The organism is Bradyrhizobium sp. LTSPM299 (assembly GCF_000938235.1).
In the GTDB taxonomy this organism is placed as follows: Bacteria; Pseudomonadota; Alphaproteobacteria; order Rhizobiales; family Xanthobacteraceae; genus Bradyrhizobium.
In genome coordinates this window covers 115,344-163,734 of sequence record NZ_JYMU01000059.1, presented here as the reverse complement: position 1 = coordinate 163,734, position 48,391 = coordinate 115,344, and the positions used below count along the sequence as shown (strand labels likewise).

Genomic DNA, 48,391 nt, shown 5'->3' with positions numbered 1-48,391 from the left:
TTTTTTTCCGCCCCGCTTGTGCGAGACGGCGATGCTGGAGGAATGCGTAAGCGATCATAGTCATGAGCGCATGACGATGAAGGCCCTGCCAGGATCGTCCCTCGAAGTGATCAAGCCCGAGTTCCTCTTTCAGCTGCTGATGGGCCTGTTCGCAAATCCATCGAGCTTTGATCGTAGCAGCTAACGTGCGCAGATTCGTCTTGGCCGGCATATTGGCGAGATAATATTTCTTCTCTCCCGACGTCCTGTGTTCGCCGATGAGCCAGGCTTCGTCCCCCGGAAGATGCTGCTGGCCCATGTCCTTGATCCGCTGCGGAGGTCCATCAGCGGTTCGCACGCGAACCGCGGCGAAGCGAGCTTCCAGCCGGCCCTTGGTCCCGTTTCGCCAACTCACATTTTGCCACTTAGCATTGGCCAGCATGTCTTCGGCCGCCGTCGACAATACGTCGGGAATGTGCCGCTTGCGGGGACGACCTCGACCGGCGACCGGCCAGATCAATTTAACCTCCACCGGATAAACCTTCTGATGACGAGGGATACCGACGGCCCAGGCCAGGCCGCGTGTCGTGAGCCCCTGACGGAACGGCGCGCTGAGGCCGTAACCGGCATCGGCCAGCACACAGCCAAAGCGCATACCGGCTGCCATCACGCGATCGATCTCCGCCAAGGCGATCTCTGGCTTGGTCCGCGCTGCGCGGTACTCTACAGGAACGCCCGCACGCTTCAAACGCACCGGATTGCTCGTCCAACTCTCGGGAACGAAGAGACGTAATGCCACCATGACCGGCACTTCACCCCGCGCAAGCGTCAGCGACACCAATGTTTGGCAATTAGCCGTCTTGCCGAGAGACGAGGCATATTGTGGAGCGACGCCAACCGAACGATCGCCCTTCTTCGGCATCGCCGTGTCGTCGATGACCAGCACCGCATCTTTGCCGCCGACCAGGCGATCGGCCTGAACGAGCAATTCTGCCTCCAATGGCGCCGCATCCCAGAGGCCATCAGCGATGAAATGGTGCAACTGGTCATACTCGCCCGGTGCCAGCCGCGCCGCCATTGGCTGGACGCTCTTGCGATCGCCCGGTCCAATCAATCCCGAGATATAAAGCGGACACATCCGCCGCCGCGCCTTGTGACCTAAACGATCCAGGAATGGCTTGAGCCAGCGCCCAAGCTCGTCTTCCCACTTCGACTTCGTGTCCACCATGGTCGGCCCTCCAAAGCCGACCACCCATGAATCATTGAAAATCTGATTCGGGAATCCAGTTTCGCCAATCAATCGCCAAAATCTGCCAAAGTAGTGCTAGCCAGCCAAGCCAGCGCGCGCGTTACGCGACAGGATCGCGGGCAAGGCCCATGGCGCGCAGCGCCGAAGCAAACGCCGCGAGGCGCTGCTCGCGATAAGCGGCCTGATCGACGCCGTCGTAGTTCATGAAGCCTTGCCCGGTCTTCATGCCGATGCGTCCGTCGCGCATGTTCGACGCGATGATGTCAGGTGCGGCGTAACGGCTGTCGCCGAGTGCCTCGACCAGGTACCGGCTGGCGTGATGCAGGATGTCGCCGCCGCCCCAGTCGATGAACTCGAGCAGGCCGAGCACCGCGAAGCGGAATCCGAAGCCGTAGATGACGGCCTTGTCGATATCCTCCGCCGACGCAACGCCCTCTTCCACCATGCGGGCGGCCTCGTTCATCGCCAGCGTCTGGATTCGCGGCACGATGAAGCCAGGCCGCGCCGCGCAGACGACCGGCACCTTGCCGATGCCTTCGAGCAGCGCCTTCATTCGCGCGGTGGTATCAGGCCCGGTCAGCTTGCCCGGCGACAGTTCGATCAGCGGCACCAGATAGGCCGGATTCAGCCAGTGTGCATTGAGGAATCGGCCTGGGTGCTCGATCGCGCTCGCGAGATCGTCGACCAAAATCGTCGACGTGGTCGAGGCGATGATCGGGCCCTCGCCAGCGAGCCGCGAAGCCTCGGCCAGCGCTGCCTGCTTCAGCGCAAGGACCTCCGGCACTCCCTCGAAGATGACATCACAGCGCGGCAGGGTCGCTGCCGCCTCTCGCAAGGGCACGACCGTGATCCGGTCGGCAATCACGTCCAACAGGTCAGGCGACATCAGACCGATACGCGACAGAATCCCAAGGGTCGAACGAATTTCAGCATCGACCTCGGCTGCGAGTGCATCGAACGCGGATACTTCCCGTTCCTTGAAGTCGACGACGACGACCTGATGGCCGGCGAACGCGAACACGACCGCGATCCCGCGCCCCATTCGCCCGGCGCCGAGGCATCCGATGACCGGCTTCATCTGAAGCCCTTGGCGAGAAGATCTTGCAAGCCGGCCCGATCGAGATGTCCGAGTCCAAGTGAGGACAAGGTCCGGCCAGTCACCGCAAAATCCTCTCTCGTGATGGCGGAGCCGATCGCAAGGAACGCCTTGGCGAGCGGCGTCGGCACACCCGCAACATCAGCCACCGATGTGAGGAACGACAGGCCGAGGCGCAAATCCTCCAGCATGTAGCGGTGCTCGGCAAGAATGAGGCGTTCCGACCAGTCGCCGGAATCCGTGAGCTGGTCATGCGCGTCGCGCGCATACATCCAGGGTTCGCCGTCGCGTGAATAGTGGTCGGCAAGTGGAAAATGCGGCCCGCCATAGCCAAGGGCTTCGCGGATCGCGATACGTTCGGCATCGAGCGAATCCGTGACGCGACGGATCGCCGGCTGGGTTCCTTCCTTGTGGATGTCCCACTTCTCGAAATGCTCGATCGGGCCGGCGTTCATGGTGATCAGCGGCGGATGGATGATGGGGCCGGCATTCATCAGGGCGCCCGAAAGCGCATCGCCGCACGGTTCGATGGCGTTCGGAAACGCGCGCTCGATCACGTCAAGCGCGTGCCGCGCCAAGCGCGACGGAAACACGCCGGTCGGCAGCCGCGCGCCCCTGCCAGAGATACGGACCGCATAAGGGCCCTGCTTGCGCGCGAGCCACGGCAGGGTCCCGGTTTCTGCGGTTGCGATCTCAGCGCGGTTGCCGGCGTCCCGCGCGGCGCGGGCGAAGATGTAGGAGCCGAACGTCCCGGGCGGCAGGAATATGACCTGACCGTCGCGCAGATGCGGCGCAGCCAGATCGGCGATCGCGGCCTGTGCGAAGGCCGGCGCCGGGCACAGGATGAGGTCGGCCGCTTCGATGGCCTCCGCGATCGACGACGTGATGGTCGCGAGCCTGACCTCGCGGCGGCCGGCGCGATCGATGACGGTGATCGTTCCGCCCTGCGCCCGATGCGCCTCGACATCTGCAGGATTTCGCCGCCACAACCGGACTTCGTGACCGGCCAATGCCAGATCACCCGCTGCCGCGAACGAGCCATTCCCACCACCCAACACCGCAATCTTCAAGATATCCTCCGCTTCAAACCGTTACGCAGATGTCGCCCCGATGTCTTTTTCCTGCCAGTCCGCCCAGGTCGGCCGATCGATCTGAAACAGATCGGTCGAGCGCGCATACCAGCCGCTGCCATGCATGCGGGCGATCAGCCGTAGCGCCTGGGTGTCGATGTGACAGCGCTCCTTGTCCAGGATGACAGCGTCATCGACATGGGCGCGGACGACGCGGCCGATCACCGCGGTCTGCCGCGGTCCCGTCACCAGCGAGCTCAGGACCCGGCATTCGAACGATACCGGCGATTCCGCGATGCGCGGCGGGCGCACCGCCTGCGAGGCCGCCGGCGTCAATCCGGCCAGCTTGAGTTCGTCGATCTCAGGCGGCGCATCGATACAGGTGATGTTCATGGCCTCGGCGTTGCGCTCCGCGACGAGGTTGACGACGAATTCCCCGGTATCAAGAATGTTCGCCGCCGTGTCCTTGAACCGCGCCGCGCCCGCCAGAAGCCCGATTGCGACCGTCGGCGGCTCATGCCCCATCACGTTGAAGAAGCTGAACGGTGCGGCATTGACCACGCCGCTTGCGGAGAGCGTGGTGATCCAGGCGATCGGTCGCGGCGTCACCGTGGCGGTCAGGATCTTGTAGCGGCTCTGCGCCTCCAGCGTCTCCATGTCGAAGATCATGCCGCCCTCTCAGATCGCCACCACCGGATGACGCAGCCGGCCGATGCCGGTGACCTCGGCCTCCACCACGTCGCCCGGCCACAGCCATTCCTGCGGATTGCGCCCGGCGCCGACGCCCTCGGGCGTGCCGGTTGCGATGATGTCGCCGGGCTCCAGCGTCATCGCGGCCGAAATGTCAGCGATCAGATGCGCCACCTTGAACAGCATGTGGCGGGTGTTGGAGCGCTGCTTCTCGACCCCGTTCACGGTCAGCCAGAGATCGAGCGCGTGCGGATCGGTGATGTCGTCCGCGGTGACGATGCACGGCCCGAACGGCGCGTAGGTGTCCTGCCCCTTCGAATAGATCCACTGGCCGGCGCGGCGATTGTCGCGGGCGCTGACGTCGATCATGACGCTGTAGCCGAACACGAAGCCGAGCGCCTCGGCCTCCGAGACGCGACGCGCCGTGCGCCCCATCACAACCGCAAGCTCGACCTCCCAGTCGAGCTGCTGCGTGATCGCCTTGTTGTGGTGGATGGCGTCGTCCGGGCCGATCACGCTGGTCGGGGGCTTCGAGAAAATGATGGGTTGCTTGGGCAGGTCCTTGGCTGTGTCGAGGGCGCGCGAGGATTCCGCGACGTGCTCGACATAGTTCAGGCCGATGCCGAAGATGTTCTTGCGCGGGCGCGGGATCGGTGCCAGCAGCCTGACATTGGCCAGCGGCAATGCTGCGCCGACTGCCCAGCACCCCTCGCCCTCGTCCAGTATCTGCTTGAGCGCCATCAGCGCCGGCGGCCCGAGATCGATGAAATCGAGCATCGATAACGGCAGCGAGATCCCTGCATGAAGGCCGGCCTTCTCGACGTCAACGACGAGATCGCCGACGACAGCACCGAGACGGGCGGCAGCCTCGACAGTGCCGCGATAGGTGACGAGACGCACGATAACTCTCCTAGGATACGAGGGGCTGGCGGCCGCCATTGTCGCCGAAGGCTTCCTCGCGATAGAGCCCGAGCGCGCGCATGACCGGCAGGTCGTTGAAAGTAAAGAGACAGGCGTCGTCGCTGGCGGAGGCGTTGACATGCTCATGCCAGGCCCAGGACGGCACGCAGAAGATGTCGCGCTCCTTCCAATCGAAGCGTTTGCCGTCGATGATCGAATGACCGCGTCCCTTGGCGACCTGATAGATGAAGCTGCCGGTGTGGCGATGCGCGCGGGTCGCTTCGCCCGGCCGCAGCATCTGCATCGACGCGCCAATCGTCTGCATCACCGGACCGCCGGTCACCGGATTCACATAATTCATCAGAATGCCGTCGTAGGGCGAGCCATCCGTCGACTTGCCAAAGCGCTGCAGCGCTTCATAGGTCGGAGCCCATTCGTATTTCAGCAGCGGCGAATAGCCCTTGGACCATTCGGCGCCGGCCGGACGCAGGCCGGGATTGCCCCAGGCGTGCGTCATGTCGTCCACGGGATAGCCGACGCTCTGCTGCAGATCGGGGTGAACCACATAGAAGTTGGCCTCGAGCATGTTGACCAGGGGAATGTCGAGGCCGTCCTGCCAGATGCAGGGCGTGCCGTCGCTGGAGACGCCGTGTTCGTGCCAGGTGCCGTTCGGAGTCAGCACAAAATCGTTGGCGCCGAGCGTCATCTTGTGGCCGTCGACGATGGTGTAGGCGCCCTCGCCCTCCATGATGAAGCGAAGCGCGGACGCCGAATGGGCGTGGGCGGTCGCGACCTCGCCGGGATGCATCACCTGCAGGCCGGAATAAAGCCAGCCGACCGCGGCGGCGTGCTCGCGGCGGCCGGGATTGTTCAGATAGATGACGCGACGCCCGGCCTTCTCGGGCGACACCAGTTCGACCGAACGCAACACATGCGCCCGGAGATCCTGATAGCGCCATAGCACCGGAATCGAGGACGATTTGGGTTGCCAGGGCTCGATCTTGTTGGCGACTGTCCAGAGCGCGCCCGTTTCCAGCTTTTCGAGCTCGTCATAGTAGGCGAGCAGCTCGGGCGTATCCTCGACGTTGGCCCGTCCGGCCACGTCTTCCCGATGGTTTTCACGCGCTGTCGTTGCCATGCCGCCTCCTGTGATATCAGCCGTATCGATCAGGCTTCCTTCAGAACGTCGCGTCCGATAATGAGCTTCTGGACCTCGGTCGCGCCTTCATAGATGCGCAGCGCGCGGATCTCACGGTAAAGCTGCTCGACGATTTCGCCCGAGCGCACGCCGCGGCCGCCGAACATCTGCACGGCGCGGTCGATCACCGCCTGCGCGGTTTCGGTCGCAACCATCTTCGCCATCGCCGCCTGGCGCGTCGTCGGCGCCTTCTGCACGTCGCGCCGCCACGCGGCCCGATAGGTCAGGAGCGCGCTGGCATCGACATCAGCCGCCATGTCGCCGAGCGCGGCCTGGGTCAATTGCTGGTCGCCCAGCACCCCGCCGAACATCCGACGTGTCTTCGCATGCGCCGTCGCCTCATCGAGCGCGCGGCGGGCAAAACCCAGCGCGGCGGCCGCGACCGACGCGCGAAAAATATCGAGCGTACGCATCGCGATCTTGAAACCCTCGCCCGGCGAGCCCAACAGCCGCGCAGCAGGAATCCGGCAGCCCTCGAAGCGCAGTGTCGCCAGCGGGTGCGGCGCCATCACGTCGATGCGCTCGGCAATCGAAAAGCCGGGATCGTCCGGCAGCACCACAAAGGCCGAAATGCCCCGCGCGCCCGGCGCCTCGCCGGTTCGCGCAAACAACGTATAGACGTCGGCGATGCCGCCGTTGGAAATCCAGGTCTTCTCGCCATCCAGGATATAATGGTCGCCCTCGCGCCGCGCACGGCACGCCATGGCGGCGACGTCGGAACCGGCGTCCTTTTCCGACAAGGCAAAGGCAGCAACCCATTCGCCACGTCGCGCCTTTGGCAGCACCAACGCACGCAGTTCGGGCGACCCGGCGATCGCCACCGCGCCGGTGCCAAGTCCCTGCATTGCAAAGGCGAAATCGGCCAGTCCGCTGTGCCAGGCCAGCGTCTCCCGGGCGAGGCAAATCAATCGGGAATCGATCACCGCATCCGGTCGGTCGCCGGCGACCGATGCCTCCAGTAACCCGGCAGCACCAAGCCTGCGCACCAGCGAGCGGCAGGTGCCGTCGACGTCATGGCCATGCGTATCGCCGAGATCGGCCGCAAACGCGTCGAGGGCGGCCGCGTATTCACTGTGGCGGGAATCGAAGAACGGCCAAGCGAGGTGCTCGCGCGAAGGTCCGCGCAGTTGCGAAACCGGGGTCATGACAGTCTCCCGCAAAGGTCGCTTGTGCGCGCGTCGCCAAGCGCAAGGCGTTCCAATAACGTTTCATACCTAAAATATCATGTCAAGCGAGCCGCGGAAGGCCAAAAGCCGGGGTGCTGTGCAAAAGGCCTACGAAATAGGCCATGAAGCGCTGATGAATGCGCAAATGATGTTTTGTCTCGCCGAAACCAGCGAGTCCGATTGACTTCATTTTTGTTTGAGGTCTAAAATTATATTCGGTCGCCCCAAGTTCCTGATGAGGCCGAGGAGACGAGCATGGCAGAACGCTCTTTCGCGCGCGAGGTGGAAGACCTCAAGCTCGGCGCCGGCCAGGAATTCCGCGGCGAAGGCATCCTCGCCATCACCAAGGCGTTGCTCGAATGCGGCGTCAGCTATGTCGGCGGCTACCAGGGCGCGCCGATCTCGCACCTGATGGACGTGCTGTCGGACGCGCAGGACATCCTGTCCGATCTTGGCGTGCATTTCGAAACCAGCGCCAGCGAGGCGACCGCGGCGGCCACGCTCGCCGCCTCCGTGATGTATCCGATCCGCGGCGCAGTTACGTTCAAAGCGCCGGTCGGCATCAACGTCGCGTCCGACGCACTCGCCAATCTGTCCTCGGGTGGGGTGACCGGCGGAGCGCTGATCATCATCGGCGAGGATTATGGCGAGGGCTCCTCCATCATGCAGGAGCGTTCGCATGCGTTTGCGATGAAGTCCCAGCTCTGGCTGGTCGATCCTCGGCCCAACGTGGCCTCGATCGTCAAGGCCGTGCACGATTCCTTCGAGCTATCAGAGGCGTCGAATACGCCTGTCATGCTGGAGGTGCGGATTCGCGCCTGCCATGTCCACGGTCGCTTCGCCACCCGCGACAACGTCCGCCCCAGCTTTCCGCTGTCCCGCGCGCTCGAGCAGCCGTCGCGCGACACCAACCGGATCGTGCTGCCGCCGGCCTCGTTCATGCACGAGAAGGAGAAGGTCGAGCAGCGCTGGCCCGCGGCGGTCGAATTCATCCACGCGCGCGGCATGAACGAAACATTTGACGGTGATATCGACGATATCGGCATCATCATGCAGGGCGGCATGTATAACGGCGTCATCACCGCGCTGCGCGAGGCCGGGCTTGCCGACATCTGGGGCGAAACTCGGCTGCCGCTCTATGTGATGAACGTGACCTACCCGATCGTCGACCGCGAGGTGATCGAGTTCTGCCGCGGCAAGAAGGCCGTGCTGATGGTCGAAGAGGGCCAGCCGGAATTCATCGAGCAGTCCCTACACAAGATCCTGCGCAATGCCGACATTCCGGCCAAGCTCCATGGCAAGGACTTGTTCCCGATGGCCGGCGAATACACGTCGCAGGTGATGGGGGCGGCGATCGGCGCCTTCATCCGCCGCTGGCGCTCTGACGCGCTGCCGGATTCCGCGCGCGCGCCGAACATCGACCGGGTCGAGGTCGACGACAAGATCCGCGCGCTGGCCGACGTGGTGCCGCCGCGGCCGCCGGGCTTCTGCACCGGCTGTCCGGAACGGCCGATCTTTTCCGCGATGAAGCTCGTGGAGAAGGAGCTCGGCCCGCACCATATCGCCGCCGATATCGGCTGCCATCTGTTCTCGATCCTGCCGCCGTTCAATATCGGCGCCACCACGATGGGCTACGGGCTCGGTCCGGCATCGGCCTCGGCCTTCAATGTTCCCGCAGGAAAACGCTCGATCTCGATGATGGGCGACGGCGGCTTCTGGCACAACGGGCTGACCAGCGGCGTCGGCAACGCCGTGTTCAACCAGCACGACGGTGTGATCGTCGTGGTCGACAACTTCTATTCCGCCGCGACCGGCGGCCAGGACATCCCCTCCTCGCGCGCCGACAACCGGTCGCGTTCGACCAAGCACCCGATCGTCGAGGCGGTGAAGGGCGTCGGCGCCAAATGGGTGCGCCAGATCGACCACACCTACGACGTCTCGCACATGCGCGACACCCTGCGTGAAGCGCTGACGACGAAGGAAAAGGGACCCAAGATCATCGTCGCCTCGTCGGAGTGCATGCTGAACAAGCAGCGCCGCGTAAAACCGCTGGTGGCCGCAGCCGCCAAACGCGGTGAGCGAATCGTGCGCGAACGTTTCGGTGTCGATGAAGACACCTGCTCCGGCGATCACGCCTGCATCCGCCTGTCGGGCTGCCCGTCGCTGTCGGTGAAGCCGACCACCGATCCCCTGAAGGACAATCCGGTCGCGGCCGTCGACAACACGTGCGTCGGCTGCGGACATTGCGGCGAGATCGCTGACGCGGCCGTGCTGTGCCCCTCGTTCTATCGCGCCGATGTCGTTTCCAATCCGACCGCGTTCGAGGCGCGGCTCGACCGGATCTGGCAGCGGATGATCGGCGCGTTGCAGCGCTGGCGGGCGGGACGGCGGGTCACGTTCGAGCAGGAGGCGGCATGAACGTCTCGGTCGCGCCCACCTCCGTTGGCCTCAGCCAGGCCCGCCCCATCAGCGTCGCAGTGCTCGCGATGGGCGGTCAGGGCGGCGGCGTGCTGGTCGACTGGATCGTGGCGCTCGCCGAGCACCGCGGCTGGTTCGCGCAATCGACGTCGGTGCCCGGTGTCGCCCAGCGCACCGGTGCCACGATCTACTACATCGAGATGATCGCGCCCGACACGAGCAAGCCGGACCGCAATCCCGTGCTGTCGCTGATGCCGGCCCCGGGTAAGGTCGATATCGTCATCGGCGCCGAATTGATGGAGGCCGGCCGCGCCATCCTGCGCGGGCTGGTCTCGCCCGACCGTACGCTCCTGATCGGTTCCTCCCACCGCTCGCTGGCCGTGAGTGAAAAGACAGCGCCCGGCGACGGCACCGCCGACGCCTCGCAGGTCTACGAGGCGGCAAACGTCGCGGCCAATCGCTTCATCGCATTCGACATGGCCGAGATCGCCGATGCCACCGGCAGCGTGGTCTCCTCGGTGCTGTTCGGTGCGCTGGCGGGCTCCGGCGCACTGCCCTTTGCGACAGAGGATTTCGAAGCCACGATCCGGGCCGCCGGCGTCGGTGTCGATGCCAGCCTCCGCGCCTTCGCCGTCGGCCGCGAGCGTGCCACCGCCACGCTCAAGCAGGACCCAAAGATCAAGCCCACGGTAAAGCCGCCGCTGGCCAAGCACTTTCCAAAGCTCGCGCCGATCGGCCACGCCGGCTACGACGCGCTTGTCGCGCGGGCGCGGCAATTGCCGGCCGAGGCTCACGGCATTGTCGCGGCCGGCCTGCAGCGCGTGGTCGACTATCAGGACGTCGCCTATGGGGCTGAGTATCTCGACCGGCTGGAAGCGATGCCGCGCGAGGCGATCGGCTTGTTGCAGGCGTTCGCCAAATATCTTGCGATCGCGATGGCCTATGACGATGTCATCCGCGTCGCCGATCTCAAGACGCGTGCGGGGCGGTTCGACCGGGTTCGCCGCGAGGCGCGAGCCGGCGACGATCAGGTGCTCGCGATCACCGAATTCTTCCATCCTCGGATCGAGGAAATGGCCGGGATGCTGCCGCGGCGGCTTGGTGAACGCCTCGAACGCAGCCAGCGGCTCGCGCGACTGATTGATCGCGGACGCAAACTCCGCACCACCGCGCCATCGGCCTTCCTGACATTGTACTGCATCGCAGGCCTGCGCCGGTTCCGCCGCGGTTCGCTGCGGCATGCCCGCGAGATGCGCCACCTCGAAGATTGGACGCAACGCATCCGCAAATTCGCCGCACATGACCTCGCGCTCGCGACCGCCGTTTGCGAGGCGCGCCGTCTCGTCGCCGGTTACTCCGACACCCACTCCCGCGGTGAATCGAAATTCGACAAGGTCATGCTTACGTCCGAGCGGCTGGCCGGCCGCCCCGACGCCGCCGAATGGGTGCAGCGGCTGATCAAGGTCGCGCTGAAGGACGCCGATGGCGCCGAGCTCGACGGCGCGTTGCGCACCGTCGAGACGCTGTTCGAGGATGCCTGAGGATGGACCAATTCGAAGTCGTGGTGTCGAAGACCGAGGCGTTGACGCCGCGCATCCGCGAATTCGTGCTCGCGCGCAGCAATGGTGCGCCGATGCCGGGCTGGGCGGCCGGCGCCCATATCGACGTCCATATGCCCGACGTCGGCCGGCGCTCCTATTCGCTGATCGAGACGGGTTCACCGCGGGCCGTCGAACATCCGATCCATTATCGCATCGCCGTGCTGCAGGAAAGCAAGAGCCAGGGCGGCTCGCTTTATATGCATCGTCTCAAGTCCGGCGATCACCTGACGATCTCGCCGCCGGCGAACAATTTCCCACTCGGTTCCGGCGCAGGCGAAGTCGCACTGGTCGCGGGTGGCATCGGCGTGACGCCGCTGCTCACGATGGCATGTGAGCTGAGCGCCGCGAAACGGCCGTTCTCGTTCCATTACGCCGGCCGCAGCCGCAGCGAGCTTGGCTTCCTCGGCGAGATCGAACGGCTGGCCTCCGGTAACGCGACCATCCATGCAGACGACGAAGCCGGCCGGTTCTTCGATCTCGAGGGCCTGATGACGCGGCTCGCTCCCGACGTTCCGCTTTACCTCTGCGGACCGCTGCCGATGATCGAGGCGGCCATTGCATTGGCGAAACGGATGGACTGGCCGCAGGGACGGCTGCATTTCGAGATCTTCACCGCGCCCGAGGAGAAATCCGGCGATACCCCGTTCGAGGTCGAGCTCAAGAGCAGCGGCCGCGTTTTTGAGATTCCCGCCGGCAAGACCATCCTCGACGTGCTGCTCGAGGCCGGCGAGGACCCGATCCATGACTGCAAGCGCGGCGATTGCGGGATCTGCCAGACCGCTATCATCGAGGGGATCCCAGACCACCGCGATTATATCCTGAGTGAAAGCGAGCGGGCGTCGAACAAGGTGATGCAGATCTGTATTTCGCGCGCGAAGACCAAGCGGCTCGTGCTCGACCTGTGATGGAGGAACGCATGATCAGATATGCCGGCAACTCCGCGGCGATCCGCGACCTGGTCCGCGACCAGGAGGTTCACCGCGACGTCTATGTCAGCGAGGAGGTGTTCCAGCTCGAGATGGAGCACATGTTCCCGAACAGCTGGGTCTATGTCGGTCACGACAGCCAGGTCCCCAACGCTGGCGACTATTTCGGCACCACGATCGGCACGCAGCCGGTGCTGCTGGTCCGTCACACCGACGGCACGGTGCGCGTGCTGCACAACCGCTGCCCCCACAAGGGCACGCGCATCACCTCGGAGACCTGCGGCAACACCGGAAAGTTCTTCCGCTGTCCCTACCATGCCTGGAGCTTCAAGACCGACGGCTCCCTGCTCGCGATCCCGCTGAAAAAGGGCTACGAGAACACCGGCTTCGAGAAAAGCCATGCCGCGCCCGGCATGGCGCCGGTGCGCCATGTCAGAAACTATCGCGGCTTCGTGTTCGCGAAGATCAACGATAGCGGCCTCGATTTCGAGGAATTCTTCGGTGACAGCCTCTCAAGCCTCGACAATATGGTTGACCGGTCGCCGGTCGGCCAGCTCAAGGTCGCCGGCGGCGTGCTGCGGTACATGCACAATTGCAATTGGAAGATGCTGGTCGAGAACCAGACCGACACCTGCCACCCGATGGTGGCGCACGAGTCCTCCGCCGGAACCGCGGTCGATGTCTGGAAGAAGGCGCCTCCAGGCACCAAGAAGCCGATGGCGGTCGAGATCATCGCCCCCTTCATGAGCCCATACGAGTTCTTCGAGAACATGGGCATCCGGATCTGGGACAACGGCCACGGCCACACCGGCGTGCATCACTCGATCCATTCCGACTATTCGGCGGTGCCGGGCTATTTCGACAAGATGACGGCGGCCTATGGCGAGGCCCGCGCCAAGGCGATCCTGGACGAGAACCGGCACAACACGGTCTATTTCCCCAACATCATGATCAAGGGGCCGATCCAGCTGCTGCGGCAATTCAAGCCGATCGCGGCCAACAAGACGCTGGTCGAGTCCTGGACGTTCCAGCTCGTCGACGCACCCGACATGCTGCTCGAGCGCACGCTGATGTACAACCGCCTGATCAATGCGCCGACTTCGATCGTCGGCCATGACGATCTCGAAATGTATGAACGCGCGCAGGAGGGCCTGCATTCGAACGGCATCGAGTGGGTCAATCTGCAGCGCCTCTACAGTCCCGACGAGGCCGGGCAGACCAATGTGGCGATCAACGGCACCAGCGAGTGGCCGATGCGTCACCAGTTCCGGGCCTGGACCAAGTTCATGACGATGGGGATGTGACATGAGCATGGTTGCCGATGCGCCTGTTGTGAATGCAATTCCTACCGATCAGGAGTTGATCGACTTCGTCGTCCGCGAGGCACGGCTGATCGATCAGCAGCGTTTCGACGAATGGCTCGACATGTATGCCGATGACGCCTTCTACTGGATGCCTCTGGAATGGAATCAAACCGATCCCCGGCTGACCTGCTCGCTGATGTACGAGGACAAGCTGCTGCTCTCGATCCGGGTCGAGCGGCTCAAGGGCGCCCGGACCTTCAGCCAGAAGCCGAAGAGCCGCTGCCATCACGTGCTGCAGACACCGCAAGTCGATTCGCGTGACGCTGCGGCGAACAGCTACGTCACCTGGACTCCGATTCACTATGTCGAAACCCGCCTGGAGGAGCAGACGCTCTATGCGGCCTGGGTCACGCATCATCTGAGTGTCGAGAACGGCAGGCTGAAGATCAAGCTGAAGCGGGTCGACCTGATCAATTGCGATGCGGCCTTCGGCAACATCCAGCTTTTTATGTAGGAATGATAAGCGTGACCGATTACACAGCGATCGTCAGCGGCGGCAATACCGGCATTGGAGCCGCGATCGCGCGCGGCCTGCTCGCCGAAGGATACGCGGTGATCTCGGTGTCGCGGCGCAAGCCGGACTGGAGCCATCCAAAACTCTCCGCGTATGAAGTCGATCTGCTCGATGCCACGGCGACGCGCCAGGTGGCCGCTGAAATCGCCGCCAAGGTTGCGATCACCCATGTCGTGCACAATGCCGGCGCGATCCGCGCCAAGCTGCTGGAAGAGGTCGAGGACGAGGATGTCGGCGCCCTGGCCCAGCTGCATTTTGGCGCCGCAATTGCGCTGACGCAGGCGGCACTGCCCAGCATGAAACAAGCGCGCTTTGGCCGCATCGTGCTGCTGTCGTCCCGTGCGGCGCTCGGGGCCGTTACCCGCACGGTCTATTCGGCCACCAAGGCCGGAATCATCGGCATGGCACGAACCTGGGCGCTGGAGCTCGCTCCCTTCGGGATCACAGTCAATGTCGTCGCGCCCGGCCCGATCGCGGATACCGAGATGTTCGAGAGCGTGATGTCGGTCGAATCCGAACGTGCGAAGGCGCTGGCGCGGGCGATCCCGCTTGGCCGTCTCGGCAAATCCATCGACGTTGCGCGCGCGGTCAGTTTCTTCAGTTCACCGGATGCGGACTTCATCACCGGGCAGACGCTCTATGTCTGCGGCGGCGCCAGCATCGGGTCGATTTCCATCTAGCTTCGGCGAGACGCAGCCATGGATGCCACGGTCAAACGAAAGCTTCGATCCCCGAAGAGCGCACGTCCGCCGCCGTTGCAGCCGCTCGAGCCGGCGCACGAGTCCGATGGCGCCCATCTCGAGCTGCGCATCTGGCTGCGACTGCTCTCCTGCGCGACCCGAATTGAGAAGTCGCTGAATGCACGGCTGCGCAAGGAGTTCAACACCACGCTGGCCCGCTTCGACCTGCTGGCGCAGCTCGCGCGCAAGCCCGAAGGTGCAAGCATGTCCGAGGTCTCCAACCTCTTGATGGTCTCGAACGGCGCCATCACCGCGCTGGTACAGAAGTTGGAAGCCGACGGATTGATCCATCGCGAGGTCGATTCCGAGGATCGCCGCACCTTCCGTCTGCGACTGTCGCAGGACGGCGCCAAGGAATTCGGCCGGATGGCACGCCGGCACGAGGAGTGGGTGATTGCGCTGATCGGCGAACTGTCACCCGTCGCGCAGTCCGATCTGCTGCAGCACCTGACCTTGCTCAAGCGCCGCCTCGACAAACACGCCTGACGTCACGGACGTTTGCTCCATCAATGATCCCTGGGCACAAGATTGTGTTAGTGCCCCCTCGCCTCGGGAACCAGACTCCGACGCGAATTCTGATCTATACATCTCATAGGCGGACTAGCTAAAGTCCGCAGCAGCCGTTCTACCGGCGCGCAGGTAGGCGTACCTACCGCGGTTTGAGAGGAAATCATGGCAGCCATATATTCAGATCTCGCCGGCAAGGTCGTTCTCGTCACGGGCGGCGCTTCGGGCATCGGCGAATCGATCGTACGGCGCTTCGCGCAGCAGAAATCCATTGTCGTGTTTTTCGACATCAAAGCCGAGGAAGGTACCAGCCTCGCGCGCGAGCTGTCAGGCGCGGGTCTCAGCGCGCATTTCCTGAATGTCGACCTCACCGATATCGCAGCACTCCGCGCCGGCATCGCCGATGCACGCAAAGCTCACGGTCCGATCAATATCCTCGTCAACAACGCCGCCCATGACGAACGGCATCCGACGGAGGAGGTGACGCCGGAGTATTGGGATGACCGCATCGCTGTGAACTTGAAACATCAATTCTTCGCCGCGCAGGCGGTCCTGCCGGACATGAAGGCGGCCAACGCCGGCGCGATCATCAATTTCGGCTCGGTCTCGTGGATCGCGGGACAAGGGGGTATGGCCGCCTATACCGCCAGCAAATCCGGCGTGATCGGCCTCACCCGCTCGCTGGCGCGCGACTACGGCCCCTACAACATTCGCGTCAATGCGATCGCGCCCGGCTGGATCATGACCCAGCGCCAGATCGAGAAGTGGCTAACGCCGGCCGGTGTAGATGAGCTTATGCACCGCCAGTGCCTGAAGAGGAAACTCGTTCCGGACGAGATCGCGAAGTTCACCGTGTTCCTCGCATCCGACGAAGCATCGGCCTGCACCTCACAGCACTACATCGTGGACGGCGGCTGGGTATGAAAAGCGCAAGCGGGCCGCCTCCGCGGCACCGCCTCTCATCCCCAACTCCCTTGCTCAGCGGATTGACCCGCATGGCGGCCGTATCCATATGGGATGTAGGAATCGGATGAAGCCTGCCGTTTCGGACCAGCTTGAACGCGGCCGAGCACCGCTCGCGGCGTCATCCCAGCACATGATTTGGTTCGGGAGCTCCTATGACGGCACTGTCTATCCTCGATCTCGTCCGCGTCACTCAGGAGACCGATGCGCGCGGCGCGCTCGACAACGCCCGTGATCTTGCTGTTCATGCCGAGGCTTGGGGCTATCGCCGCATTTGGGTGGCGGAGCATCACAATATGGCCGGTATCGCGAGCGCCGCGACGTCGGTTGTGATCGGTCATATCGCAGCAGGAACAAAAACCATCCGTGTCGGTGCCGGCGGTATCATGCTCCCCAACCATGCCCCCTACGTCATCGCGGAGCAGTTCGGGACGTTGGCGCGTTTGTTTCCAGGCCGCATCGACCTCGGACTCGGCCGCGCACCCGGGACCGACCAGCTCACACTGCGCGCCTTGCGCCGCACGCCCGAAGCCGCCGAGAACTTCCCGCAGGACGTTCTCGAGGTGCAGGCCTTCCTGGCGCCGGCCGGTCCAAATCAACGCATCCAGGCCGTGCCGGCTGCAGGAACCGAAGTCCCGTTGTGGATTCTCGGATCGAGTCATTTTGGTGCGATGCTGGCCGCCGAACTCGGGCTCCCCTACGCATTCGCCTCGCATTTCGCGCCCGACGAACTCATCCCGGCGTTACAAATCTACCGCAACCGCTTCAAACCGTCCGAGCAGCTTGACCGCCCCTACACCATGGTCGGTGTCAACATCGTCGCCGCCGGCAGCGATGACGAAGCGCGCAGGCTGGCGACGACGCAGCAGATGTCCTTCGCAAACATCTTCCGCGGCGCGCGCGGCCTCAGCCAGCCGCCGATCGACGACATCGAAAGCTACTGGTCATCAGCGGAAAAGGCGCAGGCGATGCGGATGCTGGCGCGGTCCATCGTCGGCTCGCCCGAGACGGTTCGTTCCGGCATCGATGCACTCGTCGCAGAGACAGGCGCCGACGAACTCATGATCGTGTCCGATGTCTACGATCATCCAACTCGGCTGCGATCCTTCGAACTTATCGCCAGCGCTGTTTAGAGCGCCGGCACCTTCCTGCCGAACCGTCGTCTTCAATCGAACTGGACCGGCTCCGATCCTGGATAGGCGTGAGAGACAAACTCGCAGAAGGCACGCGCCGCCGCAGAAAGCCGCGACTTGCTTTTCCAGGCAAGGCCAACGTCCATGGTGTGAACGTCATCATCCAGCACTTTGACATCGATCCGGTGTCCTTCAAGCGACCAAGGCCGATAGATTACATCGGACAGGATCGTGACACCCATTCCGGTCGCGACCATGCTGCGAACGGCTTCCACGGACAGGGTACGGAAGGTGACGTTGGGCACGTACGACGTACGCTGCCAGTAGCGCATCGCGGAACGTTCAGCCTCGTCGACGGTCAGCATCAGATATGGCTCGGCGGCAACATCGGCCAGCGTGACCTTGTCCTTGTGCAACAGCGGGTGATTGGCGCAGGTCCACAGACGCCGCGGAGACTTCAACAACAAGCGTGAATGAATGCTGCGCCGATCGTGCAGGTTAGAGACCAGCATGATCGCGGCATCGACGCTGCCCTTGACGAGGCTTTGCTCGATCGCATCGCGCTGAAATTCGTGCAGCCGCACGGTGATGCCGGGAAACGATCGCCAGAAGCGCGACAACAGCGGCGGCAGGAAATAGCCGGCGACCGTGTAGCTGACCGCGACGTCGACGGTGCCGCCGACCTGGGTTCCCCAGCGATGCGGCCCCCGCGTCGCATCCGACACGCTGGCCTCGATGGCGCGGGCGCGCTGCAGGAATTCCTGACCGTCGACGGTGAGTGTCACACCGTTGGAATGCCGGTCGAACAGCTTACGGCCGAGATCGGCTTCGAGCGCCTTGATGGATGCCGTGACGGCCGACTGCGTCACATTGAGCCCAGCCGCAGCCGCCGAAACCCTTCCGGATTCCGCGGTAGCAATGAAATGCCGAACCTGACGGAAAGTCAGAGCCATCAATTTTTCCGATATCAGCGACTAGTTTTTCGAGTTTTACAATCCCCCTCCGCGACGCGAAAATCAATCGTTGGTTCACGCGGGAGACGGCATCTCGATGACTTCCCAGGGCTTGGAGTTGGCCGCTCGCGACGTCAGCGTCCAATTCGAGGGTCTGAAAGCGCTTTCGGACGTGACCCTTGCCGTGCCGCGCGGCCGCATCACCGGATTGATCGGGCCCAATGGCGCGGGAAAAACCACACTTATCAATGTCCTGACCGGATTCCAGCCGGTCGGCACTGGAACGGTCGAACTGGAAGGTGACGCGATCGGCGGCATCGCCCCGCACAAGCTGCGGCGCATGGGCGTCGCGCGCACGTTTCAATCGGGACGACTGTTCCGCGATCTTCCTGTTATCGACAACCTCGAGGTGACGGGCGTCGGCCTCGGCCAAAGCCGGCGCGACGCGATCACGGAAGCAAGGCAAGTATTGGCCTGGCTCGGCATTTCGCCGCTCGCAGCCACGATCGCCGGCGCCCTGCCCTATACCGACGAACGCCGCGTCGCCATCGGCCGCGCCATCATGTGCACGCCACGCTATCTGTTACTCGACGAACCCGCAGCCGGCATGTCCGAGCATGAGAGCCACGATCTGGCCGTCGTCATCAAGCGGATCGCCGGCGAACTCGGCGTCGGCGTCCTCCTGATCGAGCACAATATTGGGCTTGTGCTCGAATTGTGCGAACGCATCTTCGTGCTCGATTCCGGCGAGATCATCGAGGTCGGCACGCCGGACCAGATCCGCCGCAGCGACGCGGTCCGCCATGCCTATATGGGCACACAACGGGATGAGATCATCCCGGCGCTCGCGGAACAGGCCGCGGCGTCATGACGTTGCTTGATGTCGACGACATCACCGTGCGTTATGGGCGCCTCACCGCCTTGCGCGGCGTCACAATGGCAATTGCCGAAGGCGAGATCCTGTTCGTGACCGGCCCCAACGGTGCCGGGAAGTCGACCCTGCTGAATGCCATCGCCGGCGTCGTTCCAACTGCAACGGGCACCATCACGCTGGACGGCACAAGAGTGACCGGCGCCGCACCGGAGGAGATCGCGAGGCGCGGATTTTCGCTGGTGCCCGAAGGGCGCAACGTGTTCGGCGGCCTGACCGTCGAGGAAAATCTGAGGGTCGGCACCGGCATGCGTGCCGACCGCAAAAAGATCGCCGACGATCTCGAGTCGGTCTACCAGGACTTCCCGATGTTGGCGGAGCGCCGCCACACCACCGCCGGCATGCTGTCTGGCGGGCAGCAGCAGATGCTGGTGATCGGCCGCGCCCTGATGGCCGCCCCGCGCCTGATGGCGATCGACGAGCCCTCGCTCGGCCTTGCGCCCAAGATCATCGACCAGGTCTACGAGATCCTGATGCGGCTGCGATCGCAGCGCAAGCTCACCCTCCTGATCGTCGAGCAAAGCTCGGCGCGCGCCATGATGACCGGCGGACGGATGATCCTGATCCGCGGCGGCCGCATCGTGCTGGAGGGAGACGCCGCAGACATGGTCAAGGACGAACGGCTGAAACAGGCCTATTTCGGCTTTGGGGACCATTAGACGATGACCGCCGTCCTGCAAATCGTCTTCGACGCGTTGAGCCTGGGTAGTCTTTATGCACTTGGCGCGCTCGGTATCGCGGCCGTCTTCGGCGTCATGCGCCTGGTGAATTTCGCACATGGCGACTTCATTGCCTTCTGCGTGTTCGCGATGCTGTTACCGTCGGTCGATGCCACGGCAATCGTGTTCGCCGGCCAGCTGCCGTTCTATCTGCTGATTCCGCTGCTGCTGCTCGTCGGCGCCGGCCTGTCGATGTTGTCGGAGGTGATCGTCTTCCGCCGCTTCCGCAACGCCAACCCGGCGACCATGATGATCGCATCCTTCGCGCTCGGCTTCGTGATCCGGCACCTGCTGCTGTTGCTCTATTCGAGCCGCCCGAAGTCGATCACGCTGTGGCCTAGCCTTGGCCTGCCGGTGGAGTTTCTCGGTGCCCACATTCCGATGCTGCAGGTCGTCACCATCATCATCACACTGGTGGTGCTGGCCGTGCTGGTGCTGTTCCTGAAGCACACGCGCTATGGCCTCGAGATGCGCGCCGCCGCCGAGAATTTCACCATGGCCCGCATGCTCGGGGTGCGCGCCAATGGTGTCATTCTGCTCGCGTTTGCCATCAGCGGCATGCTGGCGGCGGCGATCGGCCTGATCCTGGCCACCAATTCCGGTACCGCCGATATCGGCATGGGCGCCAATGTCATGCTGATCGCCTTCATTGCGACCGTAATCGGTGGGCTCGGCAGCGTGCCCGGCGCGGTTGCCGCGGGCTTCCTGATCGGCGCCGCAAGCGTCGTATTTCAGGCCACCCTGCCGCATGACGCCCGCGTGTTCCGCGATGCCTTCGTTTATGGCGCGGTGATCGTGGTCCTGCTGGTGCGCCCGCAGGGCCTGTTTGCCCCCAAATCCGCCAAGCAGAGAGTCTGATTGATGTCGCGTCCGCCATCCGTCATCCGGCAAACGATCGTCACCCCGATCATACTGATCGCGGTGCTGCTCGCGATGGCGGCGTTGAGCTATCAATTCGGAAGCCGTGCCTTCAACCGCACCGCCATCGAGATGTTCATCAACATCATGGTGGTGGTCGGGCTCTACGCCTTCGTCGGCAATTCCGGCTTGCTGTCGTTCGGGCATATCAACTTCATGTGCCTTGGGGCCTACATGACGGCATGGTTGACCATTCCGCCAGTGATGAAGTCGATCACGCTCAGGGGATTGCCGGCGTGGTTGCTGCACACGCAATTGCCGATGTGGGTTGCCACACCGATCTCGGGCGTATTCGCGGCGCTGTTTGCGCTGATCGTCGGGCGCATCATCATGCGGTTATCAGGGATTGCCGCCTCGATCGCCACGTTCGGCCTGCTCGGCGTCGTCAACAACGTCTATTCGAACTGGGATTCCGTCACCGGTGGGCAAGGCTCGATCGTCGGAATTCCCCCGACCATGAACGTCTGGATCGGATGGCTGGGCGCCGCGGTCGCCATCGTGACGGCCTACCTCTATTCGATCTCCCGCTCGGGACTTGCACTGCGTGCCGCGCGCGACGAGGAAGTGGCCGCCAGAGCCTCCGGCGTCGATATCGTGCGGGAGCGACTGGTCGCCTTTGTCGTCAGCGCGTTCATCATCGGTCTGGCGGGCGCGTTCTACGCCCACTTCCTGAGCATCGTCAATCCAGGCTCGTTCTACCTGCGCACCACCTTCATTACCCTGTCGATGCTGGTGGTCGGCGGCATGTACAGCCTTAGCGGCGCGGTTGCCGGCGTGGTCGCAATCTCGGTGCTGATCGAGCTGTTTCGCGACCTCGAAAAGGGCGTCAGCCTCGGCGGCTTGACCGTTGCGCTGCCGAACGGCGCCCAGGAAATCGCGATCGGTATCATCACGATCGTCATCCTGATTTACCTGCCGAGCGGTCTCACCCGCAACCGGGAATTCTCGTGGCGGAACTGGCCGCTTCAGCAGCGGCGTCTCGCACCGCCCGTGCAGACGGCGCTGAAGGAAACCAACTGAACTACCGTACATCATTGGAGGAGTGGACAATGCGTTTCGATAAAATACTTGGGATACTGGCCGGCGCCGCCACGCTGTGGTTCACGCCGGCTCACGCCGCGGACGAGATCGTCGTTGGATTCGCCACCGCCGCATCCGGCTTCATGCAGGCCTATGACAAGCCTGCCCAGGATGCCGCCCTGATCCGCATCGACGAGATCAACAAGGCAGGTGGCTTGCTGGGCAAGAAGATCAAGCCGGTGTTTGCGGACACCAAGACCGACCAGGCCGAAGGTGCCAAGGCCGGGCTTGCGGTGCTCGACCAGGGCGCCGAACTCGTCATCGTTTCCTGCGACTACGATTTTGGCGCGCCCGCGGCGCTACAAGCGCAGGCGGCCGGCAAGGTTTCGTTCTTCCTGTGTGCCGAATCGATCAAGGCCGGCATCCCCGGTGTCGGCCCCTCCTCGTTCTCAGCCTCGGTGCTGGCGGCCGTGCAGGGCGCGACGATGTCCGAATGGGCCTACAACAAGAAGAACGCTCGCACCTTCTACCGGCTGCTCGACAGCTGGACCGTCTACAACAAGGGCATCTGCGACGGCTTCGACTGGCAAATGCCGCATCTGAAGGACGCCAAGCTCGTCGGCAGCGACACGTTCAAGAACGACGATGCCTCGATCGCATCCCAGATCACGCGCATCAAGAGTCTGCCGAGGGAACCCGACGCCATCATGCTATGCACGATGATGCCGGGCGCAGTCTCCGCCATCAAGCAGATCCGCGCCGCCGGCATCAAGTCGATGATCCTCAACGGCTCGGGCGTCGACGGCAGCTACTGGCTGAACGCCGTACCTGATCTGTCGAACTTCTACGTTCCGGTGCAAGGCTCGGTCTACGGCGACGATCCGAACCCGAAGGTCAACGAGTTCAACAAGAAGTACAAGGACGTGACCGGCGGCGATCCGTCCAGCCAGTACGTCTATCCCGGCTATGTCCTGATCGACGTCTGGGCCAAGGCGGTCGAACGCGCCAAGACGACGGACGCCGCAGGCGTCGTGGCCGAGCTCGAGAAGATGAACAACGAGCCCACGCTGTTCGGACCGCGCACCTTCACCAAGGACCTCCACCACCAGAACCAGGGCCGCTACCTGATCGTCGACACCGAGGCCGGCAAGCCGAAGGTGGTCGATCAGTGGACAATCTCGGAAAAGATCCCGGTCGACTACCTGGTCTCCAAGTGAGCTCTCAGAGTAAGCGCTCAAAGTAAGCTTGCCATGCGCCGTTCGCGGATGCCTCGTCGCATCCGCGGGCGGCCCGGCTCCCTCGGATCACACAACAACCCGCAAGAACGACAACGGGAGGATGATGAAAGATGGTGGTTATTAACTGCGACATGGGCGAAGCCTACGGCCTCTACAAAATGGGCGATGACAGGGCTCTGATGCCCCACATCGACGTCGCCAACGTCGCCTGCGGATTCCACGCCTCCGACTTCAATCACATGCGCAAGACCGTGCAACTGGCGAGGCAGCATGGCGTCAAGGTCGGGGCGCACCCGTCGCTGCCGGACCACCAGGGCTTTGGGCGCCGGGAGATGAAGATCGACCGCGAAGAGCTGGCCAATTGTCTGCTCTATCAGATCGGGGCGCTCAAGGCGTTCCTGGATGCGGAAGGCATGCCGCTCAATCATATCAAGCCGCACGGTGCGTTGTACGGCATGGCATCCCGCAACGAAGAGATCGCGGAGGCGATCGCCGACGCCGCCGACGTCTACAAGGTGCCGCTGCTCGGCATGAAGGGCACGCTGCATCAAAAGGTCTACGAGCGCCGCGGCCACACCTTCGTCGCCGAATACTACGCCGATCTCGACTATAACGCCGACGGCAGCCTTATCATCACGCGCGAGCATGACGCCAAGGATCCTGTCGATGCGGCCTCGCGCTGCACCCGCGCGGTGAACGAGGGCAAGACGCGCACGGTGGCCGGCAATGACATCGTCGTCGGGGCCGATTCGATCTGTATCCATTCCGACACGCCCAACGCCGTGGCGATCGCGGAAGCAGTTCGCGAAGCCGTCCGTCCCTATCTGACGGCCCCCTGACGCATCGCGCAGCGACGGTCGCAACGAACACACGAGGAGTATTCCATGGCTACCCAGCAGATATTCTCGCCACTACCGGGCATCTTCTACCGCAAGCCCGCGCCCGACAAACCGGACTACAAAGCCGATGGCGACATCATCACGGAAGACGACACGATCGGTCTCATCGAGGTGATGAAATCATTCAACGAGGTGAAGGCGGGCGCAGCGGGCAAGATCGCGCGTTTCCTGGTGGAGAATGAGGAAGCCGTAATGGCCGGCCAGCCCATCGCCGAGATCGACGTTTGAGATGACGATCAAGAAGCTCCTCATCGCCAACCGCGGCGAGATCGCCGTTCGGATCATTCGTGCGGCGCGCGAATTGGGCATTGCGACCGTGCAGGTCTACAGCAAGGCCGACAAGGACTCGCTGGCCGTCCGCCTCGCCGACGAGTCGATCGACATCGGTCCGCCGCAGGCGTCGAAATCCTATCTCAACCAGGCAGCGATCCTCGCCGCGGCCAGCGCCGCCGGCGCCGACGCGATTCATCCAGGCTATGGCTTCCTTGCGGAGAACGCCAATTTCGCCGCCGCCGTCGAGGCCGCGGGCCTGATCTTCGTCGGCCCCACGGCCCAATCGATCCGCCTGATGGGCGACAAGGTCGCAGCCCGTGAGGCCGCCGCAGCAGCCGGCGTCCCGACCGTCCCGGGCAGCCGGGGACGCCTGGACTCCGCCGAGGCAGCCTTCGCGCTCGTCGAGACCACCGGCTTTCCGGTGATGATCAAAGCCGCGGCCGGCGGCGGCGGACGCGGCATCCGCATCGCGCGCACCGCCGAGGAATTTCATCATTTGATGCCGCAGGCGCAAGCCGAGGCGCTCGCGGCGTTCGGCGATGGCGGCCTCTATGTCGAGAAACTGGTCGAAGGCGCCCGTCATATCGAGGTGCAGGTGCTGGGCGACGGGAAAGACGTCATCCACTGCTTCGAACGCGAGTGCTCGTTGCAGCGCCGCCGTCAGAAGGTCTGGGAAGAAGCGCCCTCGCCGTCGCTGACGCCGGCGGTTCGCGAACAACTTTGCGCGTCAGCCGTCACGCTCGCCAAGGCGGTGAACTATCGCGGCGCCGGCACGATCGAATATCTCTATGACGATCGCAGCCACGAATTCTACTTTCTCGAGATGAACACCCGCATCCAGGTCGAACATCCGGTGACAGAGATGGTGACCGGCATCGACCTGATGATCGAGATGATCCGGATCGCCGGCGGCGAGCCGTTGCGCATCCGCCAGGATGAGGTGCGGGTCAAGGGACATGCGATCGAGGTCCGCATCAATGCCGAGGATCCGGCGAAGGGCTTCCTGCCGAACCCGGGCACGGTGAGCGCCCTCAACATTCCCGGCGGCGATGGCGTCCGTTTTGACAGCATGCTCTATGCCGGTTACACGGTGCCGCCGTTCTACGATAGTCTGCTTGGAAAACTGATCGTTCACGACCAAGATCGGCCGAGCGCAATCGCGCGGCTCGACCGTGCGCTGGCCGAGCTTGAGGTCGATGGATTGGCGACGACCAAATCCCTGCACCAGGCGCTGGCACGCGACCCCGACGTGCAGGCCGGTCGTTTCCACACCGCCTGGCTCGAGCCATGGCTCGCCGCGCATGCCGAGGCGCTTGCGGCGGCAACGCCGTCACCGTCCGTCAAGCTCACCCCATAACCCGCCCCGTCAGCAACAGGAGGCCGCAGTCCCATGCAAACCAGATTTTCCTTCGGCGGCGACGAGCACATCTTTGCCGAGGTCGACGAATCGATGTCCTTGGAGGCCTTTTTCAAGAGCCTCTTCGTCACCAACGCGGTGCGCGAGGCCAAGATCAAGGGCGTGACCGAGATCTGTCCGGCCAACGCCTCCTATCAGATCAAGTTCGATCCGGATCAGATCAAGCCCGACGACATGCTCGCCGAGTTGAAGCGGCTGGATTCGTCGACTGAGAAATCCGAGCCGGTCATCAAGACGCGGATCATCGAGATCCCCGTGCTCTACAACGATCCCTGGACGCACGAGACCCTGATGCGCTTTCGCGAGCGCCATCAGGCCCCTGCTGGCACCGATCTCGAATACGCGGCGCGCATCAACAACCTCGACAGCGTCGACGCATTCATCAAGGCGCATTCCAGCGCGCCGTGGTTCGTCTCGATGGTCGGATTCGTCGCCGGCCTGCCCTTCCTCTACCAGATGGTCGAGCGCAAGCGGCAGCTTCAGGCCCCGAAATATCTGCGCCCTCGCACCGACACGCCAAGGCTCACTGTCGGGCACGGCGGCTGCTTCAGCTGCATCTATTCGGTGCGCGGCGCCGGCGGTTACCAGATGTTCGGCATCACGCCGATGCCGATCTACGATCCCAACCAGAAGATCAGCTATCTCCGCGACTTCATGTGCCTGTTCCGGCCGGGCGACATCGTGAAGTGGAAGCCGATCGACCGGGCTGCTTACGACGCCGCTGTCGAGGATGTCGACGCCGGCCGCTTCGCACCCGTGATCCGTGACGTCTCGTTCTCGCTGACCGAATTCAACAACGATATTGATGCCTATAATCGCAAGCTCGAGGGGGTTCTCCATGCCCATTAAGGTCTTGAAACCGGGTCTTGCGACCACCGTCCAGGACCTCGGACGTCCCGGCTATTATCATATCGGCATTCCGCTCTCCGGCGGCATGGACCGTCACGCGCTTGCGGCGGCCAATCTGCTGGTCGGCAATGACGAAGGTGCGGCCGTGCTCGAAGCCGTGTTCATGGGACCGCAGCTCGAATTCACCGACGACGCCCTGATCGCGGTCACCGGAGCCGAGTTGCCGCCAAAGCTCGATGGTGCGCCGCGCGAGACCTGGACCAGCTTCAAGGTGAAGCGCGGCCAGAAATTGTCGTTCGACTTCCTCAAACAGGGCGCGCGTGCCTACATCGCGATCGCCGGCGGCATCGACGTTCCAGTCGTTCTCGGCTCGCGTTCGACCTACGCGCTTGGCGCGCTCGGCGGCTTCAAGGGCCGCAAGATCGAGGCCGGCGATGAATTAGCGATCGGCACATCCGCAGCGCCGGTCAAGGAAGGCCGCTCGATCGCGAAGGAATTGCGCGGCATGCCGGCCGGGATGCCGACGGAGTTGCGCGCCATGCCGGGACTCTATTGGCACCGCCTCACCGAGGCTGCCGGTAGCGGTTTCTTCTCGGATACCTGGAAGGTCGCTCCGGAGGCGGACCGGATCGGCTACCGATTCAAGGGCGGCAAGCCACTCGAATTCGTACCGCGTGAGCCTCCCTTCGGGGCCGGCTCCGATCCATCCAACATCACCGATGCCTGCTATCCCTACGGTTCGATCCAGGTGCCCGGCGGCACCGAGCCGATCGTTCTGCATCGCGACGCTGTGTCGGGTGGCGGCTATTTCATGGTCGGTACGGTCATCGCGGCGGACATGGACCTGATCGGTCAGCTTCAACCCAACACGCCGGTCAGGTTCGTCAAGGTCGGGATGGAGCAGGCACTTGCGGCGCGCCACGACCGTGCCGGACTGCTGGCGCAGCTGCGCAGTTCGTTGGCGTGATTGCGCCGAGGCACTGCTTTGACAAGATGCAGCGTGGCGGACGGATTCCGTTCGGCACGCTTGTTTCGGCGGCAGATGTCGTCATTCTGTGTCTCAGGAGCAAGATCTGATCGCGCGGTGCGCAGAACATGACAAGAACTCGGTGCGAGCTCCTACCTCTCTCGTTCGGGCACGAGAGTTGCACGGTCCGCGAGGAGAGAAGGCAAGACCCCGCAGTCGACGGCAGTGACGGAGCGCAAGATGCAGACCACTTACGCGACCAACGACATTCCCGCACACCAACGCCGACAGTACTGGCAGCAAGTCGTCTCCGACACCTATTTCTCGCTCGACCTTCGTTTCCTCGGTGGGCACGACTTCAACGGCAGCCTCGGCGCCTGGTCGCTCGGGCCTCTTTCGGTTTCCCGCAACATGTCGGACGGGCTGCTCTACAAGCGGCATGAGCGCCATCTGCTCAATGAACGCGAAGAGTGTTTCCTGATCACGGTGCCGGAGCTTGCCGAAATCCGCTTCGCGCAGGACGGCAAGGAGGTGCTGTGCCGGCCGGGCGCCTTCCTGATCGAGCGCAGCCATTTGCCGTACGAGTTCAGCCATCGCGACCCGTCCGCGCTCTGGGTGCTGAAGGTCCCGAGCGCGGTGCTGAAGGCACGGATCTCCCGCCCCGAACGCCTCGCGACGCTGCAATTCGACTGCAGCCGTAGTGTCGGCGCGCTCTTCGTCGATACGCTGCGCCTCGCCGGCGAGCGCATCGAGGAGATGGACGAGCCCGCGCGCGCCATGATGGGCAAGCATCTCATCGATCTCCTGGCGCTGGCGGTCGAGTCCGACGAGCGCGTGCTGGCGGGACACTCGTCCTCGATCCGCAACGCTCACCTCCATCGCTGCGAGCACTTCATCCGCGGCAGGCTCGACGACATGCGGCTGACGCCACAGATGGTCGCGGACGGCTGCGGAATATCGCTCAGATATCTGCACCAGATATTCGAAGGCGAAGGCGTCACCGTGAGCACCTACATCCGCACCGAGCGCCTCCTGATGTGCGATGCCATGCTGCGCGATCCACAATGCCGGAAGAGCATTTCCGAGATCGCCTATCATTGGGGCTTCGGCGACCAGGCCCAATTCAGCCGCAACTACCGCGGCCGGTTCGGCCGCACGCCGAGCGAAGCGCGCGCCGCGTCGCGCATGGTTCAGCCCTGACCTGACTTGATCAGAACCGAAGGCTCCGGGCAGGCACCGATCCAACGAATCATGCTCTCTGGCACAAATCTTCCTGCGCTCAGCGTCAAGCGCTCTGTCAGCGGCTGCCTATAATCCTCACGACATCAGCGGAAATCCGCCGGTCGAACCGAGCGACTGCGGCAACCGGATCTTCGATCCGGCGAGCCCGTAGCCACGTCGCGACCTCGCCGGCTCGCGCTCGAAAGGAAGTCGTATCGTGCAGAACCTTCGCGTTGCCGTTGACGTCGGCGGCACCTTTACCGACATCTGCATCATGGACGAGGTCACGGGCCTCATCCGCATCGAGAAAACCGCATCGACGCGCGATCCCATCGACGGGATCATGGGCGGTGTCTCCAAGGCCGGGATCGACCTGTCCAAGGTGGCGCTGTTCTCGCATGGCACCACGGTCGCTACCAACGCGCTGATCACGCGCCGGCTGCCGCGCACGGCGGTGGTAACCACCGAGGGATTCCGCGACGTCATCGAGATCCGGCGTGCCAACAAGGAGGATCTCTGGGACACCTACAAGGACGTCGTCAAGCCCTACGTGCCGCGGCGCGACCGGCTGACAGTCCCCGAACGCATCGATGCTGCCGGCAAGGTGATCCAGCCGCTCGACGTTGAGGCCGCGCGCAAGGTCGCACGCATCCTCAAGCGCCGCGGCGTCGCCGCGGTCGCGGTATGTTTCATGAACGCCTATCTCAACGGCGCGAACGAGCGCGCGATGCGCGAGATCCTGCTGGCGGAAATGCCGGATATTCCGGTCTCGATCTCCTCGCAGGTGCTCCCCGAAATCTTCGAGCACGAGCGGTTCTCGACCACGGTTGCCAATGCCGTCGTGAGCCCGGTCGTTGTCAGTTACACGAGCCGGCTCGGCGACCGTCTCGCCAATGAGGGCTACACCCGAGATCTGCTGCTGCTGCACACCGGCGGCGGCGTCATGACGCCGGCCAGCGTCAAGGATTTCGCCGCGCGCCTGGCCGGCTCCGGGATCGCCGCCGGCGCCATCGCCAGCCGTTACATCGCCGGCCTCTGCGGTTTCCCGAATTCCATCGGCCTCGACATGGGTGGTACTTCGACCGACGTGTCGCTGGCCTATCAAGGCCAATCGCGCATCACCAAGGACTGGTACATCGAGTTTGGTTACCCGATCCGCTTTGCCTCGATCGAGGTGCTGACCATCGGCGCCGGCGGCGGATCGCTTGCCTGGACCGATCCGGCGGGCTCGCTGCGCAACGGCCCGCAATCGGCCGGCGCCCATCCCGGTCCCGCCTGCTACGGCAACGGCAACACGCAGCCGACCAATACCGACGCCAACGTCACGCTGGGCCGGCTCGGCACCAGTCTTGCGGGCGGCAAGGTGACGCTCGATCCCGAGCTTGCGCACCAGGCCGTCGAGCACGGCGTCGCAAAGCCGTTCGGCCTCGGCCTACACGAGGCCGCGGATGCCATCCTCAAGGTTGCGAACGCCAATATGTCGGATGCCGTGCGATTGATCTCGATCAGCCGTGGCTATGATCCGCGCGACTTCGCGCTGGTCGCCTTCGGCGGCGCCGGTGCCCTGCACGGTGTCGACGTCGCGCGCGAACTCGCGATTCCCGTCGTCATCGTACCGCCGAATCCCGGCGTCACCTCGGCACTCGGCTGCCTGCTGGTCGATATGCAACATGACTTCTCGCAAAGCTGCATGGTCAACGCCGATGAAGCCGATTCCGCCGATATCGAGGCGCAGTTCGTCGCGATCGAGAAGGAGGCGTTGGCACGGCTGACCCACGAGGGCGTCGCGCCACAGGACATCGTGCTGCAGCGGTCGATCGACATGATGTATCGCGGCCAGTGGCGCTCGCTTGCCGTCACCGCGTCGCGCCCGATCGGCCCGATCGCCGATCTGGTCCGGAGTTTTCACGCCGAACACAAGCGCGAATACAATTTCCGCCGCGACGATGCGCCGGTCAGCTTCTTCCGCCTCAATCTGAAGGCCACCGGCGTCGTTCCCAAGGCTGAGTTTGCCGTCCATGAGCCGACCGGCATCATCCCTGAACCGGTCGACCGGCGCCGGGTCTGGTTCGAAGGCAGCGGGCTCGACACTCCGGTCTACCAGCGCGACGACCTGCCCTGCGGCTTCAGCTTCCAGGGCCCCGCGATCATCGAACAGGTCGACGCCACCACCGTGGTGCCGCCCGGTTCCAGCGCGGAGGTCGACAAATATCTCAACATCATCATCCGCGTGAAGGAGTGATCCGATGGCCGGCGATCTTGCGCTCGATCCCGTAACCTTTGAGGTGCTGAAGAACTCCTTCATCACCAGTGTCGACCAGATGGGCGAGCAGGTCTTAAGGACCTGCTACTCCTTCGTGATCTACAATCGCGACTTCTCAAGTGCCCTGCACGATGCAAAGGGTGAATGCGCAGCCCAGGGCAATCAGGACATCGCCGTCCATGTCGGCACGCTGCACTTCACCTGCCAGGAGGTCATGCGTCACTTCGAAGGCGACATGCATGAAGGCGACGTCTTTGCGATCAATGACCCCTATGCTGGCGGAACGCATTTCTCCGACGTCCGCCTGATCCGACCGATCTTTGCCGACGGCAAGATCATCGCCTTCAGCCAGTCGAACGGACATTGGTCCGATGTCGGCGGCAGCGTGCCCGGGTCATTCGACGTCGCCGCCCGCGAAATGTTCCGCGAGGGCTTGCGCATCACGCCGGTGCGTCTGTTCGACAAGCGCGGCTTACGCAAGGACGTCGCTCATCTGATCGCCTCCAACACCCGCGACCCGGCTTCGATCATCGGTGACATCCAGGCCCAGGCCGAGGCGACGGCGGTCTGCGAACGCGAAATCCTGCGCCTCGTTGGCAAATACGGCCGCGACACCGTCGAAACCGGACTGTCGGCAGTGCAGGATTATGTCGAACGCTCGGCACGCCAGCGGATTGCGGCGCTGCCGGACGGCGAATGGGAGACGGTCGACTACATCGACCGCGATCCGGCCGGCGGCGAAGGCATGATCCCGATCCACATCAAGATGACGATCAAGGGCGACCGCGTGATCTACGATTTCACCGGCAGTCATCCGACCATCGGCTCGATCTACAACTCGGCCTTCGGCGCGACCTTCTCGGCCGTCGCCGCGGGCATGAAGACCTTCTTCCCCGACCTGCCGCTCAACTCCGGCTTCTATCGCTGCTTCGACATCATCGCGCCGGAGGGCTCGATCGTCGATGCCAAATGGCCGATCGCGGTCACCGGCTTCCTGATGCCGTTCGAGAAGATCATGAACTCGATCTACGAGATGTGGTCGAAGCTGATGCCGGAGCGCGCGCTGGCTTGCGCCTTCAACCTCGAATATCTGCTGACCGGCGGTCTCGACGGCCGCAGCGCCGACAAGCCGATCTTCATGTTCTACGACTGGCTGCCCGGCGGCTGGGGCGGCCGCAACGGCAAGGACGGCAGCAACGTCACCACCGCCTGCTTCGGAACCGGGTTGATGTCGCAGCCGGTCGAGGGCCAGGAGCGCGCCAATCCGATCCTGACCACGAAATGCGAGATCCTCACGGACTCGCCCGGCCCCGGCAAATGGCGCGGCGGCGCAGGGGTCGAGAAGATTTCGCGGATGTTGCAGGCGGAGAAGACCGTGATCTCCTACATCTGCGACCGCGAGCGCGCGGTTGTCTGGGGCATTGAGGGCGGCCTGCCGTCGATGCCGCACGGCCTGACCTTGACACGGGCCGGCGGCAAAGGCCCGGAACGGCTCGGCTCGATCTTCTCGGACGTTCCGATCGGTGAAGGCGACGTGTTCTCGCGACCCACGGCTGGCGGCGGCGGGTTCGGCGATCCGCTTGAACGCGATCCGCGCCTCGTGGTCGAAGACATCAAGGACGACTACGTCTCGGTCGCGCGGGCCGCCAAGGACTATGGCGTGGTGGTGCAGACCATCGACGCCGAACTCTGCGAATATGAGGTCGACAAGGCCGCCACCGACGCGCTCCGCGCCAGCATCAGGGCCGAGCGCGTCGCCAAGGTGCGGCTCGATCCTGAAGTCGTGGCACAGCGTTTTCGCAGCGGCGTGCTCGACGTCTTCGACGTGATCCGTCAGCACGCCGTGATCCTCGATTGGGGCACCGGCGCCCTCCTTCCCGAATCCACACGCCAGTTCCGCGAAAGCTTCGAGCGACGATCGGTCGCGAACTGGGCCGCCGTTGGTTGATTCCATCGATAACCGCGTCGCCCACGGGCGGCACGGCGCGTGCATGCAGGAGGAGATCCGAAGTCGTCGGCCCTCACCTTTCATTCAACCCATCAGGACAGATCCATGACAAGTTGCGTGTCGCGTCTTCCCGCCAATCGTTTTCGACCGATCCGATCCACGCTCGGCATCGTCGCCGGCCTGGCAATCGCCGCCGCAATCACGCCGGCGGCGGCAGCCGAGACGCCGTGGTTTCCGATGAAGGTCTACGACGCTTCATCAGGCACGCCGAAGCCGGCGGAGTACACACCGCTGCCGAAGGCCGAGAAACCCTACAAGCTCTGCGTGCTGTTCCCGCACATGAAGGACAGTTTCTGGGTGGCGGTCGCCTACGGCATCGTGAAGCAGGCCGAGACGATGAACGTCAACATGACCCTCTATGAAGCCGGTGGCTACGAGAACCTGCCCAAGCAGCTCTCGCAATTCGACGACTGCATGGCGAGCGGCGCGGACGCCATCATCGTTGGCGCTATTTCCGGCGCTGGCCTCAGCAAGAAATTCGAGGAAGCCAAGGCCAAGGGCGTGCCGGTCGTCGGCGTCGCCAATCCGCTGCCGCCCAACGCCCTGCCCGCCGCGATCTATGTCGACTTCGTCGCCATGGGCGGGGTGACCGGCGAGGGCCTGCTGGCGCAGGCCAAGCCCGGCGACAAGCTCAACATCGTAACCTTCCCCGGCCCGGCCGGTTCGGGCTGGGCGGAATCGTTCAACGAAGGCTTCAAGAAGGCGGTGGCAAAAAATCCGAACGCCAAGATTCTTGCCGAGAAGTTCGGCGACTCGGGCGTCGCGGTCCAGCTTCAGCTGATCCAGGACGCGTTGCAGGCCTATCCCGGCATGAACGTGATCTGGGGCACCGCACCGACCGCCGAAGCCGCCATCGGCGCGGTCGCAGAGTCCGGACGCAACGACATCAAGATCATGTCGTCTTATGAAAACCAGGCCATGCTCGATGCACTGAACCGCGGCGACATCCTCGCCTTTGCGACCCAGTACCCGGTTGGCGAAGGCGCGGTCTCGGTCGATCAGGCCGTGCGCCTGATCGAAAAGAAGCCGGTGATGAGCTTCGCCCAGCCGCTGGCTTCGGCGGTCGACAAGACCACCGTGCCGAAGCTGCAGATGGACCTCGTGCTGGCGCCTGGAAGCTGGACGCCGGTCTATTCGGTCAAGGCGAAGTAAATCCAGGCCACATGTCTCAGGCGGGAGCGAGATGCTCCCGCCTGCCTGTCGGACACGCATGGAGAAGGGGATGGATGCCGACATCGATCTGAAGCAGACCGAGCCCCTGCTCCGTTTGCGTGGCATCTCGAAACGCTTTGCCGGCGTCAGGGCGCTCGATCGGGTCGATCTCGATGTCCGCGCCGGCGAACTACACGTGCTGTTCGGTGAGAACGGCGCCGGCAAATCGACCTTGATCAATGTCGTGTCGGGCACGTTTCCACCCGACGAAGGCACGTTCCATTTCGGCGGCGAGGAGATCCGTCATCTCACGCCGCAGCGGGCGCGCGCGATCGGCATCAGCCCGGTTTTCCAGGAATTCTCGCTGGTGCCGAGCCTCACCGTGGAAGAAAATCTGTTCCTCGGCCGCGAAGCGTCGCGTGGCGGCGTCCTGCGTACACGGGAGATGCGAAAGCGTGCCCGGAACCTGATCGACGAACTCGGCTTCGACCTCGATCCAACGCAGCGGGTTGACGATCTCTCGCGCGCGCACCAGCAGATGGCGGAGATCGCCAAGGCCCTGCTCGGCCGGGTTCGTCTGCTGATCCTCGACGAGCCGACCGCCTCCCTGACCGAGCGCGAGACCGGACGGCTGTTCGAACTGATTGCGCGGCTGAAGAGCCAGAATGTCGGGTTGATCTACGTTTCGCACCGCATGCGCGAAATCCGCGCGTTGGCCGACCGCGTCACGGTGTTGCGTGACGGCCGCCACATCCGTACCGTCGACGCCGCTGCATCGACCGATGGCGAACTGGTCGAATTGATGACCGGTCGCAAGATCGACCTGCTGTTTCCGGCCATCGCACACAGGCCGGACAAGATCATGGTCGACGTCGAAAACCTTACGCTGGCCGACGACAGCGTCCGCGACGTCAACTTCTACGCCCAGGCCGGCGAGATCACGGGCATTGCGGGTCTCGTCGGCTGCGGTAAGTCGGAGCTGGTCCGTGCGATCTATGGACTCGCACCGATGACATCGGGCGTTATCAGGATCGACGGCCTGCCATACGAATTTCCGGCGCCGCGGCGCAGCCTGAAGCACGGCATCGCCTATTTCCCAGCCAACCGGATCGCCGAAGGCCTCGCGCTGTCACGTCCGATCCGCGAGAACGCCTCGATGACCGGGCTCGATTTGCCCGCCTTCGCCCGCTTCGGCGTGCTGCGGCAGGCTGCGGAACGCACGGCGATCGGCCGCATCATGGCGCAGTTGCAACTCAGGCCACCCGATATCGAGCGGCCAGCCGGCACGCTGTCGGGCGGCAATCGCCAGAAAGTGATGCTCGGCCGCGCGCTGACGCGTGAGCTGACCGTGTTCCTGTTCGACGAACCAAGCGTCGGCATCGACGTCGGCGCCAAGCTCGAGGTCTACGAATTCATGAAACGCCTCGTCGAGGCCGGCGCCGCCGTTATCGTGGTGTCGTCCGAACTGCCGGAGGTGCTGGCGCTTTCGAACCGGCTCTACGTCATGCACAACGGCCGGATCGCAGCTGAGCTGAAGGGCGCTGCGAAGACCGAACAAAACGTGCTTGCGAGCTTCTTCCGGGATCATCTCGCGGCGGAGGTCGCATGAGCACTGCGCTCACGGCCGGCCACCCCCGGGCGTCGATCGGCCTTGGCCGATTGATCGCGGAACGAATCGGATTCCTGCCCGCCCTGCTGGTGGCGGTGATTGCCGGCATGTCGGCGATCGATCCGCAGTTCTACGGCTTGATCAACATCCTGAACATCCTCCGTAACGGCTCGTTCCTGGCAATCGTCGCCTGCGGACAGGCGCTGGTGATCATCGCAGGCGGTTTCGATCTTTCGGTCGGCGCCGTCGTCGCACTTGCCAGCGTCGTGACAGCCACGACCATGGCCGTCACGGCGGCGACGTTTCCCGGTAATAATGCCCTCATCATTGCGAGCGGCGTCGCCGCCGGGCTTGGCTGCGGACTCGTGGTCGGGCTCGTCAACGGCTTATGCGTGGCAAAGCTCAAGGTCTCCGGCTTCGTGGTCACCCTCGGCACGATGTCGGCGACAGCAGGCGTCGGCCTCATGATCACGAGCGGCATCCCGGTCTACGGCATGCCGGAAGTCTTCGTGAAGGGCTTTGGCCGCGCCCAGGTATTCGGCCTGCCGACCGCCGTCTATGTCGCGCTCGCCGTGATTGTCGTGATGATGTTCGCGCAGCGGCGCACACTATTCGGCCGCTACGTCTATGCGATCGGCGGCAACGTCGATGCGGCCGTGGTGTCGGGTGTATCGATCCAGCGCCACATCGTCGGCACCTATGTCGCCTCCAGCGTGCTGGCGGCGTTGACCGGAATCCTGCTCACCGCGCAGGTCGGCTCCGGCCAGGCGAGTTTTGGCGGCGACCGCATGATGCTGCAGTCTATCGCCGCCGCCGTGATCGGTGGCGTCAGCCTGCGCGGCGGTGTCGGCCGGGTCGAGATCGTTGCGATCAGCGCGCTGTTCCTGACCATCCTCGGCAACGCGCTCAACCTGCTACACATCGACTCCCGCCTGCAACCGGTGTTTCTCGGCGTCATCATGGTGGCGGCCGTGGCACTGGACGAACTCAGCCGACGGAGGAAGTCCCGTGTCTGACCTCGAATTGTCGGTCGACGCAAAGGACGCCGGGTCTGCAAGGCTGGCTCCGATCAAATGGCTGTGGCACGGCATACTGCCGATTGCGCTGGTCGTGCTTCTGCTCGGTTTCGCCGCCGTCGACCGCCGCGTGCTCTCGCCGGCCAATCTGCTCAACATCGCCCAGCAGACCAGCTATCTGGCGCTGTTTGCGATGGCCCAGAGCGTGGTGATCCTGACCCGCGGCTTCGACCTCGCCCTCGGCCCGGCGGTGTCGATGGTCAGCGTCGGCACCGCGCTGGCGATGGCCAGTGCCACCACAGCGGGCCACGACACCACGACCGTGCTGCTCGCCGGGCTTGGCGCCGGATTTGGCCTCGGCATCACCTGCGGCCTTTTCAACGGCGTGGTGATCGCGATGCTCGGCGTAAACCCCTTTGTCGCGACGCTCGGCAGCTACAACATCGCAATCGGCGTCGCGACGACGCTTTCGGCCGGACGGCCGGTGCAGGGCGTGCCGGACCTGTTCTCGCGGGTCTTCTACGGCGGCAGCATCTTCGGCGTACCGGCCGCCATCATCATCACCGTTGCGGTCGGCATCGTTCTGCATTTGATGCTGGCGCGCACCGTGTTCGGCCGTTCGCTCTACATCATCGGCACCAACCCGCGCGCCGCCGCGGTGGCCGGCCTGCCGGTGAAGCGGATCCTGGCCCTGACCTATGTGCTCTGCTCGAGCCTCGCCGCACTTGGTGCCATTTTGATGACGGCGCGCACCGGCTCGGGCGAGCCCAATCTCGGCGGTTCGCTGTCGCTGCAAGCGATCGCCGGCGCCGTCGTCGGTGGAACGAGCCTGGCCGGCGGCCGCGGCGGGGTCGGCACCGCGGTGCTCGGCGCCTTGTTCGTCACCATCCTGTCCAACGGCATGAATCTCACCCGCATCGACGGCTACGTCCAGATGATCGTGCTCGGCGCGATCGTCATCATTGGCGTGCTGCTCGATCGCCTGCGACAGGAACGAAGCCAATGACGTCAGGTCTTCTCGCGCTGGCCGAGCATAGCGACGCGGGGTCGATCTACGTCGCCCCTGCGTTGCCCGCCGCGCTCGATGCGCTGCACGACTACGGGTCCGCCGGCGCCCCCCTCGCCGGCGGCACGTGGATCATGCGATCCCCGATCCGGCACGAGCCGCTCAAGCCGCACTACGTCGCGATCGGCAAGATCCCTGAGCTGAGCGCGATCCGGATCGATGCTGCAGCGGTTGAGATTGGTGCGGCGGTGACGCACGCGGCGTTGGCGGCGGCGTTGACCGACCTCCCGGAGTTCGGCGTCCTCGCCGCCGCGGCCGGCCGCTCCGCCAACCCGGCGATCCGCAACCTGGCAACGATCGGCGGCAATCTAGCGGCGTCGGACTTCGCCGCGGCGGATTGCGTTCCTGCGCTGCTCTGTCTCGATGCTGCGGTCCAAGTTGCAAGCCGGAATAACAGCGAACGCATGAGCCTGGTCGACTTTCTCAAGGTGCGATCGACACTCTCGCCCGGCCGGTTGGTCACCAGGATCATCGTGCCTCGGACCGAGCGCAAGACCGCGCATGCCCGCCTGCCGCTGCGCAAGTCGGGTGACTATCCCGTCGCCATCGTCAGCCTCTCGGTGAACGTCGATGCAGCCAGCCGCGTCCAGGCGATCCGGATCGCGGTCGGCTCGGTCGAAGCGGCCGCGCGCCGCTGGGGCGGGCTTGAAGCCGCCCTGCTTGGCGGCGCGCTCGATCCCCCGCGGGTGGCTGATATCGCCGCAGGGCTGGCCGGGGAGTTCACCGGCCGCGACAGCGTCGAAGTGCCGGCCTGGTATCGTGTGAGTGTGCTGCCGAGCCTGGTGCGCCGCGCGGCCGCCGCCGCGCTTGACAGCTAAAGGCGAGTGAGAAAGCGAACATGGTCTTGAGCCTGAGCATCAACGGCGATCGCCTCACTTCCATCGCCGATCCGGCGATGCCGCTGCTCGACGTCCTGCGCGAGGAGTTTCACCTGACCGGCGCCAAGCCGGTCTGCCGTGAAGGATTTTGCGGCGCCTGCATGGTGCTGGTCGACGGCAGGCCTGTGCCGTCATGCCTGATGCCCGTAGCGCTCGCACAGGGTTGCGAGATCCGCACGGTCGAAGGCCTAGCCGTCAACGGCACGTTGAACCCGATCCAGCAGGCCCTCGAGGCCTCCGACGCGGTGCAATGCGGCATGTGTTTTCCCGGCATGGTGGTCACCTTGACGCATCTTTTGACGACAACGCCCGGCGCAACTCGCGACGACATCCGCGCGGCGCTGACCGGCAACATCTGCCGTTGTACCGGATATGAGCGCATCGTCGAGGCCACATTGCTGGCGCTCGCCGCGAGATAGCAGGAGGCGCAGCAATGTCCGACACATCAGCAACCATGGATTTCCGGCGACGCGACGCCAGCGACAAGCTGCGCGGCCGCACACGCTACACCATCGATCGCTATTTGCCGGGGATGCTGCATGCAGCGGTGCTGCGCGCCAGCGTACCCTCGGGGCGTATCGTCCGTCTCGACACTTCCAACGCCGCTCGCATGCCCGGCGTACGCGCGATCGTGACGGCGGCCGATGCGCCCGGCAAGATCGGGATCGGCATCGCCGACCACCCGCTGTTCGCGCGCGACGTGATCCGCTATGACGGCGAGCCGCTGGCTGCGGTTGCAGCCGACACGCTGGCCCAGGCTCAGGCCGCGCTCGCCGTGATCGAAGTTGAAATTGCGCCCTTGTCGGCGGTGCTCACCATGGCCGACGCGCTTCAGCCGGCCGCGCCGCTCGTTCACCCCGACTGGCGCGAGCACGAGATCCTGCTCGAAGGCGGTGCGCGCAAAGGCAATGTCGCCTGGGAAGCAACTGTCGTCCGCGGCGATGTCGATGCCGCCTTCGCCAGAGCGGACGTCGAGATCGTCGAGAGCGCCTTCCGCGTCGGGCGCCAAAACCATGTCGCCTTCGAGCCGCGCGCGGTGGTCGCAAGCTATGAGGATGGACGTTTCCACATCGAGACGTCGACCCAGGTGCCCTGGACCGTCCGCAACGCGACCGCGCGCCTGCTCGGTGTTGCCGCCTCCCAAGTCCGAGTGACGGTGCCGGCGGTCGGCGGCGGCTTCGGTCTCAAATTCGACCTTGCGGTCGAGCCGTTCGCCGCGCTGCTTGCGCGTGCCAGCGGACGATCGGTGCGGCTGGTCAACTCCCGCGAGGAGGAGATGCTGACCTGCCTGTTCCGCGAGAATGCCGAGATCAGCATTCGCTCGGCGGTGACACCCAACGGCGAGATCGTCGGTCGCGAGGCCGTCGTGCTGATGGATTGCGGCGCCTATGGCGGGGAACAGATTTTCCTGACTACGATGACCGCGCATACGCTCGGCGGCAACTACCGGCTCGGCACGGTGCGGCTGGTCTCACGCGCGGTCTACACCAACACCGCCCCGAACGGCGCCTTCCGCTGCTGCAACGGCGTCTACAACACCTTCGCACTGGAGCGGCACACCGACGAGATCGCCGCGCGGATCGGCATGGACCCCCTCGCCTTCCGTCGCCGCAACGTGCTCGGCGACGGCGATCTCGGCGCCACGGGACAAGTCTTCGAGGGCAACGTGCTCGGCCCGATGCTGGAGCGAATGGACACGCTGCGCGATGCGGCCGCGGCGCCACGCGTGCTTGACGATGGCCGGCTCTACGGCCGCGCCACCACGGTCGGGACATGGTTCGTCTTTGTCGGCCCGTCGGCCGCGACCGTGAACATGAATGCCGACGGCACGGCGACGCTCGTGACGTCAGGCGTCGAGATCGGCTCCGGCTCGATGATGCAGAGCCTGCCGCAGATCGTCGCCGGCACGCTCGGCATGAATCCTGGGGACGTGATCGTGCGTGCCGCCGACACCGATGCGGCCGGCTACGATGTCGGCGTCGGCGGCGGTCGCACCACGGTCGCGCTCGGCGCCGCGAGCCTGTCGGCCGCGCAGGAGGTCCGCACCAAACTCCTCAAGGTCGCCTCGGAAATGATCGAGGCGGCACCTGAAGACCTTGTGATGCGCCAGGGACGGATCGAGATCGCCGGCGCACCCGGCTCCGGCCGCACGATCACTGAAGTTGCGACCCGCGCCCAGGCCAAGATCGGCCCGATCTCGGGCACCGGTGCCTTCACCGGCGCCGGCGTGCCGGCGATGCCGGGATGCGTCGCGGGCCACTTCATCGACGCGATCGATATCCCGGTCTTTGCTGTGCATGACTGCGAGGTCGCCGTCGACAAGGAGACCGGACATGTCGAAGTGCTGAATTATCGCGTCGTCCAGGATGTCGGCCGTGCGTTGAACCCGCGCGCCGTCCATGGCCAGATCCAGGGCGGCGTGGTGCAAGGGCTGGGCTATGCCCTGCACGAAGAGGTGACAATCGGCAGCAACGGCCGCGTCTGCCAGAACGGGTTCGAGACCTACCGCGTGCCGCTGGCGCTCGATGTCGTTCCGGTCGAGATAAATCTCTACGAGGGAGCGCCGTCGATCGGACCTCTTGGCACCAAGGGTGCGGGCGAGGTCCCGATCCTCAACGTCGGCGCGGCTGTCGCATGTGCGGTCGCGAATGCGACGGGAAAACGCGTCCAGGAGTTGCCGTTGACGCCGCCGCGCGTGCTCGAGCTTCTGCTCGACCGCAGGCAGGACCTCACCCTGCCGCACATCGCCGACGTTTGGGCAGACAATCTGGTGCGCCCGCACGGCACGTCAGGTCGCACAGTCTGAGCCGAGGACGTACTCGGCTATTTCATGACCTCGACGGTCGCGGAGCGGCCCGCCACCAGCGCTACGCCGTCGGGAAGCTGATCCAGCACGATGCGCACCGGGACGCGTTGCGCGAGGCGAACCCAACTGAAGGTCGGGTTGACGTTGGCCAATAGGTTCGCGCCTTCGGCCCGGTCGCGATCTTCAATACCGGCTGCGATGCTCTCGACATGCCCGGTAAGCCGAACCGGATCGCCCATCAGGCGGACCTCGACCTTGTCGCCGACATGGATGCGCGCCAGCTTGGTCTCCTCGAAATAGCCCTCGACATGCAGCGTATCGGTGTCGACCAGCGCCATCACGCCCTTGCCCGCGGTGAGGTAGGCGCCGGGCCGCAGATCCATGTTGGTGATGGTGCCGTTCACCGAGGCATGCACCTCGCTGCGATCGAAATTGAGCTGCGCCACCGCGCGATCGGCGACGGCCTGGTCATAGGCCGCCTTGGCCTGGAGCTGCGTCGCCAGAACCTGCTCCTGCTTCTGCTGCGACACTGCGTCGGTCGTCAGCGAGTTGTAGCGCTTCAGATCGGAGTTGGCTTGATCCAGCGTCGCATGATGGCCGGCGAGCGCGGCATCGGCCTGCTGCAACGCCAGCGCAAAGCGTGCACGATCGATCCGGAACAGGACATCGCCGCGACGGACCTTCTGGTTGTCCTTGACCAGCACGTCGGTGACGAAGCCGGACACGTCCGGCGCGACCTGCACCACGTCGGCGCGGACCCGGCCGTCACGCGTCCATGGCGATTCCATATAGTAGACCCAAAGCGCGCGGCCGACCGCGAGCGCCGCGACGACGGCGATCAGCGTCAGCACAGCGCGGCCGAGCCAGGCGAAATTCCCCTTCATGGCAGAAACTCCGAGAGATAGACGACGACGCCCAACAGGCAGACATAGAGGGCGAAATTGAACAGCGCGCGGTGCCAAACCAGCCGGTAGAGCCCGAAGTGCTGCATGACCCGACTCACAATGGCGCTGAGCGCATAGGCCAGGATCAGCCACAGCAGCAGCGCCGGAACCAGCACACCGTAGATGTCGAGCTCAAACCTCATGCCGCAAAACTCTCCTCGGGCCGCGGCTGATACGCCGGCGCATTTGGAAACAGGCTGCGGCGGATACCCACGAGGCCGAGCAATGCATCATCCCGCGCGCGGTCATTGGGATCCTTGACGGCCTCGGCCACCGCGGCATCGATACGCGACAGCAGTTCGACCGGCATTGCCTCGTTGCCATGGGCGCGAAACACCGCCGCGAAATCGTCCAGCATGGCGTCAATGGCATGCACGGTCGATGCGGCCAGGCCATAGCGGGCGCGCCTGAGGTCGATGATGTTGAGCCCGACACGAAGCTGGGTCAGGCTGTCGGCATCGCGGCGGTCGCTTTCAGAGATGAAGGCGATACGCTGCACCAACAGTCCGAGCCGGTGCAGCATCAGCCCAGCAAACTGCGCGCGATCGCCGTGGCCACGGTGCTCGGCAGCGACCGCGAGTTCCTGCCAGCTCGATTGCATCAGGCGCCTGGCGATCCATTCGGCGCCGACGCCGCGCGCGACCCGGGTCACGATCTCGGCGATGACGATGCCGAGGAAGAAGGCGACCGAGGTATTGGCGAAGCTGGCAAAGTCCGCGCTGTAGGTCGATTGCAGCGCGAGCAAGGTTGCAGTGTTGGCGGCGAGCGCCGAGCCGATCGGCTGGGTCGCGGGCCGTGAGATCAAGAAGCCGTACAACAGGAAGGTCGGCGCCAGCGCTGCTATCAGCACCTCGATATGCGAGATCCCGGGCACCAGCGCGAACTGATAGATCGCGACGACGACGATCGCGACCAGCGACCACAGGCCGAAGGCCCGGATGCTGCGCGCCGGCTCGTCCTGCGCGGCGAAGAAGGAGCAGGCGACCGCCGCCATCATCGGCGCCGAGGCGCCGTCCGCCCAGCCGGTCGCGATCCACAACCCACAGCAGATCAGGATGGCGATTGCGGCGCCCGCGGCCGACCAGAGCGCCATGCCGTGATCGCGATGGCGCACCGGCGCGGCCCCGGACTCCGGGCGGAACGCCAGCGCGACGGTGGAGACATCCTGACCCGCGGCGATCGCATCGCCGATCGCACGGCAGTCGGCCGAGATGTCGACGAGGTCGCGCAGGCGCAGCAGCAGGCTGATCGTGACGATGCGCTCGCGCGTTGCTAGGCCGTCGAGCGCGGAGTGCCGTTCCGCGATCGCGGCGCGAATCTGCTCGCCGGATTGCCGGATGCGATCCTCGTCGATAATCCATTCAGCGATATCGCCAAGCAGGCGCCGTAGTTCCGGTCGCTGTTGCAGCGTCGCCTCGCCGAGTGCAGCAAGCCGGTCCTCGATCGACGTCATCACCGGCAACAGCATCAGCATGCGCAACCGGATCTCGCCGAGGCCGCGCACGGCGCCGGCAGCGGCCAGCCGGTCATAGCCGAGATGGGTCGATAGCATATCGATCTGGACGACATCGGTGGCAAGGCGGAGGCGCAGGGCCCGGCGTCCTTCATCGGTACCACTCTGAAGCAGCACGTCGCGGGACAGGCCGCGCGCATCTGCGAGCCATTTCCGGACACGGTCGCGGACCGCCGGCCCGACGCTGCGCGGGAACACCACCGTCGACACCAGGCCCGCACAGATGATGCCGAGCGAGATTTCCTCGACCCGTGCCAGAGCGATATCGAAGACGCTACCTGGCTCGGACACTGACGGAAAGCCGATCAAAGCCACGGTATATCCGGCCAGCATGAAGACGTAGCTGCGCGGCGTGCCGTCGAGCAGCGACAGATAGAGGCAGAGCCCGACCCAGAGTGCGATCGCGAGGCACAAAAGTTCGGGCGCATTGACCAGATTCGGCACGAGGGCGATCGTCATGCCCGCGCCGACCCACGTCCCCATCAGCCGGAAAAAGGCCTTCGAGCTGGTCGCGCCGGCCAGCGGCTGCGAAGCGATATAGACCGTCGCCATCGCCCAATAGGGCCGCGGCAGATCGATCGCCAGCGCAATGACGAGCGCCAGCATCGACGCGGCGAACGTCTTCAAAGCAAAAATGAGGTCCGCATGGCGAACCAGGAACGGCTCTTCCGCGCGCATGACTATTTCGCCTCTGCAACAGTCTTCGCTTCATGCAGGCGGCTGACCCGCTGCTCGATGCGCTGAAGTGTCGCGAAGGTTACCGCAAGTTCGTCGTTGTCGATATCCTTCAGCAGATTGGCCCGCATGCGGCGCAGCACCCGGTTGATCCCCTCGACCTTGGCCTCGCCGGTCGCAGTGAGATGCAAGGTCTTGGCACGCCGGTCGGTCGGATCCTCGCGGCGCTCCACCAGACCTTCGGCTTGCAGCAGATCGATCAGCCGAACCAGCGAAGGCCCCTCGATCCCCAATTCGTCGGCCAGCACGCCCTGGCGAACGTTGTCCCCCTGCCGCGACAGCACCAGCAGCGGAATCGCGGTCGCGTCGGACAGGCCGTGATCGGACAGCGCCTGGTCCGTTTCGCGGCGCCAGATCCGGCCGAGCCGTGTGACCAGGCGGCCGATCTCGGCGTGGATGTGGGATTGGGTGGGAGGCATGCAAATTAGATAGGACACGAACTATTAGGCTACAACTATATAATCGACACGGACGATCACGAAAAAGCGAACGAGGACAACGCAGTGGGCGCGGGCTCGACAGCAGAGGCACGCGAGGAAGTCCCCGGCGAGGGCAGTCTGGCACTGGTCCCGACCTTCATCGTCGTGGCCGTGGATGCGACCGGAATGGGGATCATCCTGCCCCTGCTGCCGTTCTATTCGCAGCGGCTCGGCGCAACGCCGTTCCTGATCGGCGCGCTGATCTCGGTCTATGCGGTTTGCCAGCTCATCGCCGGTCCCGTGGTCGGCATCCTCTCCGATCGCTATGGCCGGCGGAAAGTGCTGGTCGTCAGCCAGATCGGAACCTTTGTCGGATTCGTGCTTCTCGCCATGGCGGGCAGTTTGACGCTGGTGTTTCTGGCCCGCATCATCGACGGACTGACGTCCGGCAACATCTCGGTGGCCCACGCCTATGCGGCGGAGCACAGTGCGCCGTCGACCCGCAAACAGGCGCTCGGCATGACCAGCGGAGCGATTGGAACCGGATTGCTGGTTGGCCCCGCGCTTTCGGGCCTTCTCGTCCATTACGGTGACACCGCGCCGGTGTGGGCGGCAGCAGCATTATCGCTGGTCAGCATTCTTGCCACGATCGGCCTGTTGTCGCCGGATCACCCGGCCTCCGAGCCGCTCTACCAGCAGCGGGTGCCTGAGCCGACACTGGCGCATACGATGCTCGAGATGCGCTATGCGTGGCGCCTGCTCTGTCTGCTCATTGTGTTCTTTTTCGTCAACTCGATGTTCCTCTCGCAAATCGGCCTGTTCCTGTCGGCGCGGTTCAGTTGGGACGGTCATCCGTTCGGCACCCGCGAACTCGGTTGGATGTTCGCCTATGCCGGCTTCATCAACATGGTCGTCCAGGGCTTCTTCATCACGCGCGCCAATTTGCTGGTCTCCGACCGCAATATCGTCACAGTGGCGTTTGCCGGCATGGGACTTGGATTCCTGGGACTTGCGATCGGAAACCGGATCAGCCTGCTCGTCGTGTTCCTGACGCTGATCATCATTGGCACCATGTTCGCCCGCAGCACGCTGACGGCTGAACTTTCCCGCAGCACCGCGATCAACCGTCAGGGCATGATCATGGGCCTCAATCAATCGCTGATGTCGGGCGCCAGTATCAGCGCCCCGCTCCTGAGCGGCGCACTGATCGGCCACCAGCTCTTCGTCAGCTGGGCGCTTGCGATGGCGGTCATCGCGACGGTCGGCGCTGCGCTGGCGCGACAGCTGCTCGCCTTTGCCGAGCCCGCAGGCGCAGATTGATCGCGCGGCGTCATCTATTTCTTCAGTTCTGTATAGAGCTGCATCACCCGCTGCGGCAGCACCTCGATACGTGGCACGCGAAGCGAATAGCGCTCGCCGAAAATACGGTCGAGCTGCAAAAAGCCGCCGCCGCCCATGCCGAACGCAAAAATATCGATGCCATGCCGGCGCTGTTGCTGGACGACACGACGAGCGTCTTCCGTGAGATATTGAGGGTCCGGCACATCAATGTCAGAAGGTTCACCATCGGTCAGCACCAGTAACACCTTGCGGTAGGCGCGGCGCCGCACGAGATAGCTGCCCGCGTGGCGCAATGCCGCGCCGAGCCGCGTCGAATGGCTGCTGCCAAGTCCGGCGAGACGCGACCGCACTACCGCGTCTATCGGCTCGTCAAAACTCTTGATGCGCAGATAGCGCACGCGTTCGCGGCCGTCAGAGTTGAAGCCGTGCACCGCGATCGCGTCATTGGCGGCCTCCACCGCCGCCGCCATGATCGCAGCCGCCTTGCACTCGACATCGAGAATGGTTCGTCCAGCGCGGTCGCGGTCGGCGGTCGATTGCGACAGATCCATCAGCAGCAGAATGGCGAGATCGCGTGGCCCCGGCGCATCGCGCTGGTAGACCCTGGGCTCGCTGACATAGCCAGCACGCCGCTCGATCGTCAGTGCGATCGCAGCATCGATGTCGATCACTTCACCGTCGGGTTGGCCCTTGTGGCGGAGGCGTCGGCCGATCGAGGCATCGCGGGTCAGTTTCGTGACCCTGCGCATCGCGTCGGTATCCGACGGCGGATCGAAAGGCGTTGCGAAAGCCGCGGCGTCCGCTTCCAGGATGGTCGTCCAGTCGATCCGCTCGATGCCCGCAGCATAGTCCCATTCCGGATAGGTTGCGACCGGAAGGCCATCCAGCAGCGTCACCGTGCTCGCCCGTGCGCGCAGCGTCTCGTCGGGCTTCGCGTTGTCATCGGAGGAATGTCCGTCTGCATCGTCGCGCCGTTCGATCCGCACGGAATCGACCGCGAGTTCGATCGTCTCGGCCGGAGCGTCGGGCTGGTCGCCAAGATCCCACAGCGCCAGATTGTCGTCGCGATAGGCGGGTTCGACGACGTAGCTCTTGGCGTTGAACTGCAGCCGCATCTGCCCGATGTCGTTACCGAGCAGTCCGCCGATCTCGCGGCTAATCGCGGGATCAGCCCAGCGGTCCGAGGCGGCGGCAAACAACGTTCGTCCCTTACCGACCCACGCGTCGGAATCCCGATAGTCCGGATCGATCAGCGCGCGCGCCAGCCGCATCATCAGTCCCGCTGCGGTTGCTTGCACGGACGGCGTCACGGTGTGAAAAGGCAACCAAAGTCGGCGCAAGCCGGGCATGTCGCAGAGCGCCAATGCCTCGACCCTGGCATCCTCGACCAGCGAGACCAGCGCGAGCTGCAGCGCCTTCAGCCGGCCGACGGGAAAGCGGACGACCGAATGAGCGAGATGCGCCCCGGCATGTGCCGTAGCCGCAAGATAGATCGTATCCGCCCCCTTGCCCTCGCAGCCGGGAAACGCCGCCGGCAAGCCAATGAGGCCGGCTGCGAGCGAGGTCCGTCGCGGCACCGGCGTCGGCGCAATCGGGAGCTTGCGAAAGCACGCCTTCTTGTTCCACAAGGCTAGCATGGTCGCGGCGAGCCGCTTTTCCAGCCGCGCGAAATCATCGCCTGTCCGACCGAGCGTAAACAACCGTGCCGAGAGCGCGTCATCG

General features: G+C 64.4%; 43 protein-coding genes (1 of these 43 running past the window's edge). 30 read left to right on the top strand and 13 right to left on the bottom strand.

Translation table 11 applies throughout. The features are described 5' to 3' along the window. The 7 genes from UP10_RS31135 to UP10_RS31105 form a co-directional block, all read right to left on the bottom strand. A partial coding sequence (locus UP10_RS31135) for an IS701 family transposase (RefSeq protein ID WP_044591034.1) occupies positions 1–1,207 on the bottom strand: 1,207 nt, incomplete at its 3' end. 121 nt (positions 1,208–1,328) lie between these two features. After that, positions 1,329–2,306 carry a 3-hydroxybutyryl-CoA dehydrogenase gene (locus UP10_RS31130; protein WP_082077320.1) on the bottom strand — a complete coding sequence of 326 codons (978 nt, stop codon included), beginning with the start codon at positions 2,304–2,306 and terminating at the stop codon, positions 1,329–1,331. Then, a complete protein-coding gene (locus tag UP10_RS31125; RefSeq protein ID WP_044591016.1) occupies positions 2,303–3,394 on the bottom strand; it encodes an NAD/NADP octopine/nopaline dehydrogenase family protein in 1,092 nt (363 codons plus the stop codon). The genes UP10_RS31130 and UP10_RS31125 overlap by 4 nt, the downstream gene beginning before the upstream one ends. 21 nt (positions 3,395–3,415) lie before the next feature. Then, entirely contained in the window at positions 3,416–4,063 is a 648-nt protein-coding gene (locus UP10_RS31120) for a flavin reductase family protein (protein ID WP_044591015.1), read from the bottom strand. 9 nt (positions 4,064–4,072) lie between these two features. After that, positions 4,073–4,984 carry a fumarylacetoacetate hydrolase family protein gene (locus UP10_RS31115; protein ID WP_044591014.1) on the bottom strand — a complete coding sequence of 304 codons (912 nt, stop codon included), beginning with the start codon at positions 4,982–4,984 and terminating at the stop codon, positions 4,073–4,075. A 10-nt stretch (positions 4,985–4,994) separates the two neighbouring features. Beyond that, positions 4,995–6,122 carry a cupin domain-containing protein gene (locus UP10_RS31110; protein ID WP_044591013.1) on the bottom strand — a complete coding sequence of 376 codons (1,128 nt, stop codon included), beginning with the start codon at positions 6,120–6,122 and terminating at the stop codon, positions 4,995–4,997. 29 nt (positions 6,123–6,151) lie between these two features. Beyond that, complete coding sequence (locus UP10_RS31105) at positions 6,152–7,327, bottom strand: acyl-CoA dehydrogenase family protein (RefSeq protein ID WP_044591012.1); 1,176 nt, start codon at positions 7,325–7,327, stop codon at positions 6,152–6,154. Between the two features lie 276 nt (positions 7,328–7,603). Between UP10_RS31105 and UP10_RS31100 the strand changes: the two genes are divergently transcribed. From UP10_RS31100 to UP10_RS31060, 9 genes are all read left to right on the top strand, one after another. Continuing rightward, positions 7,604–9,766, top strand: coding sequence for a thiamine pyrophosphate-dependent enzyme (locus UP10_RS31100; protein ID WP_044591011.1), 2,163 nt, complete (start codon positions 7,604–7,606; stop codon positions 9,764–9,766). After that, complete coding sequence (locus UP10_RS31095; RefSeq protein WP_044591010.1) at positions 9,763–11,307, top strand: indolepyruvate oxidoreductase subunit beta family protein; 1,545 nt, start codon at positions 9,763–9,765, stop codon at positions 11,305–11,307. Before UP10_RS31100 ends, UP10_RS31095 begins: the two co-directional genes overlap by 4 nt. 2 nt (positions 11,308–11,309) lie before the next feature. Next, positions 11,310–12,272 carry a PDR/VanB family oxidoreductase gene (locus UP10_RS31090; protein ID WP_044591009.1) on the top strand — a complete coding sequence of 321 codons (963 nt, stop codon included), beginning with the start codon at positions 11,310–11,312 and terminating at the stop codon, positions 12,270–12,272. Between the two features lie 11 nt (positions 12,273–12,283). Beyond that, positions 12,284–13,597, top strand: a complete 1,314-nt coding sequence (locus UP10_RS31085) for an aromatic ring-hydroxylating dioxygenase subunit alpha (RefSeq protein WP_044591032.1) — start codon at positions 12,284–12,286, stop codon at positions 13,595–13,597. 1 nt (position 13,598) lies between these two features. Further along, positions 13,599–14,111: an aromatic-ring-hydroxylating dioxygenase subunit beta gene (locus tag UP10_RS31080; RefSeq protein ID WP_082077319.1), complete on the top strand. Its 513-nt coding sequence runs from the start codon at positions 13,599–13,601 to the stop codon at positions 14,109–14,111. A gap of 11 nt (positions 14,112–14,122) precedes the next feature. Beyond that, positions 14,123–14,851: an SDR family NAD(P)-dependent oxidoreductase gene (locus UP10_RS31075; protein WP_245321969.1), complete on the top strand. Its 729-nt coding sequence runs from the start codon at positions 14,123–14,125 to the stop codon at positions 14,849–14,851. Between the two features lie 18 nt (positions 14,852–14,869). Further along, the gene (locus tag UP10_RS31070) at positions 14,870–15,397 is read left to right on the top strand and encodes a MarR family winged helix-turn-helix transcriptional regulator (protein WP_050043856.1); all 528 of its coding nucleotides are present in this window, start codon (positions 14,870–14,872) and stop codon (positions 15,395–15,397) included. 186 nt (positions 15,398–15,583) lie between these two features. Next, positions 15,584–16,342: an SDR family NAD(P)-dependent oxidoreductase gene (locus tag UP10_RS31065; RefSeq protein WP_044591007.1), complete on the top strand. Its 759-nt coding sequence runs from the start codon at positions 15,584–15,586 to the stop codon at positions 16,340–16,342. A 194-nt stretch (positions 16,343–16,536) separates the two neighbouring features. Then, a complete protein-coding gene (locus UP10_RS31060; RefSeq protein ID WP_044591006.1) occupies positions 16,537–17,514 on the top strand; it encodes an LLM class flavin-dependent oxidoreductase in 978 nt (325 codons plus the stop codon). Positions 17,515–17,546: 32 nt separating this feature from the next. Here the strand turns inward: UP10_RS31060 and UP10_RS31055 are convergent, their stop codons facing one another. After that, positions 17,547–18,467, bottom strand: coding sequence for a LysR substrate-binding domain-containing protein (locus UP10_RS31055; RefSeq protein WP_044539753.1), 921 nt, complete (start codon positions 18,465–18,467; stop codon positions 17,547–17,549). Between the two features lie 97 nt (positions 18,468–18,564). Here UP10_RS31055 and UP10_RS31050 point away from each other — a divergent pair, with 97 nt between their 5' ends. From UP10_RS31050 to UP10_RS30955, 20 genes are all read left to right on the top strand, one after another. Next, on the top strand, positions 18,565–19,338 hold the full coding sequence (locus tag UP10_RS31050; RefSeq protein WP_044591005.1) for an ABC transporter ATP-binding protein: 774 nt from the start codon (positions 18,565–18,567) through the stop codon (positions 19,336–19,338). After that, positions 19,335–20,057 (top strand): ABC transporter ATP-binding protein, encoded by a 723-nt coding sequence (locus UP10_RS31045; RefSeq protein WP_044591004.1) that lies wholly within the window; start codon positions 19,335–19,337, stop codon positions 20,055–20,057. The genes UP10_RS31050 and UP10_RS31045 overlap by 4 nt, the downstream gene beginning before the upstream one ends. 3 nt (positions 20,058–20,060) lie before the next feature. Continuing rightward, on the top strand, positions 20,061–20,975 hold the full coding sequence (locus UP10_RS31040; protein WP_044539756.1) for a branched-chain amino acid ABC transporter permease: 915 nt from the start codon (positions 20,061–20,063) through the stop codon (positions 20,973–20,975). 3 nt (positions 20,976–20,978) lie between these two features. Beyond that, on the top strand, positions 20,979–22,055 hold the full coding sequence (locus tag UP10_RS31035) for a branched-chain amino acid ABC transporter permease (protein WP_044591003.1): 1,077 nt from the start codon (positions 20,979–20,981) through the stop codon (positions 22,053–22,055). Positions 22,056–22,084: 29 nt separating this feature from the next. After that, positions 22,085–23,272 (top strand): ABC transporter substrate-binding protein, encoded by a 1,188-nt coding sequence (locus UP10_RS31030; protein ID WP_082077318.1) that lies wholly within the window; start codon positions 22,085–22,087, stop codon positions 23,270–23,272. Positions 23,273–23,403: 131 nt separating this feature from the next. Further along, entirely contained in the window at positions 23,404–24,132 is a 729-nt protein-coding gene (locus UP10_RS31025; protein WP_044591002.1) for a LamB/YcsF family protein, read from the top strand. A 45-nt stretch (positions 24,133–24,177) separates the two neighbouring features. Further along, the gene (locus tag UP10_RS31020; protein ID WP_044591001.1) at positions 24,178–24,420 is read left to right on the top strand and encodes an acetyl-CoA carboxylase; all 243 of its coding nucleotides are present in this window, start codon (positions 24,178–24,180) and stop codon (positions 24,418–24,420) included. 1 nt (position 24,421) lies between these two features. Further along, positions 24,422–25,822, top strand: coding sequence for an acetyl-CoA carboxylase biotin carboxylase subunit (locus UP10_RS31015; RefSeq protein WP_044591000.1), 1,401 nt, complete (start codon positions 24,422–24,424; stop codon positions 25,820–25,822). 33 nt (positions 25,823–25,855) lie between these two features. Then, positions 25,856–26,731 carry a 5-oxoprolinase subunit B family protein gene (locus UP10_RS31010; protein ID WP_044590999.1) on the top strand — a complete coding sequence of 292 codons (876 nt, stop codon included), beginning with the start codon at positions 25,856–25,858 and terminating at the stop codon, positions 26,729–26,731. After that, the gene (locus UP10_RS31005; protein ID WP_044590998.1) at positions 26,721–27,698 is read left to right on the top strand and encodes a 5-oxoprolinase subunit C family protein; all 978 of its coding nucleotides are present in this window, start codon (positions 26,721–26,723) and stop codon (positions 27,696–27,698) included. The genes UP10_RS31010 and UP10_RS31005 overlap by 11 nt, the downstream gene beginning before the upstream one ends. Positions 27,699–27,938: 240 nt before the next feature. Next, complete coding sequence (locus UP10_RS31000; RefSeq protein ID WP_044591029.1) at positions 27,939–28,898, top strand: AraC-like ligand-binding domain-containing protein; 960 nt, start codon at positions 27,939–27,941, stop codon at positions 28,896–28,898. Positions 28,899–29,136: 238 nt separating this feature from the next. Continuing rightward, positions 29,137–31,161 carry a hydantoinase/oxoprolinase family protein gene (locus UP10_RS30995; RefSeq protein WP_044590997.1) on the top strand — a complete coding sequence of 675 codons (2,025 nt, stop codon included), beginning with the start codon at positions 29,137–29,139 and terminating at the stop codon, positions 31,159–31,161. A gap of 4 nt (positions 31,162–31,165) precedes the next feature. Then, positions 31,166–33,130 carry a hydantoinase B/oxoprolinase family protein gene (locus UP10_RS30990; RefSeq protein WP_044590996.1) on the top strand — a complete coding sequence of 655 codons (1,965 nt, stop codon included), beginning with the start codon at positions 31,166–31,168 and terminating at the stop codon, positions 33,128–33,130. A gap of 117 nt (positions 33,131–33,247) precedes the next feature. After that, complete coding sequence (gene torT, locus UP10_RS30985) at positions 33,248–34,342, top strand: TMAO reductase system periplasmic protein TorT (RefSeq protein ID WP_245321968.1); 1,095 nt, start codon at positions 33,248–33,250, stop codon at positions 34,340–34,342. A 70-nt stretch (positions 34,343–34,412) separates the two neighbouring features. Then, positions 34,413–35,951 (top strand): sugar ABC transporter ATP-binding protein, encoded by a 1,539-nt coding sequence (locus UP10_RS30980; protein ID WP_044591028.1) that lies wholly within the window; start codon positions 34,413–34,415, stop codon positions 35,949–35,951. Further along, complete coding sequence (locus UP10_RS30975; protein ID WP_044590994.1) at positions 35,948–36,967, top strand: ABC transporter permease; 1,020 nt, start codon at positions 35,948–35,950, stop codon at positions 36,965–36,967. Before UP10_RS30980 ends, UP10_RS30975 begins: the two co-directional genes overlap by 4 nt. Then, entirely contained in the window at positions 36,960–37,973 is a 1,014-nt protein-coding gene (locus UP10_RS30970) for an ABC transporter permease (RefSeq protein WP_044590993.1), read from the top strand. Before UP10_RS30975 ends, UP10_RS30970 begins: the two co-directional genes overlap by 8 nt. After that, complete coding sequence (locus tag UP10_RS30965; RefSeq protein WP_044590992.1) at positions 37,970–38,851, top strand: FAD binding domain-containing protein; 882 nt, start codon at positions 37,970–37,972, stop codon at positions 38,849–38,851. The genes UP10_RS30970 and UP10_RS30965 overlap by 4 nt, the downstream gene beginning before the upstream one ends. A 20-nt stretch (positions 38,852–38,871) precedes the next feature. After that, positions 38,872–39,330: a (2Fe-2S)-binding protein gene (locus tag UP10_RS30960; RefSeq protein ID WP_044590991.1), complete on the top strand. Its 459-nt coding sequence runs from the start codon at positions 38,872–38,874 to the stop codon at positions 39,328–39,330. 14 nt (positions 39,331–39,344) lie between these two features. Continuing rightward, positions 39,345–41,717: a xanthine dehydrogenase family protein molybdopterin-binding subunit gene (locus tag UP10_RS30955; RefSeq protein WP_044590990.1), complete on the top strand. Its 2,373-nt coding sequence runs from the start codon at positions 39,345–39,347 to the stop codon at positions 41,715–41,717. Positions 41,718–41,734: 17 nt separating this feature from the next. Here the strand turns inward: UP10_RS30955 and UP10_RS30950 are convergent, their stop codons facing one another. Genes UP10_RS30950 through UP10_RS30935 form a run of 4 tightly spaced genes read right to left on the bottom strand, consistent with a single transcriptional unit; the run spans position 41,735 to position 45,328 of the window. Further along, positions 41,735–42,601 (bottom strand): efflux RND transporter periplasmic adaptor subunit, encoded by an 867-nt coding sequence (locus UP10_RS30950; protein ID WP_044590989.1) that lies wholly within the window; start codon positions 42,599–42,601, stop codon positions 41,735–41,737. Beyond that, entirely contained in the window at positions 42,598–42,804 is a 207-nt protein-coding gene (locus UP10_RS30945) for a DUF1656 domain-containing protein (RefSeq protein WP_044590988.1), read from the bottom strand. The genes UP10_RS30950 and UP10_RS30945 overlap by 4 nt, the downstream gene beginning before the upstream one ends. After that, the gene (locus UP10_RS30940) at positions 42,801–44,852 is read right to left on the bottom strand and encodes an FUSC family protein (protein ID WP_044590987.1); all 2,052 of its coding nucleotides are present in this window, start codon (positions 44,850–44,852) and stop codon (positions 42,801–42,803) included. Before UP10_RS30940 ends, UP10_RS30945 begins: the two co-directional genes overlap by 4 nt. A gap of 2 nt (positions 44,853–44,854) precedes the next feature. Next, a complete protein-coding gene (locus UP10_RS30935) occupies positions 44,855–45,328 on the bottom strand; it encodes a MarR family winged helix-turn-helix transcriptional regulator (RefSeq protein WP_044590986.1) in 474 nt (157 codons plus the stop codon). Between the two features lie 84 nt (positions 45,329–45,412). Between UP10_RS30935 and UP10_RS30930 the strand changes: the two genes are divergently transcribed. Next, positions 45,413–46,648 (top strand): MFS transporter, encoded by a 1,236-nt coding sequence (locus UP10_RS30930; RefSeq protein WP_044590985.1) that lies wholly within the window; start codon positions 45,413–45,415, stop codon positions 46,646–46,648. Between the two features lie 14 nt (positions 46,649–46,662). On the opposite strand, the gene UP10_RS30925 is transcribed toward UP10_RS30930, so the two are convergent. Continuing rightward, positions 46,663–48,391: the 3' portion of a nitric oxide reductase activation protein NorD gene (locus tag UP10_RS30925; protein WP_050043855.1), read on the bottom strand. 563 nt of this gene lie beyond the right edge of the window; the window shows 1,729 of its 2,292 coding nt (coding positions 564–2,292); its start codon lies beyond the right edge, outside the window; it ends in the stop codon at positions 46,663–46,665.

Bases quoted from the DNA above. Each gene is read 5' to 3' on its own strand.
- UP10_RS31045 (WP_044591004.1), top strand. From the start codon at position 19,335: ATGACGTTGCTTGATGTCGACGACATCACCGTGCGTTATGGGCGCCTC.
- UP10_RS31025 (WP_044591002.1), top strand. From the start codon at position 23,404: ATGGTGGTTATTAACTGCGACATGGGCGAAGCCTACGGCCTCTACAAA.
- UP10_RS30955 (WP_044590990.1), top strand. From the start codon at position 39,345: ATGTCCGACACATCAGCAACCATGGATTTCCGGCGACGCGACGCCAGC.
- UP10_RS30965 (WP_044590992.1), top strand. From the start codon at position 37,970: ATGACGTCAGGTCTTCTCGCGCTGGCCGAGCATAGCGACGCGGGGTCG.
- UP10_RS31070 (WP_050043856.1), top strand. From the start codon at position 14,870: ATGGATGCCACGGTCAAACGAAAGCTTCGATCCCCGAAGAGCGCACGT.
- UP10_RS31130 (WP_082077320.1), bottom strand. From the start codon at position 2,306: ATGAAGCCGGTCATCGGATGCCTCGGCGCCGGGCGAATGGGGCGCGGG.
- UP10_RS30945 (WP_044590988.1), bottom strand. From the start codon at position 42,804: ATGAGGTTTGAGCTCGACATCTACGGTGTGCTGGTTCCGGCGCTGCTG.
- UP10_RS30975 (WP_044590994.1), top strand. From the start codon at position 35,948: ATGAGCACTGCGCTCACGGCCGGCCACCCCCGGGCGTCGATCGGCCTT.
- UP10_RS31015 (WP_044591000.1), top strand. From the start codon at position 24,422: ATGACGATCAAGAAGCTCCTCATCGCCAACCGCGGCGAGATCGCCGTT.
- UP10_RS30980 (WP_044591028.1), top strand. From the start codon at position 34,413: ATGGATGCCGACATCGATCTGAAGCAGACCGAGCCCCTGCTCCGTTTG.
- UP10_RS31120 (WP_044591015.1), bottom strand. From the start codon at position 4,063: ATGATCTTCGACATGGAGACGCTGGAGGCGCAGAGCCGCTACAAGATC.
- UP10_RS31055 (WP_044539753.1), bottom strand. From the start codon at position 18,467: ATGGCTCTGACTTTCCGTCAGGTTCGGCATTTCATTGCTACCGCGGAA.
- UP10_RS30990 (WP_044590996.1), top strand. From the start codon at position 31,166: ATGGCCGGCGATCTTGCGCTCGATCCCGTAACCTTTGAGGTGCTGAAG.
- UP10_RS30940 (WP_044590987.1), bottom strand. From the start codon at position 44,852: ATGCGCGCGGAAGAGCCGTTCCTGGTTCGCCATGCGGACCTCATTTTT.
- UP10_RS31100 (WP_044591011.1), top strand. From the start codon at position 7,604: ATGGCAGAACGCTCTTTCGCGCGCGAGGTGGAAGACCTCAAGCTCGGC.
- UP10_RS31085 (WP_044591032.1), top strand. From the start codon at position 12,284: ATGATCAGATATGCCGGCAACTCCGCGGCGATCCGCGACCTGGTCCGC.
- UP10_RS31000 (WP_044591029.1), top strand. From the start codon at position 27,939: ATGCAGACCACTTACGCGACCAACGACATTCCCGCACACCAACGCCGA.
- UP10_RS30935 (WP_044590986.1), bottom strand. From the start codon at position 45,328: ATGCCTCCCACCCAATCCCACATCCACGCCGAGATCGGCCGCCTGGTC.
- UP10_RS31060 (WP_044591006.1), top strand. From the start codon at position 16,537: ATGACGGCACTGTCTATCCTCGATCTCGTCCGCGTCACTCAGGAGACC.
- UP10_RS31005 (WP_044590998.1), top strand. From the start codon at position 26,721: ATGCCCATTAAGGTCTTGAAACCGGGTCTTGCGACCACCGTCCAGGAC.
- UP10_RS30960 (WP_044590991.1), top strand. From the start codon at position 38,872: ATGGTCTTGAGCCTGAGCATCAACGGCGATCGCCTCACTTCCATCGCC.
- UP10_RS31095 (WP_044591010.1), top strand. From the start codon at position 9,763: ATGAACGTCTCGGTCGCGCCCACCTCCGTTGGCCTCAGCCAGGCCCGC.
- UP10_RS31030 (WP_082077318.1), top strand. From the start codon at position 22,085: ATGCGTTTCGATAAAATACTTGGGATACTGGCCGGCGCCGCCACGCTG.
- UP10_RS31010 (WP_044590999.1), top strand. From the start codon at position 25,856: ATGCAAACCAGATTTTCCTTCGGCGGCGACGAGCACATCTTTGCCGAG.
- UP10_RS31110 (WP_044591013.1), bottom strand. From the start codon at position 6,122: ATGGCAACGACAGCGCGTGAAAACCATCGGGAAGACGTGGCCGGACGG.
- UP10_RS31105 (WP_044591012.1), bottom strand. From the start codon at position 7,327: ATGACCCCGGTTTCGCAACTGCGCGGACCTTCGCGCGAGCACCTCGCT.
- UP10_RS31050 (WP_044591005.1), top strand. From the start codon at position 18,565: ATGACTTCCCAGGGCTTGGAGTTGGCCGCTCGCGACGTCAGCGTCCAA.
- UP10_RS31040 (WP_044539756.1), top strand. From the start codon at position 20,061: ATGACCGCCGTCCTGCAAATCGTCTTCGACGCGTTGAGCCTGGGTAGT.
- UP10_RS31090 (WP_044591009.1), top strand. From the start codon at position 11,310: ATGGACCAATTCGAAGTCGTGGTGTCGAAGACCGAGGCGTTGACGCCG.
- UP10_RS31035 (WP_044591003.1), top strand. From the start codon at position 20,979: ATGTCGCGTCCGCCATCCGTCATCCGGCAAACGATCGTCACCCCGATC.
- UP10_RS31020 (WP_044591001.1), top strand. From the start codon at position 24,178: ATGGCTACCCAGCAGATATTCTCGCCACTACCGGGCATCTTCTACCGC.
- UP10_RS30950 (WP_044590989.1), bottom strand. From the start codon at position 42,601: ATGAAGGGGAATTTCGCCTGGCTCGGCCGCGCTGTGCTGACGCTGATC.
- UP10_RS31065 (WP_044591007.1), top strand. From the start codon at position 15,584: ATGGCAGCCATATATTCAGATCTCGCCGGCAAGGTCGTTCTCGTCACG.
- UP10_RS31080 (WP_082077319.1), top strand. From the start codon at position 13,599: ATGAGCATGGTTGCCGATGCGCCTGTTGTGAATGCAATTCCTACCGAT.